Below are 56,287 nucleotides of genomic sequence, written 5' to 3'. Positions count from 1 at the left end.
AGCCCGAAAAAAGTGCCTGCGGCCGAACCGTTTTCACCAACATCCGAGGCGGCTGACACATCTTTGTTCCCCGGCATCGGCCTGAACCGTGAACAAATGAGGGCAGTTACAGAAACGGACGGGCCTTTGTTAGTGCTTGCCGGAGCGGGAAGCGGAAAAACAAGGGTTCTGACGGCACGCGCCGCCCATATGATTGAACATCTCGGTATTTCACCTGAGAACATGCTGCTTGTGACCTTTACAACAAAAGCCGTCGCCGAAATGAAAGAGCGGATGGCGAATGAGTACGGTCTGGCAGCCGGAAAAGTCTCCCGTCTCGTGACAGGAACATTCCACAGTTTTTTCTATAAAATACTCTATCATTATGATTCTTCAAAATGGAACGGCAGCCAGCTTTTAAAAATGGAGTGGCAAAAAGAGCAATATGTGAAAAAGGCGCTCTATGAAGAAAATTTGGATGAAAAAGAGTTTCCCGTCGACCAGGCGCTTCAGCTTATCGGCTGCTGGAAAAACACGTATCTCCCCCATGAGACCATTCCGCTTGCGGACGACTGGGAGAAAAAAGTGTACAGGCTCTACGAACATTACGAACGGCAGAAGCGGGAAAAACGGCAATTTGATTTTGATGACATGGCCCAAGGCTGTTATGAACTGTTTCAAAGCCGGCCTGATATTCTCGCGCAGTACCAAAACAGATTTTCTCATATTTTGATTGATGAATTTCAAGATATCAATCCTGTCCAGTACAACATTATGCAAATGATCGCAAGCCCAGAGAATAACCTGTGCTGCGTGGGTGATGACGACCAATCCATTTATGCGTTCCGCGGCAGCAGCCCGTCTTTCATTCTTGACTTTCAAAAGGATTATCCGGCAGCAAAGACCATTTACTTAACGGCAAATTACCGATCGCCGCATCCGATCGTCTCAAGCGCTCATGCCGTCGTAAAGAAAAATAAAAAACGGTATGAAAAAACACTTTCTGCCGTCAAAGACGGCGTTCACAATCCCGTGATGTTTTATCCTTACGATGAAGAAGAAGAAGCGACCATGATCGTTTCAGATATGAAAGAGAAAATTCAAAACGGGGCGAGTCCTGACGATTTTGCCGTACTTTACCGGACAAACAGCGCCGGACGGGCCATTTATGAAAGACTGCACCAATCATCGATTCCTTACCATGCCGACAGGGGCGTGCAGACGTTCTACAGCCGCAGAATCGTACGCCAGATCCTCGCCTACTTATATGCGAGTCAGAATGAAGATGATCCGGATGCGGTGAAAGACCTGCTGCCCGCCTTATTTTTAAAGCAATCCGTCCTGCAAACGTTAAAGGCGCTGTCAATTACGGAAGATTGCACGATGATTAAGGCACTGACGAAACTGCCTGACCTGAAGCCTTTTCAAATAGGGAAGATCAAGCAGATCGTTCCGTTTTTCGCAAGCATCCGGACAATGAAGCCGGTTGAAGCCATCACCTTTGCAGAAAGCAAAATGGGCTTTTCCGAGTATTTAAAAAAACGGGGCAATGAGGGAAACAAACTGGAAAAAGGCTCTGATGATCTCAGGGATGTCAAAGTGGCCGCCAAAAAATTCAAAACCATTCCCGATTTTCTTGCGCATGTCGATCATATGCGCGCCGCTGAGAATCTGAAAACCGATGAAAACGGCGTCGAACTGCTGACCATTCATCGCTCTAAAGGTCTTGAATTCAATACGGTCTATATTTTAGGCGCGGCTGACGGCTCGATCCCCCATGACTTCGCGCTTGAGACGGCGAGACAGGGCGATCCCGCACCCCTCGAAGAAGAAAGACGGCTTCTGTATGTCGCAATGACAAGGGCCATGCAGCATTTATATGTATCTTGTCCCGCGTACAGGCGGGGAAAAACAGCGCGCAGCTCAAGATTTCTCGAGCCCCTTCTTCGGACGGACAGACGGAGCGCACTCAGGATATAAAGAACCCGGCAGATCACTGCCGGGTTCTTCTCACATAAAAAGGCCTTTTTAGCAAGGCCGGCTGACGCCTATTTATTGTTCAGCATTTTAGAAATGGTGCCAAAATCAAGTTTCTCTTTACCGCTTGTAATAGATTGAACGATTTTGTCTTCCAATTCTTTCGGAACACGCTTGTTAGCCAGCTGGGACACCTTCTGAATGACGCCTCTCACCGTGTTTTCATCTTTGAAATTGGCATTTTGCAATGATCCTGCAAGGTTCATGACATCCTTCATGCTGACGCCTGTTTTCTTCTCAATATTTTTGAAAAATTGATTATCCATGGTGTGCCTCCTTTTGTGGAGTAATACGATATTGTATGAATAAAGAGCGGAACATGTGCCCGTAAGACAAGGAAAAAATTCCGAGTGCCCCGTCTCTATACTCCTTCATACATCAGGGAAGCACGGGACTGAACGGTCCCGCGCTTATCCAAGGTCTTGCTAAGGTTTAGCCAAAAAAGGATGCACCGACAATGATCAGAAGGATGAACAATACGACAACAAGAACAAATGTTGAGCCGTATCCGCCTCCGACATAGCCGCCTCCGTATCCGCCGCAGCCGCCATAACCGCCGTAGCCGCCGCCGAATCCGCCATATCCGAATCCCATATCTAAGCACCTCCTTTACTCTCTATACTCTATGTGAGCCGACTTGTTTGGCTTGGATAAATGCATAGGGCCGGTGCGGATTTCATTCATTTTAGTGAGAATGCTCATTTTTCTTCAGTTTTGCTTCTGTTTCGGCGGCAAACACATCTATCCATTCCTCAAAGCGCGATCCCGCTTCATCAAACTCAGACAGCTGTTTTTCAATAGATAAGATATATTTGTCATGCTCCCGCTGGTTTTGATTGTGCCGGCGGTATTTACCGTTTATGAATGATTCAAATATATTCATAACATCCCCTCCTCCTATGATCTATGCCGAACAGAGGCCGGCGTTCGGCAAAAAACAAAAAAAACCGGAAGCTCCGGTTTTTTAGAAAACGGCTATTTCGGTTTTTTCTTTTGGCCGCAGCCGCAGCCTTTTTTCTTAATTTTTTTTTCGTAAGGCTGATGCACAGTTGACTTGTATGGAGAATGTTGGGAAGGTTTGCTTGATTGATTCATGGTGATCCTTCCTTTCCTTATGTCATATATGCCAGTTTATGCCGAAAGTGACGGTAAGTTGCTGGTGGAACCGCCTTATTCCTGCAGAAGACGAGAAACCGCAGCTTCAATGATCCCGGCCGCGCCGGCGATGGCTAACAGCAAAATCAGCCATTGCGCAGCCTCGGGTACCACAATCTGGGCCGCAATTAAAAAGGCGGCGCACCATACGCCCGTACACCAATAGCAGCTGAGAAGTTCACCGATAAATGCCCTGATGCCTTTTCCTTTTATGACAATGTAGGTTTCTGTCGTGCCGTCTGGTGCGGTTTCTGTTTTTTCCTCGTGAAAAAGGCTCCGAAGCGGCGCCATAATGGTGTCAAATACGAAAAGCCTGGCCAGCCGGAAAACGGCAAACGATAACAGAATAAATGAAAGCCAATTGATAACCACCTGTTCACTCCTTTTCAAAACTTGACCTCTTTATACATATGCGAAAACCCTGATCTTCATGAATCGCACCTTGTCCGGTAAAAAAATAGGTGCGGTTTAGTTGTTTTTCTTATTCCGCTCGGCGTTTCATTTGCATTATATAAAGTATGAATGAGAAAGGAGTGAAGGTTATGTCGTTTGAAGAAAAAGTCGAAACACTGCAACCGCAAATATACGAACAATTATCCAACGAATTCGAGCAGACGATCGAAGTGATTGATTGCGAAAATGTCACAATAGATACAACACATATAACGGCCGCTCTTTCTATACAAGCCTCAGTTACTACGGCGATTATCCTCGCGACACAGCTCGCGATCGCAGATGAAGACACAGCCGACCAAATAGCAACCGAACTGCTGATCCTGGATGATTGCCAAATAAAAAAGAGGACCGTCATTCAAGTCCTGAACAGCCGCAATATTAAAATCACACTGACTGCAGACGATATTATGGCCTTTGTACAAATTTTGTTTCAATTATTAAATATACTTTTTGCTGAACTAGACATCCTTTAACCTTTCTTTTCAAATATTTAAATAGAGGTGAGAACAAATGGCAGATAACGAAAAATTTAAAAAAGAACTCGAAAATCTACCAGAAGTGGATCCGCTTTTAAAGGTGCTTGTCAGCAATGTCTTCAAAAAACACGGCGTGACAAAAGATAAAATGCGGGAAATACCTGATGAAGAAAAAGAAATGCTGATCGCATTAGTCAAAGACATGCAGGCAAAAACAGAAGCTTTTCTTGAAAGCCAGAAACAGAAAAAAGAGCAGGAAAAAGCGCAAGATCAGCAGACCAATCCGCAAACCCGCAGAGAACAATTAATCGAACAGCTCCGGCAAAGACGCCAAAATCCCGGTCAATAACTAAAAAATAGTGATTTTTATCAGGATAGATGCCTGAGTCAAAGTAAGGGGCCGGCTCATTTAATAATAGTAAAAGAAAAGGAGGAATAGATATGGAAAGCAGACCATACTCTTGGGTTGCACTTGATCCTGAATGCGAACATCCGCGAGAAGAAAAAGAAGAAAAAGAAGGCAGAAGATGTAATGTTTGCTGTAACGGACATGGATTTGGCGAAGATAATGCCTTCCTTGACCAAGACCTTGCTCAAGCGAATATCAACAAACAAGTTTCTGAAGAAGCGATTATTATCAGAGACTCTTGTGATATTAACGTAACGTCAACAGACGTTCAAGCAGTCGCTTCAGTCATGACAGCGATTAATGCAGCAGTCGTAACGGCCACTCTCACTTCAATCGCTGACGGAGTCATCGCTGAATTGGTCGCACAAGACTTATTGCAGCTAACAGCTAACAAACAGATCAACCGTCAAAAACTGCTCATCGAAAACTCCCGCGGCGTAAACGTGACAACAGTAGATGCCGATATCGCAGTGTTGATCTCAACAGCGACAAATTTACTGATTGCCGTCTTAGTTATCACCCTTGTCCTCTAAAAAGAAAAAGCAGAGCTAAAAATGCTCTGCTTTTTCTTATTTTCTCCGCATATGATGAATATATAGACGTTCACCCACACCAAGTGAGGCTCGCGTACATATGTTGTTAAAGACAAAAGTCAAATACCCTAAAAGAAGGAGCTGAAATCCATGAGCTGCGGAAAACACCATGGCCGAGATGAAAGTTGTGTATGCGATGCAGTCGAGAAGATTTTAGCAGAACAAGAGGCTGTTGAAGAACAATGCCCGACTGGATGCTATACGAATCTTTTGAGCCCGACGATTGCAGGTAAAGACACCATTCCGTTTCTCGTATTTGATAAAAAAGGCGGATTGTTCTCCACATTCGGGAACGTCGGAGGATTTGCGGATGACAGCCAGTGCTTTGAGTCCATTTTCTTTCGTGTAGAAAGACTATGCGATTGCTGCGCGACGCTTTCAGTATTGCGCCCCGTAGATGTGCACGGCGACACCCTCAGCGTCTGCCATCCTTGTGATCCTGATTTCTTCGGTTTAGAAAAAACAGAATTTTGCATTGAAGTTGATCTGAGCTGCTTCAGCGCCATTCAGTGCCTTTCACCCGAGCTTGTTAACCGGCCTGCGCCGCACAAAGAGAAAAAGCATCACGGATAGTCATTGATTCGCATCTTTCCTAAAGAAGAATCCCCTTCCAACCTTCTATTACAGATGCAATCATCAGCCCGCCCGGACTTCCGGGCGGCTGACTCTCCGATATCGTTTAATCCGGTATATAAAACGTGAAGTCAGGAGGGATATTATGAGCAAGCATACAACATACTGTGTGCGTGAAGCGGTAGAAAATATTGAAGACCTGCAAAATGCGGTTGAAGAAGATTGCCCGACAGGCTGTTATTCTAAACTTTTATCTCCGGCTTATACATTAGGCGATACAGTGCCGTTCGCCATCTTCACCTCAAAATCGAAACCGTTCACCGCATTCGGAAACGTCGGCGAGCTGGATAACGGTCCGTGCTTTAATACCGTTTTTTTCAGAGTTGAAAGGGTCTGTGACGGCTGTGCCACATTAAGCCTGCTTATTGCTTTTGACGAGCATAAGCACATTCTTGATTTTACAGATAAAGACTCTCTCTGCGATGTATTCCGTTTAGAAAAAACGAACTATTGCGTTGAAGTCGATCTCCATAGCTTCTGCGCCATCAATTGCCTGAACCCGAGACTGATCAACCGCACACATTCTTAAATCAAAAAGCATAAAAATAAGCTGCCGGATGAAAGAATTCAGGCAGCTTTTTGTATGGTTAAAATCCAAGCGGATGCAGCGAGGTAATATCGTCTATTGCGAGTTCTGCCGGCGCTCCGTTGCTTGTCGTCCGCAGGAAGATCGCATTATTTTTTCTGCCGACGATTACGCCTCTGTAGGTTTTCCCGTTGGCTTCTATCAGACAAAGGGTCCGCGGCATATTATGCGGCAGCTTCGTTAAGAAATCAATTTTTTCAAGAATGGACATTCTGCTCATCGGCTTTTTCACGCGCTTTGGCGGAACCTTTTCCTCTGGGGCGGCATTGTGAACCGCTTCAGGCTCTTTTTCAGCGGTATCAGGCTCTTTTTTAGCGGCGTCAGGCTTGGCAGTGTCCTGCTCCGCTTGCGCCGGAACTTCTTGAACGGCTTCTTCTGCGCGGCTGTGCTGTTCAGGCACTTGTTTTTCTGGTTCGACAGCCGCTGCTCCTTCAGGCTGAGTTTGACATTCTTCCTCCCGCTTTCCATGCATCGGCTCTTCTTCCGGCGGCTGAGGTGCTTTCCTTTTTTTGATTAATATGTCCTGCATTGATGATTGCGTGTCTGAATAATCCGCCTGAACAATATACATGAGCGGTTTTTTTTCCGCGTTTCTGTTTTGTTTTGACATCTTCATCCCTCCGATTCTGTCATGTTTTATTTATATGACGGAATGATTAAAATCAGAAGAAAGAAAAAAGCAATCCCTGAAAGGGACTGCTTGTTATTTAACGTGCGGTAATATGGAATCCTGAATCAACGTGAAGATTTTCGCCCGTGATGCCTCTTGACAGGTCACTGAACAAGAATGCAGCCGTGTCGCCCACTTCTTCAGGTGTTGTCGTGCGGCGCAGCGGCGCGCGCTCTTCAATTTCTTTCAGGATAGAGTTGAAATCACTGATTCCTTTTGCAGACAGCGTACGGATCGGTCCTGCTGAAATGCTGTTGACGCGGATGTTTTCTTTTCCTAAGTCAGCGGCTAAATATCTGACGCTCGCATCAAGGGACGCTTTTGCCACACCCATTACGTTATAGTTTGAAACGACGCGCTCTCCGCCGAGGTAAGTGAGTGTAACGATGCTTCCGCCTTCAGTCATAATCGGACGCGCCGCTTTTGCGACCGCTGTCAGAGAGTAAGAACTGATGTTATGCGCAAGCAGGAATCCTTCGCGGTTCGTATTTAAATATTCGCCGACAAGCTCTTCTTTGTTTGCGAACGCGATGCAGTGCGCGATGCCGTGAATCACGCCGACCTGCTCTTTAATGCTCGCAAAGCAAGTTTCGATCTCAGCGTCATTTGTCACATCACACGGAAGGATGATGGAATCATTTCTTTCTAATGTAGCCGCAAGGTCATGAACTGATTTTTCCAAGCGCTCTCCCGCGTAAGTGAAAATGAGGCGCGCTCCGGCTTCATGCAGCGAACGGGCGATTCCCCATGCGATACTGCGTTTATTGGCAACGCCCATCACAACGATGTTGCGGCCTTTAAGTGAGAAATTCATATGTATAAAGCCTCCTGTAATCGTCTTAAAGACATAGTTTTAGTACCTGATCTTAATTTTTATCATATCATAACCTTGTCCAGATTGAAAGCATGGGAAAAAGACCGCGGATGTTGAAGCGGTCTCTTTTTTATCTCGTCTGCAGACTGTTCCTTTTAAAGGCAAAATGATTGGTCGGGCCGTGTCCCTCTCCGATGCCGAGCGTATGTTCCACGGCTTCCCGCACAAAATTGACGGCTGTCTCAAACGCGGTCTGAATGTTTTTCCCCTTTGCCGTTTCCGCCGTCAGCGCGGCTGCGAACGTGCAGCCTGTTCCGTGGGTGTGTTTGGTGTCAATATAAGCGTGGCTGATTTGGGTAAAAGACGAACCGTCAAATAATAAATCAACGATTCTCCCCTGTTCAGGCTGATGTCCGCCTTTTATGATGACATGCTTTGCACCAAGCTTGCAAAGGTATTCGGCCGCTTTTTTCCGGTCCTCAAACGTTCGGATTTCCATTCCCGTCAATACCTCAGCTTCCGGAACATTCGGCGTCACCGCATAGCTGCGCGGAATTAACAGCTCTTTTAACGCGGCCTGAGATTCCTCACGCAGCAGGGAAGCGCCTCCTTTGGCAATCATGACGGGGTCGATGATGACATGATCAAGCCCGTACTGATCCGTTTTTTCCGCAATTTCCGCAATCATTTCCGCGCTCCACAGCATTCCCGTTTTTACAGCGTCAGGCCGCAAATCTTCCGCCACCGCGTCAATCTGGCTGCCCAGCGCTTCCCGGGTGAGCGGATAAATGCCGTGAACGCCCAAAGTGTTCTGGGCGGTTACCGCTGTAATGGCTGACATCCCGAAAACGCCGAGCTCCTGAAAGGTTTTGAGATCCGCCTGTATACCGGCGCCGCCTCCTGAATCTGATCCGGCAATCGTCAATGCTTTGCATATGCTCATGATGTTTTTCTCTCCTTTCGCATTATCCGATCCATTTATGATAAAAGGATTTCGCTCTGCTGATATCACTTGTGCCGTGTATTAATGCTCTGCCGTCACGAAACAGAACCATCTTGAACTTGTCTGTGCAAAACGAAATTAAATACGGGTTGGCTGAAACATCAAGCCCTGTCCGTCTGAGCTGTCCCGCAAGTTTTTGCAGATCAAACTGTTCGGAGATCCCCGTTCTGATCTGCACCGTGTTCCGCCCGCACAGAACCGCCGCTTTTGTCTGATTTTTATAGGATAAAAACGGATAATCGTTTGTGCCGCAGCTTGGGCAATCAGCCGACTTAAGACGGGCGACGTTTATTTCTGACCGTTCATTTTTCCATAAATCAAAGGAACGGAGAACATGCTCGATAGATCCGCCCGTTAACAGCTTCAGCGCATCTGCTGCCTGAAAAACGGCCGTCTGCAATACAGCCGGGCTGATGATTCCCGCCGTATCGCATGTCATACCGCCTAAAGGCAATGTCTCAAGCAGACAGTGAAGGCACGGCGTGACACCGGGAATGACGGTAAAAGAGAGCCCGTAGCTGCCGACACAGGCGCCGTACAGAAAGGGAATCCCTTTCTGCACAGCCGCATCATTCACAATCAGCCTCGTTTCAAAGTTGTCGGCGGCATCCACGATGAGAGAGGCGTCACGAATCAATCCGGGTGCGTTTTCCGCAGTGACATCCATGACAAATCCCTCGACTTCTACATCACTATTTATAGATCGAAGCCGTTTTTCAGCCGCCGCGGCTTTCGGCATTTCCTGTCTGACATCGTCTTCGGTATAAAGCTGCTGGCGCTGGAGATTACTCCACTCCACATAATCTCTGTCAGCGATCGTTACCTTCCCGACCCCTGCTCTGACAAGCATCTCCGCACTTGCCGTCCCAAGCGCACCCGCGCCGATAATCACGGCATGAGACGACCGGAGCTTCTCTTGGCCGGAGGGACCGATCGGCTGAAACAGCTCCTGTCTGGAATATCTGTCCGTCATACCGGAAGACCGTCTCGCGGACTGCTTGCAGTTCCGTAATCTTTCACCGGAATTCTCCCGGCTTCATAAGAAAGGCGGCCCGCTTCTACGGCAAGCTTCATCGCCCGGGCCATCTTGACCGGATCATCAGCGCCTGACACAGCGGTATTTAACAGCACGCCGTCAGCCCCGAGCTCCATCGCGTAGGCGGCGTCTTTTGAAGATCCGACGCCGGCATCGACAATGACCGGCACCTTCGCCTGTTCAATGATAAAGGATAGATTCAGCGGATTTAAAATTCCCTGACCGGAACCGATCGGGGAAGCGCCCGGCATAATGGCATGCACTCCGAGCTCCTCAAGACGTCTTGCGAGCACGACATCGTCTGACGTATACGGAAGCACGATAAATCCCTCTTCGAGCAGCTGTTCTGATGCTTTCAGCGTTTCAACCGGATCAGGCAAAAGTGACCGGCTGCATCCGATGACTTCTACTTTTATCATGTCACAAAGCCCTGAAGCTTTGGCAAGCCTTGCGATTCGGACCGCCTCTTCAGCCGTTGCGGCGCCGGCCGTATTCGGCAGAAGCGTGTATTTAGACAAATCAAGCTGTTCGAGAAAGTTAGGCTGAGACTCTTCAAAGATGTTCATCCGCCGCACCGCAAAGGTTAAAATATCTGATTCCGAGACAGCCACCGCCTCTTTCTGAATCTCAAAACTCGGATATTTTCCCGTTCCTAACAGCAATCTTGACTGAAACTGTTTTCCGCCTATTGTTAACATCCTCATCCGCCTCCTACAAAATGGACAATTTCTATGACATCGCGGTCACACAAACTTGTATTTTCATAATTCTTTTTTTCAATGATTTCTTTATTTCTCTCCACAACTACGATTCTTTGATCAAGCTGGTACGATTCAAGCAAATCCTGAACCGTCCCCTCATTTCGATTCCAATCAATTTGTTTTCCGTTCAGCTGAAGGATCATATATGAACAGCCTCCTTGCGATCAATTCGAAACGCTTCTTCCCATTCCTGTTTAATCTGTCTTTCCAGGATCATATCCCGCACCATTTCAGCCGTTGCCGGCGCCAACAGGATGCCGTTCCGAAAATGGCCGGCGGCGAAGATGATGCCGCTGTCTTCAGGATGCCGCCCGATAAACGGCTTTCCGTCTCTTGTTCCCGGCCTGAGACCCGCCCAAAACCGGTCTATTTTCATATGTTCGATGGCGGGAAGCATTGTTTTCGCTTTTGCAATGACGGCCTCAATTCCTCCGATGTCAGGCGTATCGCTCCAGTCGCCCTGTTTCATCGTGGCGCCGATGACAAGCCGGCCGCTTTTTCTCGGGACGACATAACAATGATCATGGTAAAGGGTTTTGGTCAGCGGGGTATCGTCATTCCACACGGAAAGGCATTCTCCCTTCACAGGAAAAAAAGGCTGTCCCAAGCCGAGCTGGCTGAAAAACCGGCCGCTCCATATACCGCTTGCAACTGCGACTTTGTCAGCATAGACATCCCCGCCGGATGTTGTGATGCAATATTCTCCGTTCACCCGTTTTACGGAGGTGACTTGTGTATGCTCATATATGTCAGCGCCATAGCGCCGCGCTCCTTTTGCATACGCTTTGCAGACATAGTACGGTTCGACATGGACATCGTCTTTTATAAAACTTGCGCCGAGAATGTCTTTTGAAGCGTAAGGCTCTTTTTCAAGGGCATCTTCCGCTGAAAGCCAGGTGACGGAAGGCAGATCATCCATCTTCCGTAGACGGGCGATATCTTCTTCGGTATACGCCAGTTTAAGCATTCCGCCGTTATGGCGCCTGATGTCAATGCCGCAAGCTTCCTCAAGCTCTTGCCCCGCCGCTTCATACAGCCTTTGACTGTGCATGGCAAAATCAAAAAACGCATCCCGGTTTTCACATTCCGCATGAGCGCCCAGCATTCCCGCGGCAGCGCTTGTCGTTTTTCGGCCGACTTCTCCGGCTTCAAACAAGACAACGTTCTGCTGCGTCTTCGCCAGCTCATAAGAAATGGCGCACCCGATAATTCCGCCGCCGATCACCGCTGTATCATAGTGCTTCTTCATAATCGGCCTCCCTTACCGCGCGTGCATACCGTTTTGCCGCCTCCTCAGGATTCTCAGCTGAGAAAATACCTGACATGACGGCAATTCCGTCCGGTTTCGCCTGCTTTGTGTGTCCGATCGTCTGCATTGTCATTCCGCCGATTGCGATGACGGGGATGGAAAGCGTGCGTTTGATCTCTGAAAGCAGGCTGATGCCTCTTGCTTCAAGTCCTTGTTTACATTCGGTTTCAAATACATGGCCGAACAACACATAATCCGCATCTTCCTTTTCAGCTTGGATGGCTTCTTTCAGCGAATGAACCGAACGTCCGATATGAAGATGGGGAAATCTGCTTCGCACCTGCTTTACGGAAAAGCTGCGGGACGGAAGCTGAACACGGTGTATGTTGGCAAAAAGCGCGATATCCGCCCTGTCATTGATAATCAATTTGTCCTTATCCGCACCGCCCTTTTTCAAAAGGGACAAAAGCTGCATGATCTCTCCCGCTGTTTTATCCCGCTCACGGATATGGATAAAGCTTACTTCGCGCTGAATCGAAAGAATATCCTCGGCCAGCTCGGCAACGGGTTTGCGATTATCAGTTACCGCGTGCAGCTCCAAAGGATTCCACCTCTTTTCCGCCCTTCTCGGACCAGCCTTCTTTTTGATAGGCCATTCCCCAAAATTGATATTCATAATAGCTTGAAATCACAAAATTCTCTTTCATTTTCGCGCGGATGTCCTCTGTGCTGTTTTCAGCAATCTCGTCGAAACGGCTGATTTGTTCTTCGACTTGCTGTCTGAACCAGTCTCCGCCGTATGTACCGATCCATTTTTCATAAATCGGATGCTCCGGTTTGCACTCTTTTAAGTGTTCGCCGACTTCATAATAAAGCCAATAACAGGGCAGAAGCGCAGCTAATATTTCTCCAAAATTGCCGCTCATCACCGATCTGTACATATGAGACGTATAAGAATAGGCGGTCGGTGCCGGTTTAAATGCCGCACGCTCTTCTTCCGTAATCCCTAAAAGCTCCGTAAACTCGCGGTGCAGCGCCATTTCCGCTTCATATGTCCCTTGAGCGTGGCCCGCCATCCTGCCCGTCGTAAACAAGTCTTCGGCATATGCGGCGCCGAACGCCTGAACTTTTGCAAAATGCGTCAAATAGTAGGAATCTTGCAGCACGTAATAGCTGAAACGGTCTATCGGCAGGCTTCCGTCACCGATTCCCGTTACAAACGGATGAACAAAACTTCCGTCCCACCATTCGGCAGCCGCCTGTCTGCATTCTTCAGAAAATGTCATCATGTCTTCCCCCCTGATAAAATAAAAAAACCACTTTCCCGCATCGGAAAAGTGGTTTGGAATTTAAATGGATAAAAGGAACCCCCAAAAAATACCGCTCCACTTCCCTACGCAGGTCTGAACCTGTTCAAGTTATGAGGGTCTAAAAGTCTCACTTTTATCTCAGCCCTTATGAAGGACACCCCTAGTGGTCATACGATTAATGATTTATTTGTTATGCCTTCTATATTATCACGAATTGCAATTTGGTCAAGCGTCAAGGATTTTTCTCAGTTCCGACACGTAGTTGCGCGAGCCCGTGACGATGAGACGGTCTCCTGTTTTCAGCCGCGTGTCTCCGTGCGGAACGATGCTGTCCACACCTCTGAAAATCCGGACAAAAATCACATCGCCCATCAGCGGAAATTCCCGCAGAATGATGCCGTTATACGCCGGGTTTTCCAGATTGATCTGATATAACGAAGACTCCTCATTCGTCAGGAGGCTCATCACGCCCGGCGCCTCAATTAATGCGCGCAAGAGCGTCTTTGTAGACAGAAGGATAGAAAAAATACTGATGCCCTCTTCTTTCAGTTTTGTTTCATGCTCAACCGAGCCGACGCTTGCGATGATACGCTCAGTCCCTTTCTCTTTCGCTATTAAGGCGATTTCGGCGTTCACATCTTCATTTCCCGTCGCCACGACAAGAATATCCGTTTTGAAAATACCGTGCGACTCAAGCGTGCCGGGCTCGTAATCAGAAATCGTGTCAACCGAAAAAACGGATTCCGCAAGCGTTTCCCCGGCATTTTCCTGATACACATGGACGACCCGTACTTCATATTCCTCATCGGGCAATTCCAGCGTAACCGGAAGTGTCATTTGGTTGGCGCCGATAAATGTAATGCGCTTTTTTTCCTGCGGCGCACTTTGCCGTTTGTATAATTTCTTAAAGCCGATCGGCGTGATGATGCTGGCAATAACTGCAACTAAAGTCAGCGCGCCGGACATATTGGCGCTGATAATGTGGAGCCTTTCTCCGATCGTAGCCGCCGCGATAACAAGCGACAGCGTGGACGTCAGCAAAAAGCCCGAAGCAAACACGGTTCTTTTGTCATACCATTTCTTTAAGTAAAACACCGGGAACATTTTGCTGATAAACAGCGCAAGCAGAAGCAGCGGAATCATCGTTAATGTTTTCGGATCTTGGAAGAGTGTCCAAATGTCCAATTTCACCCCGACCATGACGAAAAAGATCGGAATTAAAAACCCGTAGCCGAAGGAATCCAGCTGTTCCACCATTTCTTTATTCGGAGACAGAAGCGATACCAGAACGCCTGCCAAAAACGCGCCGAGAATATTTTCCGCCCCGAGAGATTCCGATAAAGCGACAAGCACGATAATCAGTGTGAAAATGGCTCTCGTGCCGATCTGCACGGTGCCTTTAGACATCGACTGCACAAATGAACGGTGTTTAAAGATCCTGCCGAAGAAATACAGCACGACCCCCGCGGCAAAGAGAATCAACAGAAGCCACATATTTCCGCTGTCTTCTCCGTAAAGAGAAGAGAAGAAAGCGAGCAGAATCATCGTAGCCAAGTCCGCGATAACGGCGACAAGCAGGATGATCTGGCCGATATTGGAGTTCATGATCCGTTCTTCCTTTAAAGTCGGGACCACCACACCGAGTGATATCGTCGAAATAATAAGCGTCATTAAAAATGCGTTTTGAATAAAACCGGCTAATACAAAAGCATAGGACAGCAGCAATGATAAAATAAAGATGCCGAAAAAGATAATCAGTGCGGCAGAAAACGTGTTGGGCGCTTCCTTGCCATTCGGAAGGAATTGTTTTTTCTTCCCTTTCTCAAATGAAGAAAAATCAATTTCCAAGCCGCTTAAAAACATTAAAAAGATAAAGCCGAGAACAGACAGCGTCTCCAGCCACGTGTCTCCCTGAACGACAAGATTCAGGCCGCTTTTTCCGATAATAAGCCCCATGATGATCTCCGCGACGACGACGGGGATGCTGAGCTTAAACCGATGTAAAAGGAGCGGCGTCAAAAAAGCGACGATCAGAACGACGACTAAAGATGCGACTGATGTGTGTTCCATTCGTAAATACCTCCTTAAAACAAGGGTTATAAAAGCCCGCTTAAAGCGGGCGAAACCTTACTTTTTTTTAAAAACATAACGCATATTCTAACAAGGCTGAACGCGAAAAAAAAGTGATAAGGCTTTATTTCTTTAATTCTTTTTTTAATTTGTACAAAAACAGCGTAATTAGGTATAGGAATTAGCCGCATAATAAATAAAAAACCGTTAATAAGGAGGCTGACACGAATGGCTTATGACATCATCAGCGATATACACGGATGTTATGACGAAATGATCGCGTTAATGCAAAAGCTCGGATATGAAGTCAAAGACGGAGCGCCCGTTCATTCTGAAGGCAGGACGCTTGTCTTTGCGGGGGATTTAACGGACAGAGGCCCAAAATCCGTAGAAGTGATGCGTTTTGCGGCAAAAGCATATGAAAAAGGAACCGTCCGTTATGTCCCGGGAAATCATTGCAACAAACTGTATCGTTACTTAAAAGGAAACCCCGTAAAAGTGATGCACGGACTGGAAACGACGGCAGCCGAACTGAAAGAGCTGTCTCCCGCCGACAGAACGGAAGTCTCCAGACAATTCATCCGATTATATGAGTCAGCGCCGCTTTATGACATTTTACATAATGGCGATCTCGTTGTCGCCCACGCCGGCATAAAAGCTGACGATATCGGTAAATACTCGCGTAAGGTAAAAGAATTTGTTCTGTACGGCGATATCACGGGTGAAACGTATCCCGACGGCAGACCCGTCAGAAGAGACTGGGCCGCCGCTTACGAAGGCAAGGCATGGATTGTTTACGGCCATACCCCGGTAAAACGCCCCCGGATCGTCAACCGTACAATCAACATTGATACAGGCTGCGTCTTCGGCAATCAACTGACAGGCTTTCGTTTTCCCGAGCACGAAACCGTCTCTGTGGAAAGCTCAATGCCGTATGATGCTTCACGATTTCGCGAGGATCACGGCAGGCAGGCATGAAAAAAGCCCGAAACCGGCACACGGTTCGGGCTTTACATGTGTTCAATTAATGTTCTCATATCGTCAGGCACCGGAGCGTGAAAAACGAGCGTTTCTCCGGTCATGGGGTGTACGAATGAAAGCCGCTCACTGTGAAGAGCCTGCCGCGCAATTCCCTCATTTTTTCCGCCGTACAGTGTATCACCGACTAACGGATGGCCGAGGTAGCTCATGTGCACCCGGATTTGATGCGTCCGCCCCGTTTCCAGCCGCAGGGCTGCAAGCGTAAACGCATGTCCCGCTTTTTCCGTTTGAAAATGCGTCACCGCTCGTTGTCCCTCCGGCGTTACCATCCGCTCAATAATACTGTCGTGTTTTCTTCCGATGGGCGCGTCCACCGTTCCTTCCTTCTGCGGCATGATGCCGTGTACGACAGCGAGATACCGCCTGCTGACAAGCCCCTTCTTCTGCGCTGCTGACAAAAGAGAATGGGAAAGCCGATGTTTGGCGATCAGCATCGCCCCCGATGTATCCCTGTCAAGGCGGGTGACAAGATGAACCGTTGATGGCACGCCGCTTTTCCGGTAGTGGCTGATCACTCCGTTAGCGATGCTTCCCGACGGGTGTTCTCTTGATGGAATTGAGGAGACATACGGCTGTTTATTGACCACAAGCACATGGTCATCTTCATAAAGAATATCAAGCGGAACCGGCTCAGGCAAAAGCGTTTCACTCACATGCTCCTTCGGAAATTCAATCTTAAGCACGTCTCCGTCCGCTAACACGGTGCGGACGGTTACATGCTCTCCGTTCACAAGCAGGTCTCCCCCGCCGAATTTAATGTCAGCGAGTAGCCGCTTTGAAATGCCGAGCTGCGCCGTATATTCTTTTATCGTCATGCCGGCTTCCCGGGCAGTCATGTTCTTTTGGATAAAAAAGTTGTCCAATCCGTTTCCTCTTTCTATTCGCCTTTTCCGATAAAGGAGTCCTGCACCCTTTTCCAAAACGGAAAAGGGCGGAATCTTGCAAATCTGACTTTTTCATTTGCCACACGGCATAGAATGGACTTGACATCCTTATGCAACAAGGTTAAATGATCAATTGTGACTTGAAAGTCGACGTCGTTTCTCGGTTTGATGACACAGTTATGATGATCGGGAAGCAAAAGCGGCGAGCCGACAGTCCTGAACACTCTGTTGTTAATGGATGCCATTTCCGCAAGCTGAATCGCTCTGATGGAAGGGTGGATGATTGCGCCGCCTAACGCCTTATTATAAGCCGTGCTTCCGGAAGGCGTGGACAGACATAAACCGTCTCCCCTGAACGTTTCAAACAGCTGGCCTTTAATTTCCACGTCAGCGACGAGACTGCCTTCTATGCTTTTGATCGTACATTCGTTCAAAGCCAGATACCGCTCCTCACGCTCTTCATCATGATAAGTGACAATCACCTCAAGAAGGGGATACTCCACGGTATGATACGGCGTTTTGGCGATGGCCAGAACGAGCTTTTCTATCTCCTGCGGAACCCAATCGGCATAAAAACCCAAATGCCCCGTGTGAACTCCGACAAACGCCGTTTTATCGAGACGGTCGCTGTACCTGTGAAATGCGTAAAGAAGCGTTCCGTCACCGCCGACGGAAATAACGATTTCCGGCTCTTTTTCATCCAAGGTCATATCAAAATCGAGTAAATACGCCTGTATTTTGCTTTTCAGTGTATCTGAAACCTCGTCTCCTTTTGAAGAAACGGCAAATTTCATGCCATTCCCCTCCTTTCCTACTGGCGGTCTCCCGCTTTTTTCTTTCGCGAGAACGCGGCTTGGGCTTCCTGGATTTCTCCGCGGATTTCTGACATTTCTTCATCGAGCCGGGATGCGGCTTCTGAGGCCCGCTGCAGCCTCAGCTTTACTTTTTCGGGAATGTTCCCGCTGTATTTGTAATTCAGTGAATGCTCAATGGTTGCCCAAAAGTTCATGGCAAGCGTCCGAATCTGTATTTCCACAAGAACGTGCTTTTCACCGGACGTTGTTTGTAAAGGATATAAAACGACAAGGTGGTAAGACCGATATCCGCTTTCCTTATGCTCTGCTATGTAATCCCGCTTATCGACAACGGTAAAATCTTTTCTGGCAAACAGCATATTTTTGACGATCTGGATATCATCGACAAATTGGCACATAATACGCAGCCCCGCGATATCCTGCATCGTTTCAATCTGATGAAGCGGTATGCTTTTTCGTCTCGCTTTTTCAAGTATGCTCGCCACCGGCTTCACGCGGCCTGTCACAAACTCAATCGGTGAGTGGTCATCTTCATACTCATAAAGGGTTCTGACGCCTTTCAGCTTCACCTTTAATTCTTCAACAGCCTGGCGGTATGGCGCTAGAAATTGCTCCCATTGTTTGTCATCCATCGTACATCCCCCAATTCCGAACCTGTTCTAAAGAAATACGTTTTTCACTTTTTCTTCCATATCTCCGTAGTTTGCATTATCTTTAATATTTTCAAGAAGATAATCGAGTTCTTCATGCAGCCCTGAAAGTTCAACCGTTTTTCCGCCGGCCTCAAGGACCGCCGGCTTTCTTTGGTCTAAGGCTTCTTTCAGATCCGGCCAGATATGTTCTTTTATAATGACATATTCAAAAGAGTCAGCTGATTCAAGTATGTATACAAAAGCAAAGTGATCGGAATCAACAAGCATTTGACCTGAGGCTTTGCGTTCCGCTCCGCTTAAGTCCTCTCCGCACTTCAAGCGGAGCGCGTCTTCTGTTAATGATGCATTTTGGATTTCAATTCTCTTTTGCATAATGTTCTCCTTTTTTAACAAAGTACAGCATTTATTTTATCATATCAAGGTCGATATTGATAAACGTAACCTCTAAAGAGATAATGGGAATTATACAATTTTTCGTCCTGAAAGGAAGACGGTCATGACCCAAGAAATAGAAATTGAATTCAAAAACCTGCTGACAAAATCAGAATTTCTGAAGCTGAGTGAAGCACTCTGCATGAAAGAACATGATTTTAAACAGCAGGTCAATCATTATTTCGACACGAAAGATTTTTCCCTGAAACAAAAAAAATCAGCACTCCGCATCCGAGAAAAAGACGGCGCGTTCGTCCTGACGTTAAAAGAGCCTGCTGCGGTCGGTCTGCTGGAAACGCATCAAGAGCTTGCGGCACCTGATCTTGACGTCTTCAAGATTCCGGAAGGCCCCGTCAAACGTCAGCTGGAAGGTCTCGGAATCAACTCAGAACACATTTGCTATTTCGGGACGCTGTCGACCGCACGCGCGGAAAAAGAATCAGAAAAAGGCTTAATCATTTTAGATCACAGCCGATATTTAGAGAAAGAAGACTTTGAATTGGAATTCGAGGCTGCTGACTGGGATGAAGGAAAACGGGCGTTTGAACAATTGCTCAAGCAATTCGGCATCCCAGAGCGGATCACGAAAAATAAAATCCAGCGTTTTTATGAACAGAAACAAAAAAAGGTGGAATGACACAGTGAATATAACGAATTGGGCGGCCCTTCTCCAGCTGCAATCAATGGCGCTGCAATCAATCTCTCATACAAGCACGGCTTCAGGCGGACAATCTTCAGAAAGCCCGCTTGCCAATTTCAGCGCGCTTCTCAGCCAGTATACGGACACAGCCGTCCGGGAGCAGCCGGAATCAGGGATTTTAAACGGTGTGCGGACCGCTCACGCTTCATATTCACCGAGAATTCCCGTTTCATCCGGTTCCGCGGCAGCTTCACAGACCGCTTCCCCAAGCATAAAGTCTGCGAATGCGGCTTCTGACATCAGCACCGGAAACTTTTCAATAGACAGCGCCATTCAGAAAGCGGCCGAAAAATACGGTGTGGACGAAAAGCTGATCCGCGCGGTTATTAAACAGGAATCAGGCTTTAATCCGAAAGCGGTCAGCGGTGCGGGGGCAATGGGACTGATGCAGCTCATGCCTTCCACGGCAGAATCACTCGGGGTGTCAAACCCGCTTGATCCCGTCCAGAACGCTGAGGGCGGCACGAAGTACTTAAAGCAGATGCTCACGAAATACGACGGAGATGTATCTCTCGCGTTAGCCGCCTACAACGCAGGCCCCGGCAACGTAGATCGGTACGGAGGCATTCCGCCGTTTAAGGAAACACAGCAGTATGTCAAAAACATAACCAAACAGTATTACGCGTAAACCAGAGAGGCTTCCTTCGCCCTCTGGTTTTTTTGCGGAGTGAAATCTTACACATGAATGAAGGCGATGTGATATGATATGAAATACAAGCGCCTGACAGAAAGGCACTTTGTTTGTAGAAATAAAATGTTATTGCTAAAATATACAGTAACTGAAGATAGTAAAACAAAAAGATAAATTCGCAATGGGAATTATGATTCCTATTAGCCATATAAAGGAGTAGTCAACATGGGACAATCGTTTAACGCACCATATGAAGCGATTGGAGAGGAACTTCTATCGCAACTTGTTGATACTTTTTATGAGCGTGTCTCGTCTCATCCCTTGCTGAAGCCGATATTTCCAAGTGATTTGACTGAAACGGCCAGAAAACAAAAGCAATTTTTAACCCAGTATTTGGGCGGACCTCCTCTTTATACTGAAGAGCACGGACATCCCATGCTCAGGGCAAGGCATCTCCCCTTTCCGATTACGGACGAGAGGGCTGATGCGTGGCTAAGCTGTATGAGCAAAGCGATGGATCAGGTCGGGCTGGAGGGCGATATTCGTGAATTTCTGTACGGGCGTCTGGAACTGACGGCCAGGCATATGGTAAACCAGTCAGAAGCGGAGGATCGATCATATTGACGAATTATCAGCATGAGCAATACTTCGCCCATTGCCACGGACATCCAAAAAAACCGCTCGAAATTTACATGTTTGTCGACCCTTTATGTCCTGAATGCTGGTCGCTGGAGCCCGCCATAAAAAAATTAAAAATCAAATACGGACGTTTTTTTACGCTGCGGATCATTGTTTACGCGAGCATTACATCGTTGAATAAGCAAAAACGGAAAAAACACCTTCTTGCCGAAGCTTGGGAAAAAATTGCGAACCGTTCCGGGATGCCCTGTGACGGAAGCCTTTGGCTCGAGCAGGATCAGCCTCTTTCATCGCCCTACCTTGCCGCACTCGCTTTAAAAGCGGCTGAACTGCAGGGAAGAAAAGCGGGCATTCTGTTTCTCCGCAGCATGCAGGAAAGCCTGTTTGTCTCCAAGCAGAATATTACAGATGAAGACGTTCTTTTAGAAATTGCCGAAAAGACGAAATTGGATGTTGAAGAATTCAAGCGCGACCTCCATTCGCAAAGCGCGGTAAAAGCGCTTCAGTGCGATATGAAAATCGCGGCGGAAATGGACGTCACCGTCAACCCGACATTGACGTTCTTTAACAGCCTGCATGATGATGAAGGGCTGAAGGTCCCCGGCAACTATTCTTATGACGTATACGAAGAGATCTTATTCGAAATGCTCGGGGATGAACCGAAGCCTTCTGAAACGCCGCCTTTGGAATGTTTCATTGAATATTTCCGGTTTGTCGCATCGAAAGAAATCGCACTCGTTTATGATTTGAGTCTAGAAGAAGTTGAAAAAGAAATGAAAAAACTGGCATTCGCCAAAAAGGTCGCCAGAGTGGAAGCAAAGCACGGTCTGTTTTGGAAATCTCTGGCCGGCACCCAGGAGGATGTCACCTGTTGTGATCATTAAAAAAAGCTGATTCCTTACGGAGCCGGCTTTTTTTGTGCAAATAAAGAAACCGCGCCGGGATAAGCGCGGTTTCATATGTCTTAACGACAACAAAGGGGATGGGAGAAATTTTTCACGGTCAAACAAAGGGGTAATGTTTGTTTGTGATCAATTTCACATCCTTATCATATCAAATCTTGTCGAGTTTTGACAAGCCATAAGATTAATGTTCATATTTTTGTCACAAAACATAACTGACTGCTTGTTTTCATAGAATATATCAATGAAAAACAAGGAGGGAAATCAATGCTCCGCACCGTATTGATCATCGGAATGATTGTGTTTTTCTTCTTTTTAAACCTGCTGGCCATGATGCACATGCTGCCGATTTACATTACATCTCCCCTGCTGTTTCTGTCCATATTGTTTGCCTTGTACCGGCTGAACCATAGAAAAACGTTTAAAGGGTTTTAGGAAAAGCCTGCGCATCTTATGCACAGGCTTTTTTGAATTACGAAGGGTTCACTTTCGAAAGAAGTTCTTCCATTTCATTCAGTTTCTCTTCAAACATTTTGCAGGCCGCCTCGATCGGTTCAGGCGATGTCATATCGACTCCCGCTTTTTTCAGTATGTCAATCGGATATTCCGAGCTTCCCGCTTTTAAGAATTCGGTATAGCGCTCCACCGCAGGCTGGCCTTCTTTTAAGATCTGGCTGCTCAGCGCTTGGGCCGCACTGTAGCCTGTCGCATATTGATACACATAATAATTGTAATAGAAGTGCGGAATTCTTGACCATTCCAGACTGATTTCTTTATCAATCACCATGTTGTCACCGAAATACTTTTTATTCAGATCATAATAAAGTTCGTTCAGCAGTTCAGGCGTCAGCGGCTCGCCTTCCTGCGCTTTCGTATGAATCAGATGCTCAAATTCAGCGAACATCGTCTGTCTGAACACTGTGCCTCTGAATCCTTCAAGCATATGGTTGAGCAGGTACAGACGCTGTTTTTCATCCTTTAAGCTGTTCAGCATATATTCACCGAGCAGCGCTTCATTAGTCGTTGAAGCGACTTCAGCGACAAAAATGCTGTAGTTACCGTATGGATACGGCTGATATTTTCTCGTATAGTAGCTGTGCACGGAATGGCCGAACTCGTGAACGAGCGTAAACAGATTATTGACATTATCATGCCAGTTCATCAAGATGTACGGATTCGTGCCGTATGTACCGGACGAATAAGCACCGCTGCGTTTTCCTTTGTTTTCGTATACATCGACCCAGCGGTTTTCAAGTCCTTCTTTTAAAATAGACGCGTATTCCTCGCCCAGCGGAGCAAGTCCTTTGAGCATATAATCTTTCGCTTCCTCATATGTGACCTTCATTCCCGAATCTTTTACGAGCGGTGTGTACAGGTCATAAATATGGACTTCATCAAGGCCGAGCACCTTTTTCCGCAGGTCAATGTAACGGTGTAATAACGGAAGATGTTTATTGATCGTTTTAATCAGGTTATCGTAAACTTCTTCAGGGATGCTGTTATTGGATAAAGCCGCTTCCCGTGCTGATTTATATTTTTTCACACGGGCGTAAAAATTATCTTTTTTCACAGTGCCGCTGAGTGTAGTCGCCATCGTGTTTTTATACTGTCCGTATGTTTTATATACGGCTTCAAATGCGTTTTTGCGGACTTCACGATTGCTGCTTTCCAGGAAATTAATAAAGTTGCCGTGGGTGATTTGAGTTTCCTTGCCGTTTTCATCTTTAATCGACGGAAATGTAATATCGGCGTTATTTAAAACGCTGAATGTATTGGAAGGCGACGACAGCGCTTCTGAGGCTTCCGCAAGCAGGGCCTCTTCTTGTTCGCTCAGCACGTGCGGACGCTGTTTTGTAATTTCTTCAATTGCATGGGAGTAAAGCTTAAGCTCTTCTTTTTCGAGAATAAACTGGTGCAGCTTGTCCTCCTGAATCGCCAGAATTTCCGGTTCAATGTAAGCAGTCGCGCTTGCAGCCTGAGAATACAGGCTTGCGGCTTTGTCGTTCAGCCCTTGGTAGAAAGAATTTCCCGTATCCTGGTCTGAGCGCATATGCGCGTATGCATAAAGTTTCCCAAGGCGGTTCGTCACTTCATCCTGTGCCGTAAGCGCCGCGTATAAATTATCAGCCGAATGAGCAAGTGTGCCTTTAAAAGAAGATAAATTCGGGATTAATTCTTTAACTGCTTGAAATTCTTTATTCCAGGCCTCATCACTAGGAAAAATATCCTCTAGTCTCCATGTATGCTCTGCCTTTACTTCACTTCTGTCAGGCAGCTGTGCTGCTTTATTTTCCTTAGTCATGGTGATCCCCCTCGTTTTCTTTACTTCAAGCCAATTGAAAAAACGATTGTTTCTCCAAAAACTTGTGTTGTGATTATCTTCCGGCTTTTCACTGCCTTTTGTCAAATCATATGCGGCATATAAGACCGAGCATACCAATAATACAGTGAAAAAACGAAAACAAAATGCTTGTACGCCCCTCACATTCGCCACCACCTTGACGTTAGGGTGAACGAAATGAAGCATTCTCATTCCCCAAAAAAGAGCAGATCCCGCCGGCGCAGCTCTTCTGCCGTTTGAGGGCGCTTCCATTGAGATGAGGGCATATATACTTCATTCTCAATTTCCCTTAAAAAATCCTGCAAGCATAAGAAATCAGCATATTGTTTTACCGCCATTCCGATAAGGCTATCTTGTGAACCATACCTCATCCGGATCTCCTTACGCCTGATTTTTTGCCGTAAATCATGAACCATGCCGGATAATCGGATTGACGCGCCTTTTTTAGAAAGTTCCGCAATCCGTAAGTATAAATGGCCCTGCCACACAAAAACGGGACTTGCAAAAACAAAGCCCGCTGAAACGGGAATAAACACTTCAGATGGGAGAAATGGAAATGCAACCTGATGTCTTTCGTAAAAAAGACGCCGGATAAGACCGGCATCTTCAGATAAAAACCGCCCGCTTTTGTTGCGGAAGCCGGCTACGGCACGTCCCCACGAGGGAAGTCTGACGCTGTGCCGCCCTTCCGGATGACAAATGTCTTTCAGGTTTGCTTTGTGAAGAGGGATTGCGGTTAAGCCGGCATAAGAATAGCCGGTGTAAAACGGAGTGATGGAATGCAGCCTGTAAAAGGAGCGGGCGTCGGGGCAGTAAAACAGTAAGGAGGAAAATGAATGGACTTCAAAGAACTGCCAGTGAAAAGCAGAAAGCCGGAAAAATTGCGTGGCCATCCGTTTTAACCGTTTTGCCCCGATGATCCAGACCGGCCGGTAACCGGCATTTTTCAGGCCTGCCGTCCGGCTCTTTAAAGAGTCCGCCGAAAGGTTCGCACATTGAAATTCAAAAGCCAGCCTCTCTTCTCCGCTTACTGCCGTCAAGTCAGGCCGCTGTCCAGCGGAAGTCAGATACGGTTCCAGGCTGACACTGCACCCTTGTGTCTTTAGCCAGAGAAAAAGCTGCCTTTTTCCTTCCAGATGGTATTCGCTTTCGGGTTCGGATTCCCCCGGACACAGCCTGCTTTTTTTATGAGCGAAGTGCGGCAGTTTCTCCCGTCCCAGTTTGATATCAAGCTCACTTTTGCAAACAGGGCAGAACCAGCTTTTCTTTCTCAGCTCCGCCGCTTTTTCCTTTGAATAGCTTCCGGCCAGCTGAATGAGCCGTCCGTCGGCAGTCACAGCACTGAACATGTTGCATCTTCTCCTTTCCTGAATCTTGTTGTATTCAGCAGGAAGAAGGCATAATCCTGTTTGCGGATGAGAGCCCGTTATACGGTTTTCAGCCGTTCATCGTGTCATTCAGAACAAAAAAAACCGATTTCTGCTGAGAGAAATCGGTTTGTTATGATGCAAAGTGTTTTTTTATTGTATATAACGCATGATCAGCGATCACCAATTTGCCGTATTCTTCAAGACGGTGAATGCTGACTGATGATTCGTGCGCGTACTCCAACAGGATGCTTAGCTGATTTTCAACCTCTTCATCAGTTTGCTCATAAAAATCTGCATATAAATAATATCGGTCTTCAAACGAATACAGGGTCGTTTTGATTCCGTTAAGATTCAATTTTGATAGCGAGATGAGATCCTCAAAATCATCGAACCGCAAAGTGAACTGAAGCTTTTGCTCCTTATCTTCCCGGCTCTCGGCCTGCTCTTCTTTCTGGAAATCATCAAGTAAAGCATCGAGATTTTCATCTGCCGGCTCTTGTTTTTTATCTTCCGGGATCGGCAGTTCGAGTTTTTGTCCGTCCTTGGAAAGCTGGGCTTTTGTTACGATTATTTCCAGTCCTTTGTCCAATGCCTGAACCTGAATCCAAAGAGGACCCTCGACAGCGAATTCTTCTTCATCATGCACTTCATCCATGACTTCCCAGAACAGTTCTTCACTGCGCTCGCGATTGTACCAGATTTCTTCTCTGTCAAAACCGCGATCTTCAATATCACCATAAGACATATAAAATTTTACAGTATGCTCATTAATTCTTTCTATTTCCATTTTGCCAACCTTCCCTTCTTTATAAGATGTTGAAGGGACATCTAAGCTCCCGATGAATAGTACTTTACTACACTTTACCCATTCCGTCCACATCTTAACCTTATAGAGGACAGCGCAAATTCTTTATATTTCTATTTTATGATAAAACAGTTATAAAAGAAATAAAAAAGCATTTTCACACCGAAAAACAGGCTTTCTCCCGGTTCCCATCATAAATAGCACACTGCTTCATATATTAGCTGTACAAGCAATCGATCTATAAGCGAGGTGTTATCATGCCGCACGATTACCTGCTGTCCCTTCTGCTTATTATCGGGATTGACCTTATTCTCGGCGGTGACAATGCCGTCGTCATCGCGATGGCCAGCCGGAATCTGGCTCATAAACAAAGACAGCAAGCGATCATCTTCGGAACGTTTATCGCGGTCGTCTTGAGAATCGTTCTGACGAGCGCTGCGGTCTATTTATTGAATGTTCCTTTTTTACAATGCGCAGGCGGGGTATTTTTATTGTATCTCGGCTATCAGCTTCTGATTGAGAAGAAAGATGCGCAGCATGTGAAAAGCAGTTCTTCTCTTTGGAAAGCCATCCGCACAATCGTTCTGGCTGATATCTTTATGTCGCTTGACAATGTCATCGCAGTAGCCGGCGCTTCTCACGGTGAGCTGACACTTGTAGTGATCGGCCTCTTCATCTCGGTGCCGATTATCATTTGGGGCAGCAAGCTCGTTCATGCCGCCATGGACAAAATGCCTTTATTGATGTACGCCGGGAGCGGTCTTCTCGCATTTACCGGCGGTGAAATGATTGCCGGAGACAGCAAGCTGTCATTTTTCATGGCAGAACACGGCATTATACAAATGATGCTGCCGATTTTGACCGTCGTTTTTGTTATCCTCGCCAGTATGATTTACCAGCAGACTGAAAAATAACAAAAAGCCCAAACCGCGATGGTTTTGGGCTTTTTCCATGCTTATCGTAAGCTTATATCAGTTGGCAAGACGCTGTGCTTCTCTTAATTGGAAAGAACGCACTTTTCTTGGCAGGAATCGTCTGATTTCATCTTCGTTATAGCCGACTTGCAGACGTTTTTCATCAATGATGATCGGACGGCGGAGCAGTCCCGGATGCTCATTGATCAAAGTATATAAGTCTTGAAGCGGCATAGATTCAACATTTACGTTCAGTTTCTGGAATACTTTAGAACGGGTAGAGATAATTTCATCCGTACCGTCTTCAGTCATACGCAGAATCTGCTTGATCTCATCAATTGATAACGGCTCGGAGAAAATGTTTCTCTCTACAAACGGAATCTCGTGCTCTTCAAGCCAAGCTCTTGCTTTTCTGCATGACGTACAGCTAGGTGATGTGTATAATGTAACCATTAATCTTCACTCCTCTAATTAGTAGGATGAACATGTTTGTATTCTCAAATTGAAATGACTTTAAAAAAGGAATCTTTATAGGTATTATACTATAAAAAAGTAAGTGTGAACAGTCTCCTGAGAAAAAAATGTGTCAATCCGGCAAATTTACGGCTGGCGGATTTTTCCCCATTCTCAATTAGCTCAGCTGATCGAAAATGTTTTTTCGTTTTTTCTCATCAATGACTTTGAGAACTTCATCCGTTTTTTCGTATGATTCTCCGTACCATTTTTCATCTTTATAAGTGTGAATGTTTTCATATGTCTGTTTCATCGCTTCAAACATTTCTTCTTCTGATTCCGTCTTAGGTGACCAGTACAGAATCTCCATTTTGTTCACTTCATTCGTAGCCAATGACCGGCGCCGATACCCGATTGACTGCGCGTGCTTGAAATGCTCTCTTTGATAAAAACGCAAGCGTTTCTGTGTATCCGTGTCATCCTCGTCAACAGGCTCCACCTCAAGCAGAATCGGCTTGTTTTTCTTTTTCAGCCTGCCGATCAGCTTGCTTCCGAGGCCTTGTCCTCTGGATTTCTTTGACACAAACAGGTAATCAATAAAGATGAAAGAGTCAAATTCCGCATACATCAGCACGTGGTACTGCCCCTCTTCTTTATGATAAACATCGCTTTGCTCCTTTAACAGAGCTTCCATATGCGCTTTTGATTTCATTTCTTCAATCGGAAAATATTCACTCAGCTTTTCGTACCAGTTCATTCATTTGCTCCTTATGGGTTCGTTGTCTTCACACTTTTAGATATACCCCATTTCCGATTGTTTAAACAATCTTACATCTATTAAGACGTGTGATCCTTTAACATGGTTTCAATTTTTTTAAAATGGTGTGTAATCGACGTTTTTGGTATAGCGGTTTGCCGCGTCCCACAATAAAAATTCGTCAATTCCTTCATCATGCAGCGCTTTAACCTGGTCTTCCACCTGGCGTTTTCCGTACTTTTGATAATTTCCGCTGCCGAGATATGATGCCGTGAAATCCTGAAGCCACGGGCGCGATACAGGCGGGTGTTTCAGCTTAGACAGTTTTTTATTTTCCACCTTCGCGTATTCTTTGACGACATTGTAAGGCTCAAGATCCGGTTTATCAATGCCGAAATAGCTTGTCCAATGGCTCGGATAAATCATGGATGAAATGACATCGACCTGTTCTGAAATCTTGCTGAAATTCTGGCCGATCCCCGGCGCTTCCGGCAGCGTGGCAGAATAGCCGAAAATATCAACCGACACATCCGCGCCGTACGGCTTGAGTTTTTTCTTCGCATAACCGACAAAATCGGTGACGGCGTGAACGCGTTTTTGCACATTGCTGTCTGCTGTTTTCCCGTAATCTCCGTGTCCGTATGTCAGTTCGTCATCACGTTTTTCAAATCCTTCAGGAAAACGGACATAATCAAACTGAATTTCTTGAAACCCCATCTTTACGGCTTGTTTTGCAATCTTTACATTGTAATCCCATACTTCTTTCATAAACGGATTAACGAACGATTCGCCGCGGCCGTTTTTCCAGACACTTCCGTTTTTTTCTTTAAAGGACCACTCCGGCTTTTCGTTCGCGAGTTCGCTGTCTTTAAATACGACAATACGCGCGATCGGATAGATCTTTTTTTCCTCCAGCTTTTTCATCATCTTTTTTGGGTCTTTGATGTATGGCTTGGCGATTTTGGCATACTCAGAATGGCCGTCCGGCTTAAAGGTGAGGTTTCCGTTGTCGTCCTTGACATCAATCACCATTGTATTGAGCTCCGTTTTGTCCACAAAGTCTGTCAGCTCCCCGAATTTGCTTCCTCCCGCCGAATGCCCTGTGACGTAAATGCCCCGCACCTTATCAGGATGTGTAAAATGCAGCCCTGACGGATAAGCGAACCGTGCATTTGATTTCGGCAGTTCTTTTTCAGCCAGCGCTATTTTTACAAGCGGCTGCTCCTCTTTCACAGCGGCGTGGGCCGGATAAGCGGCTGCACTGATAAACAGTCCCGCACAAATGGCGCACAAAATGGTTTTCATACTGATCTCCCCCTTTTTTTCCATTATAGAAAAACGGGAGCAGGCTTAATAAACTTGAATGTGCGCAAAAAAATCCTCCAAGACTGAGTCTTGGAGGATGATACTTTTATAGGTAGGTTTTAAATTCAGCTTCAGTGCACATGACAAAATGTCCCGGTTTCACTTCTCTAAATTCCATTTTTTCTCCTTCTTGGAGCTGGTGAACTGCCGGATCGTATTTCTTTCGCATGCGATTTCTTTCATAGTCCGGATCAGGGAGCGGGATAGCGGACAGCAATGATTTCGTATATGGGTGAAGCGGGTTTTCGTAAAGCTCATCCGCCGGCGCAAGCTCCACCAATTTTCCGAAATACATGACGCCAATGCGGTCGCTGATGTATTTGACCATTGATAAATCATGGGCGATAAACAGGTAAGTGAGCCCTTTTTCTTTCTGCAATTCTTTCATTAAATTGACGACTTGCGCCTGAATGGAGACGTCAAGCGCCGAAATCGGTTCGTCCGCGATGATAAACTCCGGATCAACCGCCAGCGCTCTGGCGATTCCGATACGCTGGCGCTGTCCGCCCGAAAATTCATGCGGGTAGCGGTTGGCGTGCTCTTTATTTAAACCGACCGTTTCCAGCAGTTCGTGAACCCGCTGCATCCGCTCTTTTTTCGTTTTTGCCAGGCGGTGAATATCTATTCCCTCGGCAATAATGTCGGCGACTGTCATTCTCGGATTTAAAGATGCGTACGGATCCTGGAAAATCATCTGCATTTTCCGGTTAAACTCCAGCAGCTTCTTGCGGGATTTTTTCCCGTGGACATTTTCCCCGTTAAAGAGAACTTCCCCGCCGGTTGCCTCATACAGCCGGATAATGCTGCGGCCCGTCGTTGATTTACCGCAGCCTGATTCTCCGACAAGGCCGAGCGTTTCGCCTTTATAAATATCAAATGACAAATCATCTACGGCTTTTACCGTTCCTTTCTGCGTGAAAAAATGCTGTTTTAAGTGTTTGATTTCGAGAAGTTTCTCAGTCATTTTTTTCACCTTCCTTCATTAAAACAGGATGCTGATACGTATTCGGAAGCTGACGGATTTTAGCCTTCACCGCTTCAGGGGGCTCGACCTTAGGCGCATCAGGATGCAGAAGCCACGATTTCACAAAATGCGTATCAGACACTTTATACATCGGCGGTTCCTGTTCAAAGTCAATTTTCATCGCATATGAGCTGCGGAGCGCAAATGCATCCCCTTTCGGAGGATTCGTCAGATCAGGCGGCGTGCCCGGGATGGCCGTCAGTTTTTCCTGATCGGTGCTGTCCAGGCTGGGCATTGAGGCAAGCAGCCCCCACGTATACGGATGGCGCGGATCATAAAAGATTTCATCCACCGTGCCCGATTCGACGACCTGACCTGCGTACATGACGGCGACCCGGTCGGCGACATTGGCGACAACGCCAAGATCATGCGTGATAAAAATGATAGACGTATCAATTTTCTTTTGCAGATCTTTCATCAGCTCAAGGATCTGTGCCTGAATCGTCACATCAAGCGCTGTTGTCGGTTCATCGGCAATTAACAGTTTCGGATTTGCCGCAAGCGCCATCGCGATGACGACACGCTGTCTCATCCCGCCTGAAAATTCATGGGGGAATTGGCCGATCCGTTTTTCGGGCATCGGAATCCCGACGAGATCAAGCAGCTCTATGGCGCGCTTTTTCGCCGCTTCACTTGAGATTTTTTCATGTTTGAAAAGCACTTCCGTAATTTGTTTGCCGACTCTCATCGTCGGGTTCAGAGAGGTCATCGGGTCTTGGAAAATCATTCCGATGTCCTTTCCTCTGATGGCCTGCATTTCTTTTTCAGACATCGGCACGATATCGCGTCCGTCAAAAAGAATCTGTCCTCTTTTAAAGTAGCCCGGCGGCATCGGGATCAGCTTCATAATCGCTTGGGAGGTCACACTTTTTCCGGAACCCGACTCCCCCACGATCGCAAGCGTCTCTCCTTTATTCAAATGGAAATTCACGCCGCGGATTGCCTGTACCTCTCCGCCGTATGTTTTAAATGAAATGGCTAAGTCTTTTACTTCTAGCAAGCGTGTCACTCATATCACTCCTTATTTGCGTAACTTAGGATCCAGCGCGTCTCTTAACCCATCGCCGACAACGTTAAAGCCGAACATCGCCAGGCAGATAAAGCCGGCAGGGAAGAACAGACGCCAAGGGTAATAGGTTAATGCAGGCAATCCGTCTGAGGCCATCGTTCCCCAGCTCGCAAGCGGCGCAGGTACGCCGAGGCCCAAATAACTTAAAAACGCTTCTGTAAAAATCGCCGTCGGAACCGTCAGTGTCATCGTTACGAGGATAGAGCCCATCGCGTTCGGGACGATATGCTTAAACAAAAGCCGGCCGGTTTTGGCGCCGAGTGTCTGTGAAGCAAGCACATACTCCTGATTCTTTAATTGCAGCACCTGTCCGCGGACGATTCTCGCCATATTGATCCAGCCCGTGATTGTCATGGCGACGATAATGGTGAGCAATCCTTTCGGCAGGACAACCATCAGCAAAATAACCATTAATAATGAAGGAACAGCCCACAGAATGTCGGCGATGCGCATCATCACTTCATCTGTGCGTCCGCCGCGGAATCCGGAAATGCTGCCCCAGATTACGCCGATTAATAAATCAAGCACGGCAGCTGCGACACCGATAAAGATGGAAATCCGCGCGCCCACCCATGTCCGGACGAATATATCCCTTCCAAGGTCATCCGTGCCGAACCAATGATCTTTCGACGGCGCTTTATCCGCATTTAATAGATTGGTAGTCGCATAATCATACCTTGAAAAGACAGGCGCAAAAATCGCCATCAGAATAATAAGAACGATCAGTACGAACCCGACCATCGCAAGCTTATTGCTGCGGAAGCGGAGCATGGCGTCTTTCCAGAGGGAAAGGCTTTTTTTATTTATTTTTTCGGCATCGCCGGCATTAGCTGAAGCTGGTTCAAACATATTTTTAGGAATGTTCTGCATGGTCTAGGCTCCTTTCTTTGCTTTGGAAAGCTTGATTCTCGGATCGATTAATCCGTACAGCACGTCTACAATTAATACGCATAAAAGCAGGAGCACGCTGAAGAACACGGTAACTCCCATAATGACCGTATAATCACGGTTTGTAATGCTGTTTACAAAATGCGCGCCTAAACCGGGAATTCCGAAAATGGATTCAATGATGAAACTTCCCGTTAAAATGGATGCCGCCATCGGCCCCATATATGTCACGACCGGCAAAAGCGCGTTTCGAAGCGCATGGCGCACGGTGACTGACGGACGGGAAAGTCCTTTAGCTTTTGCAGTCCGTATGTAATCGCTGTTTAACACTTCAATCATGCTTGAACGGGAGAGTCTGGCAATGAACGCCATCGGCATGGAAGCGAGCGCAATAGAGGGCAGAAAGGTGTATGCCCAGGATTCCCACCCTGCGACCGGGAACAGTTCTAATTTAATTGAGAAAATATATTGCAAAATCGTCGCCAATATAAAGCTCGGAACTGAGATCCCAAAGATCGTTAAAATCGCAATGGTATAATCCTGCCATTTATTATGGTACAGGGCAGCAAGCACCCCGAAAAGCACACCGAACGCTAAAGCGAGGAGAATAGCTTCTGCACCGAGAGTGAATGAGACGGGGAAGCCTGAATTGATTAAATCATTAACACTTTGGCCTTTATATTTAAAAGAAGGTCCGAAGTCCCACATCGCCACAGATTTTAAGTAGCTGGCATATTGAACGAAAAGAGGCTTGTCCAGGCCATAGTGTTCGTTTAAGTTTGCCTCAATTTCAGGCGGCAGCTTTCTTTCGCCGGAAAATGGTCCGCCCGGCGCTGCCTGCATTAAGAAGAATGTGGCGGTCACAATCACAAACAATGTGATGATCATGTAAATGAATCGTTTACCGATATATTTCAGCAAGGTGAACACCTCCATGTTTTTTACAATTTTATACGTAATCAGTAAGAAAGGTATATGGGGACATCCTCCCCATATACCTTGGGTCTTTTGTTTTCAGAACCGTCTTTTATTCAAAAGAAGCGTTTCTGAAGTAAACTTCGCCTGTCCCGGTCAAGATTACATTTTTGAGGTTTTTATCCTGCACCCAAGGATCCGTATAGAAATAAACTGGCGCGACCGGCATTGCGTCAATAAAGATCTTTTCTGCTTTTTTCAGCTCTTCGATACGTTTATCCGGATCCGTTTCAAGCTGAGATTGGTTCAGCAGCTTTTTAAACTCAGGATCTTCCCATCCGGTATCATTGTTTCCGCCTTCTTTATCACGGAACAATTCAAGGAAGTTGATCGGATCGTTGAAATCGCCGAGCCAGCCCATACGCCCGATTTGGTAGTTCTGGCTGTGCAGCTTGTCGATGTAAACATTCCATTCGGAGTTATCAAGCTCAACTTTGACGCCTAAGTTCTTTTTCCACATTTCCTGTACGGCCTGCGCGATTTTCGCATGCGCGTCATCCGTATTGTAGGACAGTTTGATCGCCGGAAGGTCAGAGGCATTCTTGACGCCTAATTCCTTCAGTCCTTTATTTAAGAATTCTTTAGCTGATTTGACGTCATTGTCTTTGAAATAACCTTTTGTGTTATCCTTGAATCCCTTCATTGACGGCGGCACCGCAGCCATGGCCGGGATCTGTTCGCCCTGCGTTACATTTTTTACGATGGACGAGCGGTCGATCGCATAAGCAAGGGCTTTACGGATGTTGACATTGTTCAGCGGTTTCTCTTCTGTGTTGAATTTGTACCAATACACGCCTGCGATCGGTTCAACGTGAAGAGATCCGTCTTTTTTCAATGTCGGCAATGATTCAGTCGGAAGCTGGCCGAGCGGCATTCCTGCCCAGTCAAGCTCACCGGCCTGGAATTTTTTCAGTTCGGTGTTGTTATTGTTAATCATCACCATGTTGATTTTCTTCAATTTCACAGCGTCTTTATCCCAATATTGATCGTTCTTTTCGAGCGTGATGGAACCGCTGTGTTTCCAGGCCGTCATTTTGAACGGGCCGTTTGACACATAATTTTCGCCCGCGTTTGTGTTCCAGTTTTTATGTTTTTCCGCGATTTTCTTGTTGATCGGCATATACGTATAGAATGAAGTTAATTGCGTGAAATAAGGTGTCGGGTTATTCAGTTCAACCTTTAATGTTTTGTCATTTACGGCTTTTACGCCTACATCATCAATCTTGCCTTTTCCTGTATTGGCAGCTTCAGCGCCTTTAATGTAGTAGAGCTGATAAGCGTATTGTGATTCGTTGTTCGGGTCAAGCGCCCATTTCCACGCATATTCAAAATCCTGCGCCGTCACAGGGTCGCCGTTAGACCATTTCGCACCGTCACGAATCGTAAATGTATAGGTCTTTCCGTCTTTGCTTGTTTCAATTTTAGATGCCATTCCTTCTTCAGGCTCACCTTTGGAGTTTACGCGTGTCAATCCTTCAAAAGTCTGGCGGATTACGCCTCCTGAAACGGAATCATTCGCTAAACCCGGATGCAGTGAGAACGGCTCGGTTTTAATATTGATATTAAGTGAAGTCTGTCCTTTGGTGTCTTTTTTACCGCCGCCTGATCCGCCGCTGAATCCGCCGCACGCACTTAATACAAGCGAGAAGATAAGCATCAAACCTACAATAGACCAACGCTTTTTCATGCACTAACCCCCTAATCAAATTTTTCAGCCTTTACTACTAAATACTCAGAAATATCAGACAAAATAACTTAATATTTTTCTAAACTTTAATTGTGTTCCGTCTTTTCTGATTATTTTATGTAAAGAAGCTGTAACAATAGAGTGAACAAGTTCATTATAATGAAATGAATAATTTATTGCAATACTATTTTCTCAATTTAAAATATTTAAATTTGGTCAGTTTTTCTGTCAAAAAGGTGATACACTTCTATAGTTTAAAGCATGACCTAACTAAATTTTTTTATCACAATTTCCAGTTCATATTGCTTTTTACATATAATATTCGTTATACGAAATGTTGATATGCGTTATCATTTAAGCATTTTCAGTTCTTTTTGAGGATTTCCAGCCCTTAAGCAAACTGGAAATAAGCTTGTATTCCTCTGATGACATTTGGCTATAATTGATTTATAATAGATCAATCAAATACATTTGTTGTGATTGCGATGATGAAGAGTAGTACACATTTTCACCCGTTTAAAGAGAGTCTGCGGTGCTGGGAGCAGGTAACGGGCGATGTGGAATGGACTTCTGAGCAGCTGACCGAACGTTAGTAGGCCCAGCCGGAGCAGCCTCCGTTACCAACGTCTCGAGCGATTCCATTGTAATGGAATAATCAGGGTGGCACCACGGTTCATTCGTCCCTTTTTTCTACGGGAAGAATGGGCTTTTTTTATTATGTTTTAAGAAATGAGGTAAGAAATATGAAGAAAACGATTTTTTCAGGCATTCAGCCGAGCGGTTCCGTTACCCTCGGCAACTACATCGGCGCAATGAAGCAATTTGTCGATTTGCAGCATGACTACAACGGCTACTTCTGTATTGTCGATCAGCATGCGATTACGGTTCCGCAGGATCGGCTTGAGCTGCGGAAGAACATCCGCAACCTCGCGGCTCTTTACCTGGCCGTCGGACTTGATCCCGAGAAAGCGACCCTCTTTATCCAGTCGGAGGTTCCCGCTCATGCCCAGGCGGGGTGGATGCTCCAATGCGTCGCATATATTGGCGAGCTTGAGCGGATGACGCAATTTAAAGATAAGTCAAAGGGCAAAGAAGCCGTCGTGTCAGGACTGTTAACCTATCCGCCGCTGATGGCTGGCGATATTTTACTGTACGGAACGGATCTTGTTCCGGTCGGAGAAGATCAAAAACAGCATCTTGAACTGACCCGCAACCTGGCGGAACGCTTTAATAAAAAATACAATGACATCTTCACGATTCCTGAGGTGAAAATTCCTGAATCAGGCGCGCGCATCATGTCACTGGCTGATCCGCTCAAAAAAATGAGCAAATCAGATCCGAACCAAAAGGCATTCATCACGCTGCTTGATGAGCCGAAGCAGCTCGAGAAGAAAATCAAGAGCGCCGTGACTGATTCTGAAGGCATTGTAAAGTATGATAAAGAAAACAAACCGGGCGTTTCTAATCTTTTGACGATCTATTCTATTTTAGGAAACACATCAATTGAAGAATTAGAAGCTAAATATGAAGGCAAAGGGTACGGTGAATTCAAAAGCGATTTAGCCGAAGTCGTTATCGGCGCATTGACACCGATCCAAGAGCGCTACCGTGAATTAATTGAGAGCGACGAACTTGACCGCATTCTCGACGAAGGAGCGGCGCGCGCAAACAAAACGGCCGGCAAAATGGTGAAGAAAATGGAAAACGCCATGGGTCTCGGACGGAAAAGAAGATAAAGAAAAGAGGCGGGAGAATCCCCGCCTCTTTTTTAGTTCACTTTTGATTCCTGCTCCATTTCCCAAAGCTTTTCGAAAAACGGCTGCCCTTTAATCAAATTTTCACAGAACGCAAGATGTTTATCTGACCAGCCTTCAATTGTTTCATTGTAAAGCATGTCCCAAATCTCTTCAAAGCTCATCCGTTTGATCTGCTCATACATATGCGGATTCCATTCCGTGTACCAATATACAATTTCCGCACGGTTTTTCAGCCCTTTCAGCTGGTCGAGCGCCATAAACATCAGCTGCTTGATCTGCCGCTCTTTTCTCGTCAGCCCTCTGACGTGCTCCGGCGCCAATGACAAAATGTGATATTCCTTTGAAGACTCCAATTGCGCCGGCTCAAATTGAAACGATTCCGGTTCTACATCCTTTACCATTTCATAAACAAGCTGCTCCTGTCTCGGAATCAGGCGGCTCTTTCTGACCGGAATCGTATACCCGATCGTATCCACGGCAATGATGCCGATCCCGTCTGTCACGACAAAACAATACTCCAGCTTTGTCCGCTCATGATTTTTTCGCACATATGACTTTTGGTGGACTTGGTCAAGCAGCTCTTTCGGAAGCTCTGATAAGTCGTTTTCTATGTAATGAAATAATACCGACGGCACTCTGAGCAGCGGCGTCTGATCCAAAAGCTCAACCGTGTCTTCCTTCCGCCATTCGTGAAAATGGCATACATTGTAGCCGTTTTCTTCCCCTTCAAACCAATTGACCCATACATCATGAAGAAATAACATATTCGACCCCTCACTTTATAAAAACTGTTGTCCACAGTATAGGCAAGGGGTAGATAAATTATTCCATTTTAATATGAGATTTCCGCTTTGTCCTCAATTGAGCCATATTGCTGGGCTTTTTTTCAATTGATAATAAGGCTTTGTATCCTTTCATTTTAATAGTAAACAGTGAAACAAGCACCAACAATCCGCCCGACAGTGCTGTGATGAGGACGACACCAAAATACTTTGATAGCAGACCAGCAATTAGAATCCCCATTACAAGACCAAAATTTGAAGACATCTGCAACATTGCCATAGCACGGCCTCTATATTCGGAAGGCGTTAATCCTAGAAATAGACTGCTTATTGGTACATTTAGAAAAGCGTTCATCAACCCTATTCCCAATACCCATAGGTAAACCGGAAGTAAACCGGCCCATTCTTCTGCACGTTCTAAAGGAATCACCGTGAGCATCCATATTCCCATCAAAACTGTGGTGACTAAAAGCAAATAACCAGGCTTCAAATATCTTAAAAGCAAAGGGCCCATCATTGCACCTATGACTGCACCGATTCCAGCAACTGCTTCAATCATTCCAAAATGAAAACCAGGCACTTGAAATATATGTAGCAGCAATGAATTAGAAGTCGTATTGAAAATTCCAGCCGCAAACATTACTTGCGCCAATAGCAGGATTAAAAAGGAAAGCGGAGCAGTTTTAAGAATGACTTGAACACCTTCTTTAATGGAACTGCTCATAGGTTTTATAACTGATGGATTCTCAGTGTTCGCTAACTGCTGTTTTTTTAATGTCACTACTGTTACTGAGATGAACAAAGCTGAAAAGAAATAGGTAGCGGCGTCTATGACTAAGAGATATGATGGTGATAAAAACATCAACAAGATTCCCGCAAAACCCGGTCCTGCAATCTGCATAATAGAATATATGCTTTGTGACACAGCCATGGCTTCAGAAATATATTTCTCACCTGCTACAATCGGTACAAAAGATGAACGTGCAGGGTAAAATAAAGCACTGCCTACCCCTGATAAAAAGACCAAAACGATCAGTGCGTAAGGATACTGTACTGTAAAAACCATAAGAATTAAAATAACGGCACGATATAAATCAGCGCCAATCATAACAAAATGTTTTTTAAATCGATCTGCAATTGATCCAGCAAATAAGCCGAATAAAATCATCGGAGAGTATTGACAAAAAAGCACAAATCCAATTAGCAAAGGGTCTTGCGAAGCCGTACCGATGATATATAAAATTGCAATGGTTGTCAGCCCGTCCCCGAAACGTGACAGAAGCTGGGCCAGACAAAAAGTAATAAATGATGTGTTTTTAAAAAGAGGAACCATTCATTTGACCCTTTCCGTCTTTTTTTTCTAAAATATATTATTCACCCACTGTCTAAGTATATGGGATCTTATTCTACCCATGAAAAATGCGTGCTATTAAAATAACACGCATTTTCTGTGCAATCATAAATTATTAATCTTCAATAATAATTTTTATTCCTCTCTTCAACTTTTTCACCCCCTTTCAAGTTTTCACTTAGAACAGATAACCAATATACTAGGAGATTCAATAGTATACTCACTTCCATTAAAATCCCCGTAAATATGTTCAATGTTAAAACCCGTTTGTTCTAATGCGTTTTTTATTTCAGTAACAGTATATAACCTCATTGTTATAACATGATGACTTGTTTTATTATTGATCAATCTTGTTTGGTTTATTTTCAGTGTGCCATTTAATAAATCAAGACTTCTTTTCTCTAATGCATAACCTGATTCATCATTACCAAACCAAATGATAGGGTTAAAATGTTTAATTAAATACTCTCTATTTGCAAGATGCAACAATAATTTACCACCAGTTTCTAAGCATAAATACATTGTTTCCAGCATCTTTTTGTTTTCTTTATCGCTCATATATACAATAGATGTTTCCATATTCAAGACAACATGATATCTATGTTTTGGTACAAAACACCTCCCATCCGCTAAAAAAGTGGGAACATGAGCATTAGATTTATCACTTATATGTTTCAGGAAGTTTTCATTAATATCTAATCCGTGAATATTGTAGCCTTCTTCCCACAGCTTTAGTAAATGTCTTCCATGACCGCAGCAAAAATCCATGATTTTAGGGTTTTCAAAATGCTTTAAAATCCTATTCTTAATGAAGTTAATTTCATCATCCAGATCTCTAGCAAGCAAATTTGAATAGACTTCTTGATAAGCTGAATTAAAAAATTCAGTGCCTTCATCTGAAATAGCATTCTTAGAGTCATGAATCAAACTGTTCCCTCTTCCCTTTTTATATTAAATATGTATTATTTTGTAATTATATTATAACTATGTTCTTCGTCTATTTCAATGAATAAATTTATTTTTCTGATTATTTTGATTCAAAAGAAGACTCTAGTTAGCATAATTTTCACTTAACGTAGAGTCCAAAAGGGATCATTTCACATTTTTCGGATCAAGCGCATCACGCAGCCCGTCACCGACAAAGTTGAAACACAATACAGTAAGAAGGATGAACAATCCCGGAAATAACGGGTACCACCAAGCCTGAATCATAATCGTAAAGTTCTGTGCATCCTGAAGCATATTGCCCCAGCTTGCGATCGGCGGCTGGATACCGAAACCGAGATAACTCAGCGCCGATTCGGCCAGAATAACCGATCCGACTTTTAAAGTGGCTGACACAATAATTGGTCCCAGCGCATTGGGCAGGATATGTGAAAAAATAATTTTATGTGTTTTTGTTCCGATTGTTTTAGCGGCTAATACATATTCTCTCGATCGCAGGGATAAAAATTCTCCCCTGACCAAACGAGCGGTTGTCGTCCAGCCTGTCAGGCAGAAAATTAAAATTAATTTGTCCACGCCTGGCTTAAAGATTGTAACAAGCGTAATCAATAAGAAAATATCAGGAATGGAAAGAACAATATCCACTAACCGCATAATAACAGCATCTGCGAAACCTTTAAAATAGCCCGCTACCGCTCCTAAAATCGTCCCGATAAAAATAGAACCGACAACAGAGGCAAATCCGACTAGTAAAGAGATTCGCGCGCCGTACAGAATCCGGCTGAAGATGTCACGTCCGAATTTATCCGTTCCCATCAAATGTTCTAGACCCGGCGCTTTAAATTTATCAAGCAGGTTTTGCTGCTCTTGAGAATAAGGAGCAATCACCGGCGCAAAAATCGCTGACATAATAATCACGAACAGAATAACAGCACCTGCAACCGCCAGTTTATTTTTCGAAAACTTTTCCCAAAAGATTTTTGTCATGGTTTCCGGTTTCTCAGCAATATTTTCTTTCAGCCCGATCTCCGGTGACGGAGATGTGTTCAGCTCAGCCATCGATGTCCCCCCTTTTAATATTCAATTCTCGGATCAACCACTGCGTATAAAATATCAGCGACAAGGTTGCCGATGACCACAAGGACAGCTGAAATGACGGTCATCGCCATAATGACGGGATAATCACGCTGAAACGCTGAATCAACAAACAGCTTTCCTAACCCCGGCCATGTGAAAATTTGTTCGACAACGACAGATCCTCCGATAAACGAGGGAATCATCAAACCGAAAATTGTAATGACGGGTAATAATGCATTTCTCAATCCGTGTTTAAATAATACACGGTTCTCTTTGAACCCTTTCGCTCTCGCTGTACGGATATAATCCTGATTTAATACATCAAGCATATTGGATCTCGTGTATCTCGTCAGTCCGGCCATGTCAGCTGTAGCTAATACGAATGCAGGCAGAATTAAATGATGAATCCGGTCAAATATATTGAAATCGGAATTCAGCGTCTCGACACCGCCGGTCGGAAACCAGCCGAGATTTACTGATAAAATCATAATCAAAATTAATCCAAACCAAAAGTTTGGAATGGCCAGACCTATAAATGAGGTAAACGTAATGCCATAGTCGAGCTTTGAATAAGGCCGCTTTGCCGACAGGACACCAAACGGAATAGAAATCATAAGAGCCAAAATCGTTGAAACGAGCATCAGCAGCAGCGTATTGGGCATTCGGGCCATAATCAATTCTGAAACAGGCGTTCCTTTTCTGACAATTGACGTTCCGAAATCGCCCTGCACCATGTTGCCGAGCCACTTTAAATATTGAACGTACTGAGGATCATTCAAACCGTATTTTTCAATAAACTGCTCTCTGTCAGCCTGGCTGATTTTCGGGTCCATCATTAATGTCATCGGATCTCCGGGCGCGGCTTTCATAATAACAAATGATAAAATTGTAATTCCCAATAAAATCGGGATAGACATTAAGGTTCTTCTGATAATATATGCAGCCATATACTTGTCCCCCTTTACTTTCCTTATTAAAAACAGAAGAGGGAGAACACGCTCTCCCTCCCCTTTAAGGGATAATTATTTTGCAAGCCACCATTTTTCGATATTATATAAATCACGTTTCGGATGGTATTTGTATCCTTCAAGATTTTGCGGCATTGCCATATGGTTGTTAGGGTAATACAAGAACGTATACGGCTGATCTTCCGCAATTTTTTGATAAATCTGCTCATATTCTTTGGAATATTGCTTTCTGTCACTGATTGATTTTGCATCTTTCATGAGTTTATCCGCTTCGGCATTTTTATACCAAACGTAGTTTAAGCCCTTTTTAATCTGGCTTGAATGGAAGATGTCATATTGATCCGGGAATGTGGATAAACTCCATCCCATGACCATTGCATCAAAATCCCAATTCGGAGGGTTCATTTGTTCAACGAGAGCGCTCCATTCAACGATCTGGGTCTTCACTTCAATGCCGATTTTTTTCAGCTGTTCCTGGACGACGACAGCGATGTCTTCACGGACTTTGTTTCCTTGGTTCGTTTTAAGGGTAAACGAGAATTTCTTTCCGTCTTTATCCAGGATGCCGTCACCGTTTGTATCTTTCCAGCCGGCTTCTGCAAGCATCTGTTTCGCTTTTTTCTCGTTGTACGCAAATTTCGGAACTTCTATATCTTTAGGATAGTTCCAAGATAAAGGGGATTCTGGAATGTAGGCTACCTTGCCGTCTCCGTCTAATACTTGGCTGACGATTGACTCGCGGTCAAGAGCGGTTGTCAGCGCCTGACGGACCTTTTTATCTTTAAATAATTCATTTTTTTCATTCCACCCGATGTACACGTAACTTAATGCCAAATCAGTAACGACTTTCAGATTATTAAATTTTTCAGCCGTTTTGTAGTCAGTGGCGGGCACATTAAAGAAATTAATATCGCCTGCCTGCAGCTGAGCAACGGCAGCATTTGCGTCGGGAATGACTTTATACGTTACAGTATCTAAATACGGTCTTCCTTTAAAATAATCATTATTCGCTTCGAGTTTAATATATTGGCCCTGCTTCCATTCTTTAAACTTAAATGGTCCTGAACCGATCGGTTTCTTTCTGTTAAACTCATTTTCTTCTAAATCAGCAATCGGAACATTACCGAGAATGTGCTTCGGCAGAATGGCTGTGCTGTCTAACGCATTATTGTAAAAATTACCGTCTTTATATTTCAGCTTGAACAAGACTTCGTAATCGCCTTTTTTCTCTACGGATTTCAGCATTTCATATGTTGATCCTCGTTCTCCCTTGTAATCTTTGCTTAAAGGGACACTGTACGTAAATACGACGTCATCTGCAGTCAGTTCTTTTCCGTCATGAAACTTAACGCCTTTTTTAATTTTCACATCATATGCTAGGCCGCCGTCTAATTCTTTAATATTTTCAGCGAGTGATAATTTCACATTCAGTTTTTCATCCGTTTTCGTTAAAAAGCTGTACAGCATATTTTCAATATCCGTACTTGCGTCATCCGTAGAATACAGAGAGTTAAAAAGTGTGGGTTCCCCGATTGACCCGACAACCAAATCTCCGCCTTTTTGCGGTTTTCCTGCCGGTTTGGATTCGGTGCTTGTGGATTTTGAGCCGGAGCAGGCTGACAGGAAGATGGCAAACGCCATAAAAACACTTAGCATCATCAGTGCGCTTTTACGTAATTTCATATCAATTCCCCCTTTGTGATATATATGCTGCAGCAAACTGGTTATGTAATCCGGCATACCCCCTCTCGATGCTTGTCATTTCAGGCATATAAATGGCAGGCGACGTAATGGCCGGGAGCGGCTTCTTCAAATGCCGGGATTTGTTCCTTGCAGATCGGTTTGGCCATCGGGCACCGCGTGTGGAACACGCAGCCTTTCGGCGGGTTTGCCGGGCTTGGCAGTTCTCCTTTCAGGATGATTCGTTCCCGCTTGACGGCGTCTTTTTTTCTCGTGACGGGCACTGAAGACAAAAGCGCTTGCGTATAAGGGTGAAGCGGATTGCCGTACAGCTCGTGTTTATCGGTCAGCTCCATCATTTTTCCCAGATACATGACGCCGACTCTGTCGCTGATATGGCGGACAACACTCAAATCATGAGAAATAAACAAATAGGTCAGGTTGAATTCTTCCTGCAGTTCTTCCATCAGATTGATGACCTGGGCCTGAATGGAGACATCGAGTGCGGAAACGGGTTCATCCGCAATAATCAGCTCGGGATTCAACGTCAGAGCCCGCGCAATCCCGATCCGCTGGCGCTGTCCCCCGGAAAATTCGTGCGGATAGCGGTTTGCAAAGCTCGGATGAAGGCCGACTTTCGCCAGCAGCTCCTCCACCCGCTCGTTCCGCTCGCTCATGCTGTACATATGGTGAGTCTGGAACGGTTCTTTAATAATGGAACGCAGCGTTTTCCTCGGGTTAAGGGATGCGAAGGGATCTTGGAAGACCATCTGGATGTTTTTGCGGACGCTTTTTCTCAGCTTATCTTCAGATAAGCCGGAGATATCCTGACCCTTAAATAGAATCCGGCCGTCTGTCGGCTTGTATAAACGGATCATCGTCCTTCCCGCCGTTGATTTGCCGCATCCTGATTCACCGACGATGCCGAGCGTCTCCCCGCGCTTCAGTGAAAAAGAAACACCGTCAACAGCCTTTATATCACCGACTTTCCTTTGAAAAAAACCGGAGCGGATCGGGAAATATTTTTTTACGTCTTTCAGCTCTAAAATCGTTTCTTGGCCTGCAGCTGTCATTTTGATTGGGCACCCTCTTCCTCATATAAAAAACATCTTACAGAACGGCCGCTTTCATGCGTTATCAGCTCCGGCTGCCCTGTTTTACATTTGTCCATCGCTTTTGAACACCTCGGGGCGAATCGGCAGCCTTCCGGAAGATTATCCGGTGTCGGGACACTGCCTTTGATCGCTTTTAATGTATCAATCTCTCCATCTATCACCGGTATGGAGTTTAACAGCCCTTCGGTATACGGATGAAGAGGGTTTAAAAATAAGTCCTCCACACTCGCGCTCTCTACGACTTGTCCGCAGTACATCACGATCACCCTGTCGGCGGCTTCGGAAACCACACCTAAATCGTGAGTGATCAGCAGAATGGAAGTATCGAATTTTTTGCAGAGGTCTTTCATCAGCTCCAATACTTGGGCTTGTATCGTCACATCAAGCGCCGTCGTCGGCTCATCAGCGATCAGAAGCTTCGGATTGCAGCTGAGCGCAATGGCGATCATCACCCTCTGTCTCATCCCTCCGGAAAGACGGTGCGGATATTCTTTCATTACTTGTTCCGCTCTGGAGAATCCGACGAGTTCCAGAAGCTCAACGGCTTTTTTGGACGCTTCTCTTTTATTCATTTTTTTATGGTATTCAATCACTTCGGTAATTTGTTCGCCGATGGTCAGCACCGGATTCAGGGAAGTCATGGGCTCCTGAAAGATCATAGAGACGTCATTTCCGCGGATTTTGCAATATTCGTTTTCGGTGAAGGAGGCCAGGTCCCTGCCTTCAAGCTTAATCGAGCCGTCCATAATTTTTCCGCCCGAGCTTTGGACAAGTCCCATAATAGAAAGCGAGGTGATGCTTTTGCCCGAGCCGGATTCTCCTACAAGAGCGACGGTTTCGCCTTTGTTAATGTGAAAATCAACCCCGTCGACTGCGGGGATCGGCTGTTTCTTTCTGAAAAAATAGGTCTTTAAATTATTCACTTCTAATAGTGTGCTCATGATACGCCCCTTTCTCATTCCGCTGAAGCAGAGGGAAACATACGTTTTGCTATCACAAAATATAGAATAGTCGAAAAATTTTATAGTTGTATATTATTACATCATTATTACAAAAGCAAGAATTTTTTAGGATAAATGTAATATCCTTAAATAATTTCCATTCTTTTAATCTATTAAAGCGTTGCCTCCAGAAAGGTTTTTGAAGGGATGGCCAATGCTTCTTTTACTGTTTTTTGATGGCCGGTTAAATATTTTTTTACTATATTGAATCCGACAGCATAGCCGAGCATTGAGGGGAAGTATCCTTTTCCGTATAACAGCTGGGAAAACATTCTGCTGTCTCTCGTTAAGCGGAGGTTCGGCTTGACTCTTTTTTCAAACAGAAAATCAAGCTGCTCGGGCGTATAGTAGGACGTCCATTCCGCCGTAAGACTTGAGCCGAACCGCTCATATACAGCATATTCTGCCAGCCCCTCCATCATGATTGTATCAAGAAATGTCTCGTCTTTTTCGTCCTTTGTCACATGTTCTAACCGGCAGACGTGATTATATTCATGTGTCATAAGGGCGGATACAGCTGAATTGGAACTATCCGACGATAGAAAGAGGAACATTTTGTCCCGAAAGGCCAGACCGGATTTTGATCCGAATTCCTGACGGATTTTCCGGTTTCGTTCATCGACGGGCAAAACGACGATCGGCACGTCCGGCCCGTTCCACTTCTCCTTTAAATAAGCTTCCTCCTTTTGAATGTGGCTGTAGCATCCTTTTTCTTTCAGCCGTTTACTGGTCCTAACGCCGTCCTTCAAATGGCGGAACATGCCGTGGTTTTGCAGCATCCCGAGTATCGGCTTCCACTCTTTCTTATCGGCCCCTGAAAAAAGCGGCAAAAGATGCGGGGCCAGATCATTTACGGATGCCGCCTTTTCCATCCATTGATATGTCTGCTTGACGCTCATACCGGTTCGCCTCCTCTTGTTGTTATCATATGCACGCACAAAAAAACCGGCCACCTTTTTCAGGCAGCCGGTCAAAAACTGTATTATTGATATTTTTTAAAGATCAAAGTGGCATTATGTCCGCCGAAGCCGAGCGAGTTGCTGAGAACGACGTTGACATCCTGCTCGCGCGCTTTGTCCGGTACATAATCTAAATCACACTCTTCATCAGGTGTTTCGATGTTAATCGTCGGCGGGATAATGCCGTCTTTAATGGCCATGACGGAGAAGATTGCTTCAATTCCTCCGGCAGCGCCTAACAAATGACCCGTCATTGATTTTGTCGAACTGACGGCAAGCTTGTACGCATGATCACCGAAAACGGTCTTAATGGCTTTTGTCTCATATTTATCATTGTAGTACGTGCTTGTGCCGTGAGCGTTGATGTAATCAATTTCTTCAGGCTTGATGCCCGCATCTTTAATTGCTTCCTGCATCGCTCTCGCACCGCCTTCCCCGTCTTGGGCAGGCGCGGTAATGTGGTAGGCGTCACCAGTTGAGCCGTAGCCGACAATTTCCCCGTAGATTTTCGCACCGCGGGCAAGCGCATGCTCAAGCTCTTCAAGCACGACGATCCCCGCGCCTTCTCCCATGACAAAGCCGTCACGGTTTTTATCAAACGGGCGGCTTGCCGTTTTCGGATCAGGATTTGTAGAAAGGGCTTTGTTTGCGCTGAAGCCCGCAAATGACATTCTTGTCAGCGGCGCTTCTGTTCCGCCCGTAATCATCGCATCGGCATCGCCGCGCTGAATGACTTTAAACGCGTCACCGATAGAGTTCGTTCCCGTCGCACATGCCGTCACCGTACAGGAGTTGACTCCTTTTGCTCCGAGAGCGATTGAGATTTGGCCTGTCGCCATATCCGGAATCATCATCGGAACAAAGAACGGGCTGACCCTTCTCGGCCCTTTAGTCAGGAAGATTTCGAATTGGGATTCAAGCGTTTCAAGACCGCCGATTCCGGACCCTACCCAAACGCCGACTCTCGGCGCGATCTCGTCTGTGATGTTCAGACCGGCATCTTGAACGGCCATTTTCGCGGCTACGACAGCGTATTGCGTGAAGCGGTCCATTTTTCGCGCTTCTTTTTTATCCATGTGATTTTCAATATTGAAATCTTTCAGTTCAGCAGCTACTTTCGCCGGATACTCGTCCGATTCCACACGTGTGATCGGTCCGATTCCGGATACGCCGCCGATTGCATTTTTCCAGCTTGTTTCGGCGTCGTTTCCAAGCGGAGACAGGGCTCCAAGCCCTGTAACGACTACTCTTTTTTTACTCATCTTGTGTGCACCTCACCTTTTTTTATCGTCCCCAGCGTATTGCTATGGCGCCCCATGTCAATCCTCCGCCGAAACCGACCATGACGATGACGTCGCCGTCTTTAATTTTGCCTGCTTCCAGTTCCTCTACTAATGAAATCGGAATGGATGCTGCGGATGTGTTTCCATATTTATGGACTGTTTTAGACATCTTTTCAACCGGAAGCTCCAAACGTTCCCGTGCCGCTTCCATGATGCGGATGTTTGCCTGATGCGGAATCAAAAAGTCTACGTCCTCTTTGGAGAGGCCGGCTTTTTCAATGACATTTACACTCGATTCACCCATTTGCCGGACGGCGAATTTGAATACTTCTCTTCCATGCATGATTGTATGCCCTTTTTCATCTAAGTACAAGTGCTGACCGCCTGTACCGTCTGCTCCGAGCTCAAATGACAGTATGCCTCTGTCGTCGCTGACCGGTCCGATGACCGCCGCTCCGGCTCCGTCTCCGAACAGCACAGCCGTATTGCGGTCGTCCCAGTCGGTAATGCTTGAGAGCTTTTCCACGCCGACCACGAGGACATGTTTGTATGTTTGCGATTCAATGAATTGTTTGGCGGTTACGATACCGTACATAAAACCCGCACATGCGGCGCTGATATCCATCGCGCACGCTTTTTTGGCCCCGAGCTTCTCTTGTATCATACAGGAAACGGTAGGGAAGGACTGGTCAGGAGTAACCGTCGCCACGAGGATCATATCAAGCTCCTCAGCGGAAATGCCGGCCTGATCAAGCGCTTTTTGCGCAGCCTCAGCGGCCATGCCGGATGAATACATATCTTCCGCGGCGATTCTTCTTTCTTCTATACCTGTTCTCGTACGAATCCACTCGTCCGATGTATCTACCATTTGTTCAAGATCATGATTTGTCAGCACTTTTTCCGGGATGTAACGGCCGACGCCAAGAATTCCAGCTTTCATTGGAAAGACTCCTTTTTTATAATGAATTTAAAACTAATTAGTTATGATCAATTATTAGTATCAGGTACTAATTCTACCCTATTTTTTTTCTGTTGGCAATATATTCGTCTAAACTATCGGACGCTGCTCCTCATAGAATAAAAGGAAGACGAAAGGAGGCTTCACTATGGATATTTTCTCCAAAATGATGTTCGGCGATTCCAGAGACCGGGATAAAGAACCGGAAGAAAACCCGGAGCAGCCTCAGGCTGAAAACGAAGAAGAGATCGATTACAACCACGTGATGAATCAGCTGGGGTCCATCATGAACTCTCTGGATCAATTAAAGCCCGTATTTAAAGACTTCGCGCCGATGGTGTCCGCTATAAAGAAAAAAATCATGTGAAAAGCCACTTCATGAAAAGTGGCTCTCTTTATTTATTCAGCTCCCCGGCATCAGATCTGCCAAGCTCATACGCTTCCGCCATGACCGATGTAAACAGGTCCATAAACGGCTGAATCATTTCCATAGACAGATCTATGCCGGATTTCTCAAGCTCCGCCTTTGCTTCCGGCAGGTATTTCATCGCGATCTGCATAAATTCAAGAGACTTTTCATGCTGCATGTGTATCCACCTCTATTCATTTGACGGCAGTTCATTTGTTCGGTTATACGTTTTTACAAGGTCTGAGATTTTGTCTTGAAATGCTTTGTCCACCAGAGGGCTGAACGTCCCCATTTCAACGACTCCTTCCCTGAAATCAAAGTTGTGATCTCCGCTCTTGAGCGTACCTTTATTATATTGCTCGGCAATTAATGTATAGGCTTTATCTACGTTTTGCACCGTGCTTGTCAGCACCGTGTTTTTGCCGAGATTCGATTGCTCGGCGACATAGCCGATGGCGTAAAGCCCGTCTTTTTTGATTTGCTGAATGACAGGAACATTATACCCGTCTCCGGCCGGATATACAACATCCGTGCCTTCCGCTTTTAACTTCTCGTAAAGATGCAGCGCTTCATTGCCGTTATCCCAGTGGTCCGTAAATTCAGTATTGACGGTGATATCGGGTTTTTCATATTTCGCCCCTTTGATAAAGCCGTCTACTTCAGGCTGCCACAAAAAGGAGGCGATGACGCCGACCTCATTGGTTTTTGACATATGGGCGGCTGTCATTCCCCCGAAAAAGCCCATAGCTTCACCCATAAGATGAACGCTTGTGACATTATCGCTTTTCGCCGTTCCGTTTGCGACGACGAATTCCATGTCGGGATAATCCTTGCTGATCATATTGAAAATTTCCTCGTATTCATTTCCGTGCCCGTATAAAAGATTGACTCCTTTTTTATGAAAATCATCTATCGCTTTTAAAATATCTTCATCGGATCTGATATTTTCTTTATAATAAACGTCAACGTTAAATTCAGATTGTATCGCTAATAAACCTTTGTAACCTTTTGTGCCCCATACCAAGTCACTGATGGTATCGGGAAAAAGCATTCCGACCTTCTCAATTTTTCCTTTAAACGGAGTTTGTGCGCATCCGCTCAATAAAAGGAGGACAGAAAAGATCATGACAAGCCTGGTGATCAAGCCATGTTCAACCCCTTTTCAAACTCATAACATGTATAATTGATATACGTTTATTGTAGCGGTAATGCACATAACATGGAAGGTATTTCTTAAAAAATGTCGAATATTGATGAAAATTGTCTTTTCCACTCTTTAATTTTTTCTTCCGCTTCCGTTTTTTGCGTTTTTTCTTTTATTTCCAGGGTAATAATCTGGTTTTCGTCTTCTGTGCCGTCAGCCTCAAGCTGATTCATCAGCCCGCAGACTGCGTCTTCTAAAAAGATCCTGCTTTCGCCATCTTCTTTTGCTTCTGTCCACGGACCGTAAAGGGGAGGAAGGATAATCGCTTTTGCCGTATCCCGCTGACCGTTTTTTTCCCAGTCTCCGTGATCCTCACTGTAAACAATCCAATATAAAGGCTCAGCCCTTTCTTCAGGCAGACACCCGCTCCCGTATTGAACGCATATACGATCGTATTCCTTTTCACCGATTTCATCTATTATTTGAAAAAGCCCGTTTCTCGCGAGCCACATTAAACGTTCTTCTAAATACAGCTGCCTCGTTTTGTCCTCCGGTTCTGCCAAAATGACATCAACATGCACACCCTCATCCATCAACCGTTCGCACAATGAAAGGCCGAGAAATTCATCTGCTCCAATGATCAGCGCTGTCTTCATCACATCTGCCGCCTTTCCGGTTTTTCATTCGCACACAAGCCAAACAGCCCTCTGAAAAGAGATGGCTGTTGTATTCTATTCATTACAGGTCTTTTTCATGACTGCGGAAAAACCGGCAGATGGCTCTGTACATACGCGCAGGGTTCTCAAGCAGGTGATACGTGATATCAGTCTTGCTTCCGGTCTTTTCCCGGGCTTCTTTATACGCATTCGCATGCAGGGTGTACGGGTACGGCGCTCCGGTCGTTCTTTGCCATATATGTACCGGCACGCGGGTGCGGCAGCCGGTAATGGTCTGATAGCTCAGTGAGCTTGCCTCTTTTTCAGAAACACCGAAGCTCTGTGCCGTTTCCCTCAGAAACTGCTTATAAAAAAACTTATTTTCTTTCTCTGATTCAAAATGGGCTTGAAGGTCAAGACAAGGATCTAACATTGCGGCTGAACGGATATGCTCCGCTGAAGACTGCAGCAATTGATCGGCGATAAGGGCGCCCATGCCTTCTGCGAGCAAGTGTATTTTCGGATTGAGGGTTTCTTGTTTCAGCACATAATGCATCAGCTGTCTGGCGTAAAGGACGGCTTTTTCCGAACCCCAATGCCGCCCGTATAAATTGCTGTTAAAAATGGTGTACCCTCTGTCAAGCAGCACATGTAACAGCTGGTTTCTCCCTTCATGTTCGAGCCAAAAGCTTGAGTCCCGGCTGACAAAGTGGGTTCTGTCCCCCAGAATAAAGATACAGAAGCCATTCGGCCGATACGGCAGATGGATGACGTTCAGCTCAGATCCGAATTGGAAAAATCTTTCCGTAATCCCCATGCCTGCCCGCCTCCTTTTACTCCTAATCTCTCTATTGGCTATCATATGTAAGAAGAATGAAAACGGATCGGATAAACTCCTATTTGCTGCTATGTTTTGGCTATTATCCCAAGCACAGGAACCGAATTTTCCATCAGACGGCCGGACAGGCGGGCAAATGTCAGTTTCAGGCGCGCTTTTTGATGAGAAAATGACCTTCCGCCCGCGCTTTATGTATGGTATGATACAACGTAGAATAAAATGAAGGACGAGGTGGAAACGTGCGGTTTATTATCGGTTTTATTTGGACGTTCCTTTTAACACATATGGCCTGTTATTTGGTCGCCTCCATGAACAGCGCGGCGTACAATTTCAAGCAATCATCCGTTATTGCCGTGGTTATTGCGGTGCTAGTCTTTGTTCTTGCGGAGATCATGCCTGTCAAACAGGATGCAAGCCAGCATTAAATAAAAAAACCTGCTATTCAGCAGGTTTTTTTGTGTTCACGGTTTTCGTTGATACGTCCACAATCTGTTGTGGTTTGAAGTTTCAGGGAACATTTCTCCCACTGTAAGCTTGATTTTTTGCGGATTTTTGACCATGCTTCCCGTTTCGCCGATTTCAACGTACACACCGTTATTCGGCGCTTTTTGTCCCGGGCGGAATTGATGCTGCTGTCCCACGTCATTTCCTCCTTTTTCTTTTTTATGTAGTATGCGCTTGTATGCGGAGAAATATCAAAAACCGCTGAATGAGATTCAGCGGTTTTTTTGTTCATCCTGTTTGTAAAGAAGAGCTTTCAGGAGCGCTTTTTGCGCGTGAAGCCGGTTTTCCGCCTGCTGAAATACCGCAGAGTTCGGACCGTCGATAATCTCGGACGTGACCTCTTCTTCCCGATGCGCGGGCAGGCAATGCAAAAATGTATAGTCGGGTTTGGCGAGACTGACGAGTGAGGCGTTGACTTGATACGGGGCAAACACATTCAGCCGCTGCTGCGTCTCTTCCTCCTGCCCCATGCTCGTGAAGACGTCGGAGTAAATCACGTCTGCATCCCGCACCGCTTCCTGCGGATTTTCGGTAAGGGTGATTTTCGCTCCGGAAACAGCCGCCGCTTCTTTTGCAGCATTTACCGCCTCTTCCTCTACTTCATAGCCTTTCGGCGAAGCAATCGCAATGTCACAGCCCATTTTTGCGCAGCCGATCATAAGTGAATGCGCCACATTATTTCCGTCACCGATATAGGCGGCTTTTACTCCTTTCAGTTTTCCTTTTATTTCTTGTATCGTTAACAGATCCGCGAGTGCCTGACACGGGTGATACCGGTCGGTCAGCCCGTTTATGACGGGAATGTCTGCATGCTCGGCAAGCTCTTCGACTTTTTCATGCTCAAAGGTGCGGATCATAATGGCATCAACGAAGCCGGACAGCACCTTCGCCGTATCCGCGACCGTCTCCCCCCGCCCAAGCTGCAGGTCGCTGCTTGAAAGAAATAGTCCCGTTCCCCCGAGCTGGGCCATTCCCGCTTCAAAAGACACACGTGTGCGGGTTGAAGATTTTTCAAAAATCATCGCCAATGTTTTCCCTTGGAAAATCGGCTGTATCGGATGTTGTTTTAATAATGAAGCTTCTGTCAGAAGCGCTTTGATGTCTGACGGGCTGACATCTTTTAAGGAAAGAAAATCTTTGCCGTACAAATGGGTTAATGTGTGTTCCGCTTTTATTGTGTGCATGATGCCACTTCCTTTTGATAAAGATCTTTGAGCGATACAGGCTCAGGTTTGCCGGAGCCGCTTGCTAAAAATGCCTTTACGGTTTCCGGTTCAGTAAAGACCGTCACACCGTGCGTCATGGCTTCAATCCGTTGTTTACGCGCTTCTTCAGAGTGATTGAAATTGATATGGACCGCTTTATCCTTTCGCTCTGCCCATGCCGGGAACGCATCTTTGCATACCGTAAATCCCGCCTCTTGAGCCTGACGTTCCAATTCCGCATCACAGCCTTCCAGATAGATGCTGCCTTTTTTCTCCCAGACGTGCGCGTAGATTTTTTTCAGGGCGCTTTCTGCGTCAAACGCGACACACATGCCTTCTCCGGTCGACTTCATTTCCGGCCCGGGCTTTACGTCCACATCCTGAATGGCGTGCGAAGAAAAAACCGGGAATTTCACTGCCGTTCCGTGCTGATTTTGAACCTCGGGCTTGATGTCTTTAAGGGAAGCGCCGGCCAGCAATCTGGCGGCAAGCGGGATCATCGGCACCCCCATCACCTTAGACACGACAGGAACCGTGCGGCTTGCCCGCGGATTCACTTCAAGAACGAGAATATCCCCTTTGTCATCAATGACAAACTGAATGTTCATGATGCCTTTAAAAGCCAGTTTTACCGCGATTTTTTCGGCGGCCTCTTTTATATTCCGCTGCATATCAGGTGTGACAGACGGACCCGGAAGAATCGCAAAACTGTCGCCCGAATGGACGCCGGCCCGTTCAATGTGCTCTGTGTAAGTCGGCACGAATACTTCATGTCCGTCGGAAATCAGATCGATCTCCAATTCTTTTCCTGTAATGTACTGATCGATCAAAATCGGATACGGCATGCCCGCTTCATTTTCCAGCAGTTCTGACATTTGCGCTTCTGAATCAACGATGATCATGCCCATCCCACCGATGACATAAGACGGACGGATCAGCACAGGGTAGCCGATTCGGCTTGCTTTTTCCGTTGCTTCTTCTTTTGAATAAGCGGTTTCGCCTTTGGCATGTTTCAGGTCAAGGTCATCAAGCAGCTGATAAAACAGATCCCGATCCTCCAGCGCATCAAGGGTTTCAAAGGATGTTCCGAGCAGCGGAATGCCCGCTTTTTCCAGCGGTTCAGCGGCATTGATCGCGGTCTGCCCCCCAAACTGGACGATGGCAAAATCAATGTTTTCATGTTCCGCCACGTTCAAAATATGTTCTGTTGTCAGCGGTTCAAAATAAAGCCGGTCAGCGATTTCATAATCCGTGCTTACTGTTTCCGGATTGTTATTGATCATAATCGTTTCATACCCCAGCTTTTGCAGGGTCAGAACGCCGTGGACGGCGCTGTAATCAAATTCCACTCCCTGACCGATGCGGATCGGGCCTGAGCCGATGATGAGGGCGCGTTTTTTCTCTTTTCGGCTGATGTCTCCGTCGCTTTCCCCAAGGTAGGTGGAGTAGAAATAATTCGTCTTGGCATCAAATTCAGCGGCGCATGTATCTACGATTTTAAACGACGGGACGATGCCTGATTTCTTTCTGAGAGCACGGATGTCTTCTTCCGTTTTTCCCGTGAGAGATGCGATCATGACATCCGTGAAGCCTTTTACCTTCGCCTGCTTTAAAAGCGGCATAGACAGATGATCCCCTTCTTCCATCAGCTTGTTTTCCAATGTGATGATATTTCGGAATACATGGAGAAAAAACGGGTCAATTTTCGTTTTGGCATGGATGTCTTCTATCGTTTCACCGCGGCTTAACAGTTCCATGACGACGAAAAATCTCCGGTCATCCGGCGTTACCGCTAAGTCCCACAGCTGATTGACCGCACAGCCGCCGAGTTCAGGCAGGCGGGTGCCGATCGTTTTCAGCTCAAGGGAGGCCGCCGCTTTTTGAATGGCCGCTTCCATATTTCTTTCAATCGCCATGACCTCACCCGTCGCTTTCATCTTCGTTCCGAGCGTGCGGTCGGCATGTTTAAATTTATCAAACGGCCAGCGCGGGAATTTGACGATGACATAATCAAGCGCCGGTTCAAAGCTTGCATAAGTAGAGCCCGTCAGCGGATTTTTCAGTTCATCAAGC

The 56,287-nt window shown here is 45.9% G+C and carries 63 protein-coding genes, 1 riboswitch and 1 other annotated feature (2 of these 65 cut by a window edge); of the genes, 16 read left to right on the top strand and 47 right to left on the bottom strand.

Annotated features, from left to right (window positions below):
• Nucleotides 1-1,959, top strand: partial view of an ATP-dependent helicase gene (locus GNE05_RS06285; RefSeq protein WP_160182569.1) — the 3' portion only. It extends 327 nt beyond the left edge of the window; 1,959 of the gene's 2,286 nt are visible here — the last part of the coding sequence; the start codon falls outside the window, past its left edge; it ends in the stop codon at nt 1,957-1,959.
• Nucleotides 1,960-2,027: 68 nt separating this feature from the next.
• Here GNE05_RS06285 and GNE05_RS06280 read toward each other — a convergent pair whose 3' ends face one another.
• The 4 genes from GNE05_RS06280 to GNE05_RS06265 form a co-directional block, all read right to left on the bottom strand.
• Nucleotides 2,028-2,282, bottom strand: a complete 255-nt coding sequence (locus GNE05_RS06280; RefSeq protein WP_003154986.1) for a sporulation-specific transcription regulator SpoVIF — start codon at nt 2,280-2,282, stop codon at nt 2,028-2,030.
• A 166-nt stretch (nt 2,283-2,448) separates the two neighbouring features.
• Nucleotides 2,449-2,610: a YjcZ family sporulation protein gene (locus GNE05_RS06275; RefSeq protein ID WP_007610678.1), complete on the bottom strand. Its 162-nt coding sequence runs from the start codon at nt 2,608-2,610 to the stop codon at nt 2,449-2,451.
• Nucleotides 2,611-2,701: 91 nt separating this feature from the next.
• Nucleotides 2,702-2,899, bottom strand: a complete 198-nt coding sequence (locus tag GNE05_RS06270; protein ID WP_012117306.1) for a hypothetical protein — start codon at nt 2,897-2,899, stop codon at nt 2,702-2,704.
• Between the two features lie 287 nt (nt 2,900-3,186).
• Nucleotides 3,187-3,543, bottom strand: coding sequence for a DUF1360 domain-containing protein (locus tag GNE05_RS06265; protein WP_014417437.1), 357 nt, complete (start codon nt 3,541-3,543; stop codon nt 3,187-3,189).
• 170 nt (nt 3,544-3,713) lie between these two features.
• On the opposite strand from GNE05_RS06265, the gene GNE05_RS06260 reads away from it, so the two are divergent.
• From GNE05_RS06260 to cotZ, 5 genes are all read left to right on the top strand, one after another.
• Nucleotides 3,714-4,100: a spore coat protein gene (locus GNE05_RS06260; RefSeq protein WP_003154992.1), complete on the top strand. Its 387-nt coding sequence runs from the start codon at nt 3,714-3,716 to the stop codon at nt 4,098-4,100.
• 37 nt (nt 4,101-4,137) lie between these two features.
• A complete protein-coding gene (locus tag GNE05_RS06255; RefSeq protein WP_160182568.1) occupies nt 4,138-4,452 on the top strand; it encodes a spore coat protein in 315 nt (104 codons plus the stop codon).
• A gap of 92 nt (nt 4,453-4,544) precedes the next feature.
• Nucleotides 4,545-5,045 carry a spore coat protein gene (locus GNE05_RS06250; protein ID WP_015239583.1) on the top strand — a complete coding sequence of 167 codons (501 nt, stop codon included), beginning with the start codon at nt 4,545-4,547 and terminating at the stop codon, nt 5,043-5,045.
• A gap of 150 nt (nt 5,046-5,195) precedes the next feature.
• Nucleotides 5,196-5,678: a spore coat protein CotY gene (gene cotY, locus GNE05_RS06245; protein ID WP_007409090.1), complete on the top strand. Its 483-nt coding sequence runs from the start codon at nt 5,196-5,198 to the stop codon at nt 5,676-5,678.
• Nucleotides 5,679-5,823: 145 nt separating this feature from the next.
• A complete protein-coding gene (gene cotZ / locus GNE05_RS06240) occupies nt 5,824-6,267 on the top strand; it encodes a spore coat protein CotZ (protein WP_015417224.1) in 444 nt (147 codons plus the stop codon).
• Between the two features lie 58 nt (nt 6,268-6,325).
• On the opposite strand, the gene GNE05_RS06235 is transcribed toward cotZ, so the two are convergent.
• The 10 genes from GNE05_RS06235 to GNE05_RS06190 all read right to left on the bottom strand — a co-directional run bounded on the left by GNE05_RS06235 (nt 6,326) and on the right by GNE05_RS06190 (nt 15,237).
• The gene (locus GNE05_RS06235; protein WP_159354014.1) at nt 6,326-6,934 is read right to left on the bottom strand and encodes a CotO family spore coat protein; all 609 of its coding nucleotides are present in this window, start codon (nt 6,932-6,934) and stop codon (nt 6,326-6,328) included.
• Nucleotides 6,935-7,031: 97 nt separating this feature from the next.
• Nucleotides 7,032-7,808: an enoyl-ACP reductase FabI gene (gene fabI, locus GNE05_RS06230; protein ID WP_053285050.1), complete on the bottom strand. Its 777-nt coding sequence runs from the start codon at nt 7,806-7,808 to the stop codon at nt 7,032-7,034.
• 130 nt (nt 7,809-7,938) lie between these two features.
• Nucleotides 7,939-8,751 (bottom strand): bifunctional hydroxymethylpyrimidine kinase/phosphomethylpyrimidine kinase, encoded by an 813-nt coding sequence (gene thiD, locus GNE05_RS06225; RefSeq protein WP_160182567.1) that lies wholly within the window; start codon nt 8,749-8,751, stop codon nt 7,939-7,941.
• Nucleotides 8,752-8,773: 22 nt separating this feature from the next.
• On the bottom strand, nt 8,774-9,784 hold the full coding sequence (gene thiF / locus GNE05_RS06220; RefSeq protein ID WP_160182566.1) for a thiazole biosynthesis adenylyltransferase ThiF: 1,011 nt from the start codon (nt 9,782-9,784) through the stop codon (nt 8,774-8,776).
• Nucleotides 9,781-10,551, bottom strand: coding sequence for a thiazole synthase (gene thiG, locus GNE05_RS06215; RefSeq protein ID WP_007610655.1), 771 nt, complete (start codon nt 10,549-10,551; stop codon nt 9,781-9,783). Before thiG ends, thiF begins: the two co-directional genes overlap by 4 nt.
• On the bottom strand, nt 10,548-10,751 hold the full coding sequence (thiS, locus tag GNE05_RS06210; RefSeq protein WP_007409096.1) for a sulfur carrier protein ThiS: 204 nt from the start codon (nt 10,749-10,751) through the stop codon (nt 10,548-10,550). Before thiS ends, thiG begins: the two co-directional genes overlap by 4 nt.
• On the bottom strand, nt 10,748-11,857 hold the full coding sequence (thiO, locus tag GNE05_RS06205; RefSeq protein ID WP_115940898.1) for a glycine oxidase ThiO: 1,110 nt from the start codon (nt 11,855-11,857) through the stop codon (nt 10,748-10,750). The genes thiS and thiO overlap by 4 nt, the downstream gene beginning before the upstream one ends.
• The gene (gene tenI / locus GNE05_RS06200) at nt 11,841-12,458 is read right to left on the bottom strand and encodes a thiazole tautomerase TenI (RefSeq protein ID WP_029973136.1); all 618 of its coding nucleotides are present in this window, start codon (nt 12,456-12,458) and stop codon (nt 11,841-11,843) included. Before tenI ends, thiO begins: the two co-directional genes overlap by 17 nt.
• A complete protein-coding gene (gene tenA, locus GNE05_RS06195; protein WP_015417218.1) occupies nt 12,436-13,143 on the bottom strand; it encodes a thiaminase II in 708 nt (235 codons plus the stop codon). Before tenA ends, tenI begins: the two co-directional genes overlap by 23 nt.
• An 87-nt stretch (nt 13,144-13,230) precedes the next feature.
• Nucleotides 13,231-13,339: riboswitch (TPP riboswitch) on the bottom strand.
• Between the two features lie 53 nt (nt 13,340-13,392).
• A complete protein-coding gene (locus GNE05_RS06190; protein ID WP_160182565.1) occupies nt 13,393-15,237 on the bottom strand; it encodes a monovalent cation:proton antiporter family protein in 1,845 nt (614 codons plus the stop codon).
• A 228-nt stretch (nt 15,238-15,465) separates the two neighbouring features.
• On the opposite strand from GNE05_RS06190, the gene prpE reads away from it, so the two are divergent.
• Nucleotides 15,466-16,215, top strand: coding sequence for a bis(5'-nucleosyl)-tetraphosphatase PrpE (gene prpE / locus GNE05_RS06185; protein WP_160182564.1), 750 nt, complete (start codon nt 15,466-15,468; stop codon nt 16,213-16,215).
• 32 nt (nt 16,216-16,247) lie between these two features.
• Here the strand turns inward: prpE and GNE05_RS06180 are convergent, their stop codons facing one another.
• Genes GNE05_RS06180 through GNE05_RS06165 form a run of 4 tightly spaced genes read right to left on the bottom strand, consistent with a single transcriptional unit; the run spans nt 16,248 to nt 19,002 of the window.
• Nucleotides 16,248-17,141 carry an RluA family pseudouridine synthase gene (locus GNE05_RS06180; RefSeq protein WP_103526997.1) on the bottom strand — a complete coding sequence of 298 codons (894 nt, stop codon included), beginning with the start codon at nt 17,139-17,141 and terminating at the stop codon, nt 16,248-16,250.
• 14 nt (nt 17,142-17,155) lie between these two features.
• Nucleotides 17,156-17,956 carry an NAD kinase gene (locus tag GNE05_RS06175; RefSeq protein WP_003155018.1) on the bottom strand — a complete coding sequence of 267 codons (801 nt, stop codon included), beginning with the start codon at nt 17,954-17,956 and terminating at the stop codon, nt 17,156-17,158.
• Nucleotides 17,957-17,973: 17 nt separating this feature from the next.
• A complete protein-coding gene (gene yjbM / locus GNE05_RS06170; protein ID WP_003155019.1) occupies nt 17,974-18,609 on the bottom strand; it encodes a GTP diphosphokinase in 636 nt (211 codons plus the stop codon).
• Between the two features lie 27 nt (nt 18,610-18,636).
• Nucleotides 18,637-19,002 (bottom strand): UPF0738 family protein, encoded by a 366-nt coding sequence (locus tag GNE05_RS06165; RefSeq protein WP_012117290.1) that lies wholly within the window; start codon nt 19,000-19,002, stop codon nt 18,637-18,639.
• A 124-nt stretch (nt 19,003-19,126) separates the two neighbouring features.
• Between GNE05_RS06165 and GNE05_RS06160 the strand changes: the two genes are divergently transcribed.
• The 5 genes from GNE05_RS06160 to GNE05_RS20950 all read left to right on the top strand — a co-directional run bounded on the left by GNE05_RS06160 (nt 19,127) and on the right by GNE05_RS20950 (nt 22,369).
• The gene (locus tag GNE05_RS06160) at nt 19,127-19,699 is read left to right on the top strand and encodes a CYTH domain-containing protein (protein ID WP_021494986.1); all 573 of its coding nucleotides are present in this window, start codon (nt 19,127-19,129) and stop codon (nt 19,697-19,699) included.
• Nucleotides 19,700-19,703: 4 nt separating this feature from the next.
• Entirely contained in the window at nt 19,704-20,390 is a 687-nt protein-coding gene (locus tag GNE05_RS06155) for a lytic transglycosylase domain-containing protein (protein WP_160182563.1), read from the top strand.
• A 228-nt stretch (nt 20,391-20,618) separates the two neighbouring features.
• Entirely contained in the window at nt 20,619-21,017 is a 399-nt protein-coding gene (locus GNE05_RS06150) for a globin domain-containing protein (RefSeq protein WP_003155023.1), read from the top strand.
• Nucleotides 21,014-21,916: a protease adaptor protein SpxH gene (spxH, locus tag GNE05_RS06145; protein ID WP_160182562.1), complete on the top strand. Its 903-nt coding sequence runs from the start codon at nt 21,014-21,016 to the stop codon at nt 21,914-21,916. The genes GNE05_RS06150 and spxH overlap by 4 nt, the downstream gene beginning before the upstream one ends.
• Before the next feature lie 285 nt (nt 21,917-22,201).
• Nucleotides 22,202-22,369 carry a hypothetical protein gene (locus GNE05_RS20950; protein WP_003155026.1) on the top strand — a complete coding sequence of 56 codons (168 nt, stop codon included), beginning with the start codon at nt 22,202-22,204 and terminating at the stop codon, nt 22,367-22,369.
• 37 nt (nt 22,370-22,406) lie between these two features.
• On the opposite strand, the gene pepF is transcribed toward GNE05_RS20950, so the two are convergent.
• From pepF to mecA, 3 genes are all read right to left on the bottom strand, one after another.
• Nucleotides 22,407-24,236, bottom strand: a complete 1,830-nt coding sequence (pepF, locus tag GNE05_RS06140; RefSeq protein WP_154817838.1) for an oligoendopeptidase F — start codon at nt 24,234-24,236, stop codon at nt 22,407-22,409.
• A 227-nt stretch (nt 24,237-24,463) separates the two neighbouring features.
• Entirely contained in the window at nt 24,464-25,624 is a 1,161-nt protein-coding gene (locus GNE05_RS06135; protein ID WP_160182561.1) for a competence protein CoiA family protein, read from the bottom strand.
• Between the two features lie 151 nt (nt 25,625-25,775).
• Nucleotides 25,776-26,432 (bottom strand): adaptor protein MecA, encoded by a 657-nt coding sequence (mecA, locus tag GNE05_RS06130; protein WP_003155032.1) that lies wholly within the window; start codon nt 26,430-26,432, stop codon nt 25,776-25,778.
• A 275-nt stretch (nt 26,433-26,707) separates the two neighbouring features.
• Between mecA and GNE05_RS06125 the strand changes: the two genes are divergently transcribed.
• A complete protein-coding gene (locus tag GNE05_RS06125; RefSeq protein WP_014417421.1) occupies nt 26,708-27,364 on the top strand; it encodes a TerC family protein in 657 nt (218 codons plus the stop codon).
• Between the two features lie 57 nt (nt 27,365-27,421).
• Here the strand turns inward: GNE05_RS06125 and spx are convergent, their stop codons facing one another.
• From spx to GNE05_RS06085, 8 genes are all read right to left on the bottom strand, one after another.
• Nucleotides 27,422-27,817 (bottom strand): transcriptional regulator Spx, encoded by a 396-nt coding sequence (gene spx / locus GNE05_RS06120; RefSeq protein WP_003155034.1) that lies wholly within the window; start codon nt 27,815-27,817, stop codon nt 27,422-27,424.
• A gap of 178 nt (nt 27,818-27,995) precedes the next feature.
• Nucleotides 27,996-28,574 (bottom strand): GNAT family N-acetyltransferase, encoded by a 579-nt coding sequence (locus tag GNE05_RS06115; protein ID WP_007409110.1) that lies wholly within the window; start codon nt 28,572-28,574, stop codon nt 27,996-27,998.
• 117 nt (nt 28,575-28,691) lie between these two features.
• Nucleotides 28,692-29,879, bottom strand: coding sequence for a putative glycoside hydrolase (locus tag GNE05_RS06110; RefSeq protein WP_160182560.1), 1,188 nt, complete (start codon nt 29,877-29,879; stop codon nt 28,692-28,694).
• Nucleotides 29,880-29,985: 106 nt separating this feature from the next.
• Nucleotides 29,986-30,903, bottom strand: a complete 918-nt coding sequence (gene oppF / locus GNE05_RS06105; RefSeq protein WP_017417453.1) for an oligopeptide ABC transporter ATP-binding protein OppF — start codon at nt 30,901-30,903, stop codon at nt 29,986-29,988.
• Entirely contained in the window at nt 30,896-31,972 is a 1,077-nt protein-coding gene (locus GNE05_RS06100) for an ABC transporter ATP-binding protein (RefSeq protein WP_003155039.1), read from the bottom strand. Before GNE05_RS06100 ends, oppF begins: the two co-directional genes overlap by 8 nt.
• A gap of 12 nt (nt 31,973-31,984) precedes the next feature.
• On the bottom strand, nt 31,985-32,902 hold the full coding sequence (gene oppC, locus GNE05_RS06095) for an oligopeptide ABC transporter permease OppC (protein ID WP_007409113.1): 918 nt from the start codon (nt 32,900-32,902) through the stop codon (nt 31,985-31,987).
• A gap of 3 nt (nt 32,903-32,905) precedes the next feature.
• Complete coding sequence (locus GNE05_RS06090; protein ID WP_014417417.1) at nt 32,906-33,841, bottom strand: ABC transporter permease; 936 nt, start codon at nt 33,839-33,841, stop codon at nt 32,906-32,908.
• Nucleotides 33,842-33,947: 106 nt separating this feature from the next.
• A complete protein-coding gene (locus GNE05_RS06085) occupies nt 33,948-35,582 on the bottom strand; it encodes a peptide ABC transporter substrate-binding protein (protein WP_025284554.1) in 1,635 nt (544 codons plus the stop codon).
• Nucleotides 35,583-36,058: 476 nt separating this feature from the next.
• Nucleotides 36,059-36,270 (top strand) — a binding site (T-box leader).
• A 55-nt stretch (nt 36,271-36,325) separates the two neighbouring features.
• Between GNE05_RS06085 and trpS the strand changes: the two genes are divergently transcribed.
• Nucleotides 36,326-37,318, top strand: coding sequence for a tryptophan--tRNA ligase (gene trpS, locus GNE05_RS06080; protein ID WP_014304785.1), 993 nt, complete (start codon nt 36,326-36,328; stop codon nt 37,316-37,318).
• Between the two features lie 32 nt (nt 37,319-37,350).
• Here the strand turns inward: trpS and GNE05_RS06075 are convergent, their stop codons facing one another.
• The 11 genes from GNE05_RS06075 to GNE05_RS06025 form a co-directional block, all read right to left on the bottom strand.
• Nucleotides 37,351-38,103 (bottom strand): YjbA family protein, encoded by a 753-nt coding sequence (locus GNE05_RS06075; protein ID WP_007409116.1) that lies wholly within the window; start codon nt 38,101-38,103, stop codon nt 37,351-37,353.
• A gap of 58 nt (nt 38,104-38,161) precedes the next feature.
• On the bottom strand, nt 38,162-39,454 hold the full coding sequence (locus GNE05_RS06070) for an MFS transporter (protein WP_043021303.1): 1,293 nt from the start codon (nt 39,452-39,454) through the stop codon (nt 38,162-38,164).
• Nucleotides 39,455-39,646: 192 nt separating this feature from the next.
• Entirely contained in the window at nt 39,647-40,399 is a 753-nt protein-coding gene (locus GNE05_RS06065) for a class I SAM-dependent methyltransferase (protein ID WP_044053099.1), read from the bottom strand.
• A 165-nt stretch (nt 40,400-40,564) separates the two neighbouring features.
• Complete coding sequence (gene opp4C / locus GNE05_RS06060; RefSeq protein ID WP_039062890.1) at nt 40,565-41,476, bottom strand: oligopeptide ABC transporter permease; 912 nt, start codon at nt 41,474-41,476, stop codon at nt 40,565-40,567.
• A gap of 14 nt (nt 41,477-41,490) precedes the next feature.
• Nucleotides 41,491-42,441, bottom strand: coding sequence for an oligopeptide ABC transporter permease AppB (appB, locus tag GNE05_RS06055; RefSeq protein ID WP_043021305.1), 951 nt, complete (start codon nt 42,439-42,441; stop codon nt 41,491-41,493).
• 75 nt (nt 42,442-42,516) lie between these two features.
• Nucleotides 42,517-44,145, bottom strand: a complete 1,629-nt coding sequence (locus GNE05_RS06050) for a peptide-binding protein (protein ID WP_043021306.1) — start codon at nt 44,143-44,145, stop codon at nt 42,517-42,519.
• A gap of 80 nt (nt 44,146-44,225) precedes the next feature.
• Nucleotides 44,226-45,215: an ABC transporter ATP-binding protein gene (locus tag GNE05_RS06045; RefSeq protein WP_063095696.1), complete on the bottom strand. Its 990-nt coding sequence runs from the start codon at nt 45,213-45,215 to the stop codon at nt 44,226-44,228.
• A complete protein-coding gene (locus GNE05_RS06040) occupies nt 45,212-46,198 on the bottom strand; it encodes an ABC transporter ATP-binding protein (RefSeq protein ID WP_160182559.1) in 987 nt (328 codons plus the stop codon). The genes GNE05_RS06045 and GNE05_RS06040 overlap by 4 nt, the downstream gene beginning before the upstream one ends.
• A gap of 173 nt (nt 46,199-46,371) precedes the next feature.
• Nucleotides 46,372-47,157, bottom strand: coding sequence for a DUF2268 domain-containing putative Zn-dependent protease (locus GNE05_RS06035; RefSeq protein ID WP_061046904.1), 786 nt, complete (start codon nt 47,155-47,157; stop codon nt 46,372-46,374).
• A gap of 83 nt (nt 47,158-47,240) precedes the next feature.
• Nucleotides 47,241-48,479: a beta-ketoacyl-ACP synthase II gene (fabF, locus tag GNE05_RS06030; protein ID WP_012117277.1), complete on the bottom strand. Its 1,239-nt coding sequence runs from the start codon at nt 48,477-48,479 to the stop codon at nt 47,241-47,243.
• Between the two features lie 22 nt (nt 48,480-48,501).
• On the bottom strand, nt 48,502-49,440 hold the full coding sequence (locus GNE05_RS06025; protein ID WP_007409122.1) for a beta-ketoacyl-ACP synthase III: 939 nt from the start codon (nt 49,438-49,440) through the stop codon (nt 48,502-48,504).
• Nucleotides 49,441-49,606: 166 nt separating this feature from the next.
• Here GNE05_RS06025 and GNE05_RS06020 point away from each other — a divergent pair, with 166 nt between their 5' ends.
• Nucleotides 49,607-49,825, top strand: a complete 219-nt coding sequence (locus GNE05_RS06020) for a hypothetical protein (protein ID WP_007409123.1) — start codon at nt 49,607-49,609, stop codon at nt 49,823-49,825.
• Nucleotides 49,826-49,853: 28 nt separating this feature from the next.
• Here GNE05_RS06020 and GNE05_RS06015 read toward each other — a convergent pair whose 3' ends face one another.
• The 4 genes from GNE05_RS06015 to GNE05_RS06000 form a co-directional block, all read right to left on the bottom strand.
• Nucleotides 49,854-50,045 carry a ComZ family protein gene (locus GNE05_RS06015; RefSeq protein WP_003155061.1) on the bottom strand — a complete coding sequence of 64 codons (192 nt, stop codon included), beginning with the start codon at nt 50,043-50,045 and terminating at the stop codon, nt 49,854-49,856.
• Nucleotides 50,046-50,057: 12 nt separating this feature from the next.
• On the bottom strand, nt 50,058-51,011 hold the full coding sequence (locus GNE05_RS06010) for a BMP family ABC transporter substrate-binding protein (protein ID WP_007409125.1): 954 nt from the start codon (nt 51,009-51,011) through the stop codon (nt 50,058-50,060).
• An 89-nt stretch (nt 51,012-51,100) separates the two neighbouring features.
• Nucleotides 51,101-51,667 carry a Rossmann-fold NAD(P)-binding domain-containing protein gene (locus GNE05_RS06005; protein ID WP_017417444.1) on the bottom strand — a complete coding sequence of 189 codons (567 nt, stop codon included), beginning with the start codon at nt 51,665-51,667 and terminating at the stop codon, nt 51,101-51,103.
• Nucleotides 51,668-51,749: 82 nt separating this feature from the next.
• Nucleotides 51,750-52,484: a lipase family protein gene (locus tag GNE05_RS06000; RefSeq protein WP_080130436.1), complete on the bottom strand. Its 735-nt coding sequence runs from the start codon at nt 52,482-52,484 to the stop codon at nt 51,750-51,752.
• Between the two features lie 260 nt (nt 52,485-52,744).
• On the opposite strand from GNE05_RS06000, the gene GNE05_RS05995 reads away from it, so the two are divergent.
• Nucleotides 52,745-52,930, top strand: a complete 186-nt coding sequence (locus tag GNE05_RS05995) for a YjzD family protein (RefSeq protein ID WP_007409129.1) — start codon at nt 52,745-52,747, stop codon at nt 52,928-52,930.
• 36 nt (nt 52,931-52,966) lie between these two features.
• On the opposite strand, the gene GNE05_RS05990 is transcribed toward GNE05_RS05995, so the two are convergent.
• The 3 genes from GNE05_RS05990 to GNE05_RS05980 all read right to left on the bottom strand — a co-directional run.
• Nucleotides 52,967-53,146: a YjzC family protein gene (locus GNE05_RS05990; RefSeq protein WP_003155070.1), complete on the bottom strand. Its 180-nt coding sequence runs from the start codon at nt 53,144-53,146 to the stop codon at nt 52,967-52,969.
• A gap of 75 nt (nt 53,147-53,221) precedes the next feature.
• The gene (gene argF / locus GNE05_RS05985) at nt 53,222-54,193 is read right to left on the bottom strand and encodes an ornithine carbamoyltransferase (RefSeq protein ID WP_007409130.1); all 972 of its coding nucleotides are present in this window, start codon (nt 54,191-54,193) and stop codon (nt 53,222-53,224) included.
• A protein-coding gene (locus GNE05_RS05980) for a carbamoyl-phosphate synthase (glutamine-hydrolyzing) large subunit (protein ID WP_063095701.1) crosses the window boundary here: on the bottom strand, nt 54,181-56,287 show its 3' portion. Its footprint extends 989 nt past the window's final position; only the last 2,107 of its 3,096 coding nucleotides appear in the window; the start codon falls outside the window, past its right edge; it ends in the stop codon at nt 54,181-54,183. The genes argF and GNE05_RS05980 overlap by 13 nt, the downstream gene beginning before the upstream one ends.

Origin of the sequence: Bacillus sp. AM1(2019) (genome assembly GCF_009906915.1) — a bacterium.
Classification (GTDB): domain Bacteria; phylum Bacillota; class Bacilli; order Bacillales; family Bacillaceae; genus Bacillus; species Bacillus velezensis.
This window is presented reverse-complemented; position numbering and strand designations above follow the sequence as displayed.

Excerpts from the sequence above, each read along its gene's own strand:
- GNE05_RS06280 (WP_003154986.1), bottom strand. The coding sequence starts at position 2,282 with ATGGATAATCAATTTTTCAAAAATATTGAGAAGAAAACAGGCGTCAGC.
- GNE05_RS06275 (WP_007610678.1), bottom strand. The coding sequence starts at position 2,610 with ATGGGATTCGGATATGGCGGATTCGGCGGCGGCTACGGCGGTTATGGC.
- GNE05_RS06270 (WP_012117306.1), bottom strand. The coding sequence starts at position 2,899 with ATGAATATATTTGAATCATTCATAAACGGTAAATACCGCCGGCACAAT.
- GNE05_RS06260 (WP_003154992.1), top strand. The coding sequence starts at position 3,714 with ATGTCGTTTGAAGAAAAAGTCGAAACACTGCAACCGCAAATATACGAA.
- GNE05_RS06255 (WP_160182568.1), top strand. The coding sequence starts at position 4,138 with ATGGCAGATAACGAAAAATTTAAAAAAGAACTCGAAAATCTACCAGAA.
- GNE05_RS06250 (WP_015239583.1), top strand. The coding sequence starts at position 4,545 with ATGGAAAGCAGACCATACTCTTGGGTTGCACTTGATCCTGAATGCGAA.
- cotY (WP_007409090.1), top strand. The coding sequence starts at position 5,196 with ATGAGCTGCGGAAAACACCATGGCCGAGATGAAAGTTGTGTATGCGAT.
- cotZ (WP_015417224.1), top strand. The coding sequence starts at position 5,824 with ATGAGCAAGCATACAACATACTGTGTGCGTGAAGCGGTAGAAAATATT.
- GNE05_RS06235 (WP_159354014.1), bottom strand. The coding sequence starts at position 6,934 with ATGTCAAAACAAAACAGAAACGCGGAAAAAAAACCGCTCATGTATATT.
- fabI (WP_053285050.1), bottom strand. The coding sequence starts at position 7,808 with ATGAATTTCTCACTTAAAGGCCGCAACATCGTTGTGATGGGCGTTGCC.
- thiD (WP_160182567.1), bottom strand. The coding sequence starts at position 8,751 with ATGAGCATATGCAAAGCATTGACGATTGCCGGATCAGATTCAGGAGGC.
- thiF (WP_160182566.1), bottom strand. The coding sequence starts at position 9,784 with ATGACGGACAGATATTCCAGACAGGAGCTGTTTCAGCCGATCGGTCCC.
- thiG (WP_007610655.1), bottom strand. The coding sequence starts at position 10,551 with ATGAGGATGTTAACAATAGGCGGAAAACAGTTTCAGTCAAGATTGCTG.
- thiS (WP_007409096.1), bottom strand. The coding sequence starts at position 10,751 with ATGATCCTTCAGCTGAACGGAAAACAAATTGATTGGAATCGAAATGAG.
- thiO (WP_115940898.1), bottom strand. The coding sequence starts at position 11,857 with ATGAAGAAGCACTATGATACAGCGGTGATCGGCGGCGGAATTATCGGG.
- tenA (WP_015417218.1), bottom strand. The coding sequence starts at position 13,143 with ATGACATTTTCTGAAGAATGCAGACAGGCGGCTGCCGAATGGTGGGAC.
- GNE05_RS06190 (WP_160182565.1), bottom strand. The coding sequence starts at position 15,237 with ATGGAACACACATCAGTCGCATCTTTAGTCGTCGTTCTGATCGTCGCT.
- prpE (WP_160182564.1), top strand. The coding sequence starts at position 15,466 with ATGGCTTATGACATCATCAGCGATATACACGGATGTTATGACGAAATG.
- GNE05_RS06175 (WP_003155018.1), bottom strand. The coding sequence starts at position 17,956 with ATGAAATTTGCCGTTTCTTCAAAAGGAGACGAGGTTTCAGATACACTG.
- yjbM (WP_003155019.1), bottom strand. The coding sequence starts at position 18,609 with ATGGATGACAAACAATGGGAGCAATTTCTAGCGCCATACCGCCAGGCT.
- GNE05_RS06165 (WP_012117290.1), bottom strand. The coding sequence starts at position 19,002 with ATGCAAAAGAGAATTGAAATCCAAAATGCATCATTAACAGAAGACGCG.
- GNE05_RS06160 (WP_021494986.1), top strand. The coding sequence starts at position 19,127 with ATGACCCAAGAAATAGAAATTGAATTCAAAAACCTGCTGACAAAATCA.
- GNE05_RS06150 (WP_003155023.1), top strand. The coding sequence starts at position 20,619 with ATGGGACAATCGTTTAACGCACCATATGAAGCGATTGGAGAGGAACTT.
- GNE05_RS20950 (WP_003155026.1), top strand. The coding sequence starts at position 22,202 with ATGCTCCGCACCGTATTGATCATCGGAATGATTGTGTTTTTCTTCTTT.
- pepF (WP_154817838.1), bottom strand. The coding sequence starts at position 24,236 with ATGACTAAGGAAAATAAAGCAGCACAGCTGCCTGACAGAAGTGAAGTA.
- GNE05_RS06135 (WP_160182561.1), bottom strand. The coding sequence starts at position 25,624 with ATGTTCAGTGCTGTGACTGCCGACGGACGGCTCATTCAGCTGGCCGGA.
- mecA (WP_003155032.1), bottom strand. The coding sequence starts at position 26,432 with ATGGAAATAGAAAGAATTAATGAGCATACTGTAAAATTTTATATGTCT.
- GNE05_RS06125 (WP_014417421.1), top strand. The coding sequence starts at position 26,708 with ATGCCGCACGATTACCTGCTGTCCCTTCTGCTTATTATCGGGATTGAC.
- spx (WP_003155034.1), bottom strand. The coding sequence starts at position 27,817 with ATGGTTACATTATACACATCACCTAGCTGTACGTCATGCAGAAAAGCA.
- GNE05_RS06115 (WP_007409110.1), bottom strand. The coding sequence starts at position 28,574 with ATGAACTGGTACGAAAAGCTGAGTGAATATTTTCCGATTGAAGAAATG.
- GNE05_RS06110 (WP_160182560.1), bottom strand. The coding sequence starts at position 29,879 with ATGAAAACCATTTTGTGCGCCATTTGTGCGGGACTGTTTATCAGTGCA.
- oppF (WP_017417453.1), bottom strand. The coding sequence starts at position 30,903 with ATGACTGAGAAACTTCTCGAAATCAAACACTTAAAACAGCATTTTTTC.
- oppC (WP_007409113.1), bottom strand. The coding sequence starts at position 32,902 with ATGCAGAACATTCCTAAAAATATGTTTGAACCAGCTTCAGCTAATGCC.
- GNE05_RS06085 (WP_025284554.1), bottom strand. The coding sequence starts at position 35,582 with ATGAAAAAGCGTTGGTCTATTGTAGGTTTGATGCTTATCTTCTCGCTT.
- trpS (WP_014304785.1), top strand. The coding sequence starts at position 36,326 with ATGAAGAAAACGATTTTTTCAGGCATTCAGCCGAGCGGTTCCGTTACC.
- GNE05_RS06075 (WP_007409116.1), bottom strand. The coding sequence starts at position 38,103 with ATGTTATTTCTTCATGATGTATGGGTCAATTGGTTTGAAGGGGAAGAA.
- GNE05_RS06070 (WP_043021303.1), bottom strand. The coding sequence starts at position 39,454 with ATGGTTCCTCTTTTTAAAAACACATCATTTATTACTTTTTGTCTGGCC.
- opp4C (WP_039062890.1), bottom strand. The coding sequence starts at position 41,476 with ATGGCTGAGCTGAACACATCTCCGTCACCGGAGATCGGGCTGAAAGAA.
- appB (WP_043021305.1), bottom strand. The coding sequence starts at position 42,441 with ATGGCTGCATATATTATCAGAAGAACCTTAATGTCTATCCCGATTTTA.
- GNE05_RS06050 (WP_043021306.1), bottom strand. The coding sequence starts at position 44,145 with ATGAAATTACGTAAAAGCGCACTGATGATGCTAAGTGTTTTTATGGCG.
- GNE05_RS06045 (WP_063095696.1), bottom strand. The coding sequence starts at position 45,215 with ATGACAGCTGCAGGCCAAGAAACGATTTTAGAGCTGAAAGACGTAAAA.
- GNE05_RS06040 (WP_160182559.1), bottom strand. The coding sequence starts at position 46,198 with ATGAGCACACTATTAGAAGTGAATAATTTAAAGACCTATTTTTTCAGA.
- GNE05_RS06035 (WP_061046904.1), bottom strand. The coding sequence starts at position 47,157 with ATGAGCGTCAAGCAGACATATCAATGGATGGAAAAGGCGGCATCCGTA.
- fabF (WP_012117277.1), bottom strand. The coding sequence starts at position 48,479 with ATGAGTAAAAAAAGAGTAGTCGTTACAGGGCTTGGAGCCCTGTCTCCG.
- GNE05_RS06025 (WP_007409122.1), bottom strand. The coding sequence starts at position 49,440 with ATGAAAGCTGGAATTCTTGGCGTCGGCCGTTACATCCCGGAAAAAGTG.
- GNE05_RS06020 (WP_007409123.1), top strand. The coding sequence starts at position 49,607 with ATGGATATTTTCTCCAAAATGATGTTCGGCGATTCCAGAGACCGGGAT.
- GNE05_RS06015 (WP_003155061.1), bottom strand. The coding sequence starts at position 50,045 with ATGCAGCATGAAAAGTCTCTTGAATTTATGCAGATCGCGATGAAATAC.
- GNE05_RS06005 (WP_017417444.1), bottom strand. The coding sequence starts at position 51,667 with ATGAAGACAGCGCTGATCATTGGAGCAGATGAATTTCTCGGCCTTTCA.
- GNE05_RS06000 (WP_080130436.1), bottom strand. The coding sequence starts at position 52,484 with ATGGGGATTACGGAAAGATTTTTCCAATTCGGATCTGAGCTGAACGTC.
- argF (WP_007409130.1), bottom strand. The coding sequence starts at position 54,193 with ATGCACACAATAAAAGCGGAACACACATTAACCCATTTGTACGGCAAA.